The sequence below is a fragment of the Deltaproteobacteria bacterium genome (genome assembly GCA_016234845.1).
Taxonomy (GTDB): Bacteria; Desulfobacterota; Deferrimicrobia; order Deferrimicrobiales; family Deferrimicrobiaceae; genus JACRNP01.
In genome coordinates this window covers 1-46,282 of sequence record JACRNP010000077.1, presented here as the reverse complement: position 1 = coordinate 46,282, position 46,282 = coordinate 1, and the positions used below count along the sequence as shown (strand labels likewise).

The 46,282-nt window shown below is 68.1% G+C and carries 36 protein-coding genes; 5 read left to right on the top strand and 31 right to left on the bottom strand.

What is annotated here, in order from left to right; all coding sequences use genetic code 11:
* The 4 genes from HZB86_06050 to HZB86_06035 all read right to left on the bottom strand — a co-directional run.
* A partial coding sequence (locus HZB86_06050; GenBank protein ID MBI5905097.1) for a DMT family transporter occupies window positions 1-859 on the bottom strand: 859 nt, incomplete at its 3' end.
* Window positions 860-880: 21 nt separating this feature from the next.
* Entirely contained in the window at window positions 881-3,130 is a 2,250-nt protein-coding gene (locus HZB86_06045; protein ID MBI5905096.1) for a CxxxxCH/CxxCH domain-containing protein, read from the bottom strand.
* A 13-nt stretch (window positions 3,131-3,143) separates the two neighbouring features.
* Window positions 3,144-3,614, bottom strand: coding sequence for a cytochrome C (locus HZB86_06040; protein ID MBI5905095.1), 471 nt, complete (start codon window positions 3,612-3,614; stop codon window positions 3,144-3,146).
* Window positions 3,611-4,930 (bottom strand): hypothetical protein, encoded by a 1,320-nt coding sequence (locus tag HZB86_06035; protein ID MBI5905094.1) that lies wholly within the window; start codon window positions 4,928-4,930, stop codon window positions 3,611-3,613. The genes HZB86_06040 and HZB86_06035 overlap by 4 nt, the downstream gene beginning before the upstream one ends.
* 375 nt (window positions 4,931-5,305) lie before the next feature.
* On the opposite strand from HZB86_06035, the gene HZB86_06030 reads away from it, so the two are divergent.
* Window positions 5,306-6,187 carry a DsbC family protein gene (locus HZB86_06030; GenBank protein ID MBI5905093.1) on the top strand — a complete coding sequence of 294 codons (882 nt, stop codon included), beginning with the start codon at window positions 5,306-5,308 and terminating at the stop codon, window positions 6,185-6,187.
* Window positions 6,188-6,280: 93 nt separating this feature from the next.
* Here HZB86_06030 and HZB86_06025 read toward each other — a convergent pair whose 3' ends face one another.
* From HZB86_06025 to HZB86_05975, 11 genes are all read right to left on the bottom strand, one after another.
* Complete coding sequence (locus HZB86_06025; GenBank protein MBI5905092.1) at window positions 6,281-6,940, bottom strand: PEP-CTERM sorting domain-containing protein; 660 nt, start codon at window positions 6,938-6,940, stop codon at window positions 6,281-6,283.
* 259 nt (window positions 6,941-7,199) lie between these two features.
* A complete protein-coding gene (locus tag HZB86_06020) occupies window positions 7,200-7,895 on the bottom strand; it encodes an SCO family protein (protein MBI5905091.1) in 696 nt (231 codons plus the stop codon).
* A complete protein-coding gene (locus HZB86_06015; protein ID MBI5905090.1) occupies window positions 7,892-8,527 on the bottom strand; it encodes an SCO family protein in 636 nt (211 codons plus the stop codon). The genes HZB86_06020 and HZB86_06015 overlap by 4 nt, the downstream gene beginning before the upstream one ends.
* A gap of 56 nt (window positions 8,528-8,583) precedes the next feature.
* Complete coding sequence (locus tag HZB86_06010; GenBank protein MBI5905089.1) at window positions 8,584-10,158, bottom strand: ABC transporter substrate-binding protein; 1,575 nt, start codon at window positions 10,156-10,158, stop codon at window positions 8,584-8,586.
* Window positions 10,155-12,116 (bottom strand): cytochrome D1, encoded by a 1,962-nt coding sequence (locus tag HZB86_06005; GenBank protein ID MBI5905088.1) that lies wholly within the window; start codon window positions 12,114-12,116, stop codon window positions 10,155-10,157. Before HZB86_06005 ends, HZB86_06010 begins: the two co-directional genes overlap by 4 nt.
* A gap of 171 nt (window positions 12,117-12,287) precedes the next feature.
* Window positions 12,288-18,533, bottom strand: a complete 6,246-nt coding sequence (locus tag HZB86_06000) for a hypothetical protein (GenBank protein MBI5905087.1) — start codon at window positions 18,531-18,533, stop codon at window positions 12,288-12,290.
* Window positions 18,534-18,880: 347 nt separating this feature from the next.
* A complete protein-coding gene (locus HZB86_05995; GenBank protein MBI5905086.1) occupies window positions 18,881-19,282 on the bottom strand; it encodes a response regulator in 402 nt (133 codons plus the stop codon).
* A gap of 223 nt (window positions 19,283-19,505) precedes the next feature.
* Entirely contained in the window at window positions 19,506-19,898 is a 393-nt protein-coding gene (locus tag HZB86_05990; GenBank protein ID MBI5905085.1) for a response regulator, read from the bottom strand.
* Window positions 19,899-20,181: 283 nt separating this feature from the next.
* Window positions 20,182-20,574: a response regulator gene (locus tag HZB86_05985; GenBank protein ID MBI5905084.1), complete on the bottom strand. Its 393-nt coding sequence runs from the start codon at window positions 20,572-20,574 to the stop codon at window positions 20,182-20,184.
* Window positions 20,575-20,577: 3 nt separating this feature from the next.
* Entirely contained in the window at window positions 20,578-22,038 is a 1,461-nt protein-coding gene (locus HZB86_05980; protein MBI5905083.1) for a sigma-54-dependent Fis family transcriptional regulator, read from the bottom strand.
* Between the two features lie 3 nt (window positions 22,039-22,041).
* Window positions 22,042-24,279 carry a PAS domain S-box protein gene (locus HZB86_05975; GenBank protein ID MBI5905082.1) on the bottom strand — a complete coding sequence of 746 codons (2,238 nt, stop codon included), beginning with the start codon at window positions 24,277-24,279 and terminating at the stop codon, window positions 22,042-22,044.
* 117 nt (window positions 24,280-24,396) lie between these two features.
* On the opposite strand from HZB86_05975, the gene HZB86_05970 reads away from it, so the two are divergent.
* Both HZB86_05970 and HZB86_05965 read left to right on the top strand, forming a co-directional pair.
* The gene (locus HZB86_05970; protein MBI5905081.1) at window positions 24,397-25,107 is read left to right on the top strand and encodes a sulfite exporter TauE/SafE family protein; all 711 of its coding nucleotides are present in this window, start codon (window positions 24,397-24,399) and stop codon (window positions 25,105-25,107) included.
* Between the two features lie 66 nt (window positions 25,108-25,173).
* Entirely contained in the window at window positions 25,174-25,683 is a 510-nt protein-coding gene (locus HZB86_05965) for a TlpA family protein disulfide reductase (protein ID MBI5905080.1), read from the top strand.
* A 16-nt stretch (window positions 25,684-25,699) separates the two neighbouring features.
* On the opposite strand, the gene gspD is transcribed toward HZB86_05965, so the two are convergent.
* The 16 genes from gspD to HZB86_05885 all read right to left on the bottom strand — a co-directional run bounded on the left by gspD (window position 25,700) and on the right by HZB86_05885 (window position 44,719).
* Window positions 25,700-27,946 (bottom strand): type II secretion system secretin GspD, encoded by a 2,247-nt coding sequence (gene gspD / locus HZB86_05960; GenBank protein ID MBI5905079.1) that lies wholly within the window; start codon window positions 27,944-27,946, stop codon window positions 25,700-25,702.
* Between the two features lie 38 nt (window positions 27,947-27,984).
* Window positions 27,985-28,734 (bottom strand): hypothetical protein, encoded by a 750-nt coding sequence (locus HZB86_05955; GenBank protein MBI5905078.1) that lies wholly within the window; start codon window positions 28,732-28,734, stop codon window positions 27,985-27,987.
* Entirely contained in the window at window positions 28,731-29,363 is a 633-nt protein-coding gene (locus tag HZB86_05950; protein ID MBI5905077.1) for a hypothetical protein, read from the bottom strand. Before HZB86_05950 ends, HZB86_05955 begins: the two co-directional genes overlap by 4 nt.
* Window positions 29,360-30,820: a hypothetical protein gene (locus tag HZB86_05945; GenBank protein ID MBI5905076.1), complete on the bottom strand. Its 1,461-nt coding sequence runs from the start codon at window positions 30,818-30,820 to the stop codon at window positions 29,360-29,362. Before HZB86_05945 ends, HZB86_05950 begins: the two co-directional genes overlap by 4 nt.
* Window positions 30,817-31,713, bottom strand: a complete 897-nt coding sequence (locus tag HZB86_05940) for a general secretion pathway protein GspK (GenBank protein ID MBI5905075.1) — start codon at window positions 31,711-31,713, stop codon at window positions 30,817-30,819. Before HZB86_05940 ends, HZB86_05945 begins: the two co-directional genes overlap by 4 nt.
* Entirely contained in the window at window positions 31,710-32,360 is a 651-nt protein-coding gene (locus HZB86_05935; protein MBI5905074.1) for a prepilin-type N-terminal cleavage/methylation domain-containing protein, read from the bottom strand. The genes HZB86_05940 and HZB86_05935 overlap by 4 nt, the downstream gene beginning before the upstream one ends.
* A complete protein-coding gene (locus tag HZB86_05930; GenBank protein MBI5905073.1) occupies window positions 32,350-32,745 on the bottom strand; it encodes a prepilin-type N-terminal cleavage/methylation domain-containing protein in 396 nt (131 codons plus the stop codon). The genes HZB86_05935 and HZB86_05930 overlap by 11 nt, the downstream gene beginning before the upstream one ends.
* Window positions 32,742-33,182: a prepilin-type N-terminal cleavage/methylation domain-containing protein gene (locus tag HZB86_05925; GenBank protein ID MBI5905072.1), complete on the bottom strand. Its 441-nt coding sequence runs from the start codon at window positions 33,180-33,182 to the stop codon at window positions 32,742-32,744. Before HZB86_05925 ends, HZB86_05930 begins: the two co-directional genes overlap by 4 nt.
* Window positions 33,182-34,402 carry a type II secretion system F family protein gene (locus HZB86_05920; protein ID MBI5905071.1) on the bottom strand — a complete coding sequence of 407 codons (1,221 nt, stop codon included), beginning with the start codon at window positions 34,400-34,402 and terminating at the stop codon, window positions 33,182-33,184. Before HZB86_05920 ends, HZB86_05925 begins: the two co-directional genes overlap by 1 nt.
* A 33-nt stretch (window positions 34,403-34,435) precedes the next feature.
* Window positions 34,436-36,139: a type II secretion system ATPase GspE gene (gene gspE, locus HZB86_05915; GenBank protein ID MBI5905070.1), complete on the bottom strand. Its 1,704-nt coding sequence runs from the start codon at window positions 36,137-36,139 to the stop codon at window positions 34,436-34,438.
* Between the two features lie 34 nt (window positions 36,140-36,173).
* Window positions 36,174-36,587: a response regulator gene (locus HZB86_05910; GenBank protein ID MBI5905069.1), complete on the bottom strand. Its 414-nt coding sequence runs from the start codon at window positions 36,585-36,587 to the stop codon at window positions 36,174-36,176.
* 202 nt (window positions 36,588-36,789) lie between these two features.
* On the bottom strand, window positions 36,790-38,175 hold the full coding sequence (locus tag HZB86_05905; GenBank protein MBI5905068.1) for a sigma-54-dependent Fis family transcriptional regulator: 1,386 nt from the start codon (window positions 38,173-38,175) through the stop codon (window positions 36,790-36,792).
* Complete coding sequence (locus tag HZB86_05900; protein ID MBI5905067.1) at window positions 38,172-40,778, bottom strand: PAS domain S-box protein; 2,607 nt, start codon at window positions 40,776-40,778, stop codon at window positions 38,172-38,174. Before HZB86_05900 ends, HZB86_05905 begins: the two co-directional genes overlap by 4 nt.
* Window positions 40,775-41,614, bottom strand: a complete 840-nt coding sequence (locus HZB86_05895) for a hypothetical protein (GenBank protein MBI5905066.1) — start codon at window positions 41,612-41,614, stop codon at window positions 40,775-40,777. Before HZB86_05895 ends, HZB86_05900 begins: the two co-directional genes overlap by 4 nt.
* A 107-nt stretch (window positions 41,615-41,721) precedes the next feature.
* Window positions 41,722-42,915, bottom strand: a complete 1,194-nt coding sequence (locus HZB86_05890; GenBank protein ID MBI5905065.1) for an aldo/keto reductase — start codon at window positions 42,913-42,915, stop codon at window positions 41,722-41,724.
* Between the two features lie 88 nt (window positions 42,916-43,003).
* Window positions 43,004-44,719 carry an ammonia-forming cytochrome c nitrite reductase subunit c552 gene (locus tag HZB86_05885; protein MBI5905064.1) on the bottom strand — a complete coding sequence of 572 codons (1,716 nt, stop codon included), beginning with the start codon at window positions 44,717-44,719 and terminating at the stop codon, window positions 43,004-43,006.
* 404 nt (window positions 44,720-45,123) lie between these two features.
* On the opposite strand from HZB86_05885, the gene HZB86_05880 reads away from it, so the two are divergent.
* Window positions 45,124-45,567, top strand: coding sequence for a hypothetical protein (locus HZB86_05880; protein MBI5905063.1), 444 nt, complete (start codon window positions 45,124-45,126; stop codon window positions 45,565-45,567).
* A 21-nt stretch (window positions 45,568-45,588) separates the two neighbouring features.
* The coding region (locus HZB86_05875) for a hypothetical protein (GenBank protein MBI5905062.1) at window positions 45,589-46,282 on the top strand (694 nt) is incomplete at its 3' end.

Sequence of the window (46,282 nt, the reverse complement as noted above, 5' to 3'; positions counted from 1 at the left end):
GCCGCTCGCCCAGGAGCGCGGCGGCGATCAGCAGGGCGAACACCGGCGCCAGGAACATGAACGACGTCGTCGGTCCCGAGCCGATGACGCGGATCCCCTCCATCCAGAGGATGTACGCGATCACCGTGGGAAACACCGCGAAGTAGCCGAGCACGACCCAGAAGCGGCCCGACAGCCCCGCCCACGGCACCGAGGCGAGCTTCGGCGACGAGATGAGGAGCAGCACCACGCTTCCGCGGCAGCTCGTCCAGACGGCGGACGGCATCGCCCCGATCCGGACCGAGAGCGGCCGCGAGAGGATCGAGGCCGCCGCCCAGCACCCGGCGGCCCCCACCAGCGCGACGTCCCCCCACGCACGGGTGGAAGGCCCCCCGGAATGGGTGATGACCGTCCAGAAGAAGAGGACGGCCCCGAGGAGGGACAGGGCAAGCCCGGCGAACCGCGACAGGCGGACCGGCTCGCCCAGGAACAGCATCCCGGCCAGCGCGGTGAACACGGGGGACATGGTCGGGATGATCATGCCGGCGTCGGAGGCCGGCGCCATCGCCAGCCCGCGGAAGAAGAGGGTGTTGAACGCCGTGACGCCCACCAGGCCGACGAGGATCAGCCGGCCCCACGCGCCCCGTTCGGGAATCGGGTTCGCCGAACGGCGGAAGAGGACCGCGAGCAGCAGGAGGGAGCCGAGCCCGAACCGGAGGACCGCGCCGACCTCGGGTTCCACTTCGAGGACGAGCATCTTCGACGTGGCGAAGGCGCTCCCCCAGAACATCATCGTGAGCACGAGCCCCGCGTAGACCCGCCCGTGGGTTCGGGTTCCGCCTTCCCCGCTCTTTCCCGGCATCCCCGGACTATACACCATCCGGGGACGCCGGTTACCGCGTCACCAGTTTTCCGAGCCGTGGCACCCCGATAGGCCCCCCGCGCTCGGGTTGCACGACGTGCCGTTGAACTGAACGGCGGTGAGTACCGTGCTCCGGGCGGTCTGCTCGAACACCGTCGGGGTCGCGAGGTTCGTCAGGTGGCCGGTCACGTTCACCTTGGTCGCGTCGTGGCACCGCTTGCACGTCGTCGCGCTCGTTCCGAACCGGCTGAGGTGCAGCGAGTGCCGGCCGGAGAAATAGCTGTTGAACTGCGTCGTCCCCGAGATGTGGCAGCTGGTGCAGGCGTTGACGATATCGATCGTCCCCGTCCGCCAGTTCGGGGTGTTCTGCCCGCCGTGGCAGCTTATGTTTCCGCACCGCAGCAGGGAGGAGTTGTCGAACGCGGAGGCCCCGCTCTCCGCGTTGTACGTCGTGAGGAACGCGACGCTCGCCGGGGAGACCCGGGTCGGCCGCGTGCGGTTGTAGTGCGACAGGGTGCCGCTCCCCAGCCCGTTGTGGCAGGTGGCGCAGGTCACCGGAGTTCCCGCGCCGTTCAGGGCCAGGTGCGCGGCGTGCGCCCCCGCCACGTTCGGATACGCCGTCGCGGCGCCGTTCGGCGGGTTCGCGTGGCACGAGGCGCAGTTCGTCACGCTCCGCGGATCGGAGATGTGGCAGGAGACGCAGATCGGCGCGGCCGAGACCGGCGAAGTCCCGGTCACCGCATGGCAGGTCCCGCAATCCGCCGTGAAGGTGGCGGTGGTCGCCTGCGTGTGCGTCGTGTTGTCGTTGAACGGAACCGGGTGGCTCGCCGCTCCGGGGCCGCCCGCGTGGCACGCCCGGGCCTGCCCGATCCCGTTGGTGTGGTTCGCCGAGAAGCAGCTGGGGGCCGTCGGGTGCGGTCCCGCCCCGGCGGCCGTCACGTTGTGGCAGATGCCGCACGCCGCCGTCCGGTTCCCGGAGGTCCGGTGGGAGATCGACGCGGTGGAGATCGCGCGGATCCCCTGCCAGTCGGTGGGGTGCGCCTCCGCCGTCGTGTGGCAGGTCGTGCACGCGGTGGTCGCCGTGCCCCCGGCGAACGACCGCGGCGCCGTCCCGTGGCACGTCCGGCAGAAGAGCAGGTCCGCCTTCGCCGTCGTCCCGTGGAACGCCGAGCCGCCCGCGGCGGGATCGTTCCACGTGGCGCCCAGCGCGTGCGGCGCCGCCCCGGGGCCTCCGGAGTGGCACGCCCGCGCCTGACCCAACGCGTTGGTGAAGTTCGCGGAGAAGCAGCTCGGTGCGGACGGATCCGGCCCCGCCCCCGTGCCGGTCGTCCTGTGGCAGATCGCGCAGGCGACGTCCCGGTTTCCCGACGTCCGGTGGGAGACCGTCACCCCGTTGATCGTCCGCAATCCCTGCCAATCGGTCGGGTGCGCCTTGGCGGCCGGGTGGCAGGAGCCGGTGGAACAGGATGTCGGGGCGCTGCCTCCGTTGAAGTTGATCGTTCCCGGCGTTCCGTGGCACCCCTGGCAGAACGTCAGATCCGCCTTGGCGCCGGTGCCGTGGAAACCCGTTCCCGCCGCCAGCCACGCGGCGCCCGTGGCATGCGGCGCCGCCGCGGCGTTGTGGCACATCGTCCCGTTGAAGCAGCCCGGAGCGGTGCCGGACGCCGCGGGCGATGGCGGCCGGTGGGGGTTGTTCGGGTTCCCCGCGGCGGAGTCGGCGTGGCACCCGTAACAGATCGGGGCGTTCGCGGCGTTCACGTCGGTGTGCGTGTTGTCCGTGCCGGTGGTGCGCCACGGCCGGTTCGGGTGCGGCGCCAGCGTGTGGCACGTGAAGCAGGTCTGGCTTCCGCGGTCGGTCCGGAAGTCGTTTCCGTGGCAGATCCGGCAGGCGTGCATGCTGGAACTGCCGGGGCCCCGCTTCGCCGCGGCGCCGTGCTCCTGCGTCGCGGCCCCGGCGGCCACCCAGTTCGCGACCGTCCCATGGTGGCACGCGGCCGGGTTGTCCATGCACGATACGCGCGAGATCCCCCCGAGGAGGTCCGCCCCGTGGCACTCGGTGCACGCGCCCATGTTTCCCTGGCTCATGTAGGCGTCGGTGGACGTGCGGGAGTGAAGCGACGTTCCGGAGGCGGAGACCCAACCGGAGACGGAGACGCCGGAACCGGTGAGGTGGCTCACGGAAACGCTCCCGCCCGTGGAATTCGCGCTCGAGCATCCGGCCGCGAACGCGACCGCCGTAAGAAACAGCCATCCGGCGAACGGCCGGAGAGATCCCTTCCCTCGCATCATCTGTCCTCCCGTCCTACTTGTGGCACTGCCGGCACTTGATGTCGTTCCGGTTCCCGTGGCACCGGAAGCACGATCCCGGGTCGAGCCGGCCGTCGATCCGGTGGGTCACGAGGTAGTCCCCCCGGTGCGGCGCCATCCGGTCCGGACGGTCGCCCAGGAGCGTGTTCGGCTTCAGCTCCCCCTTGGCCGCGTGGCACGTCTGGCAGAACGCCGGCGCGTGGCAGGCGGAACAGAGGTTCTGCCCCTGGCGCGCGTACACGCCGTGCGAATCGACGAACACCCGGGAGTGCCGGAACGATGCGTACGGCTTCAGCGCGCCCGAAGACACATCCTTGTGGCATTCGAGGCAGTCCGCCCGCCCCGTGGGGAGCTCTTCCGGGTGCTTCGGCGGTACGGAAGGGGTCTTCGACACGGCGGAGCACCCGAACGAAAGGGCGAGGAGCACCGCCAGGATGACGTTCATCACGACCGCGCGCCGCGTCATTTCTTCTTTCCTCCCATGCCGGTGGCGAGGTCGAGGGTCGCCCGGACCAGCCCGGCGTAATCGCTGCTGAAAGTGGGGCTCTGCGTCCACTGGAAGTCGCCGGAGAGCAGGAACGACGGGAAGAACCGGTACCCGGCGGAGACGACGATCTGGGATGCGTTCTTCTTCCCGTTGATCGGCCTTTTGTATTGCTGGTTCAGAGCGTCGAGGGAGAGGCGGAACTTCCCCGGGGAATACGTGGCGAATCCGCGGATCTCGCTGTATTCGTTTTCCTCGCGGTCCGCCGTCACGACGGCCCCGGAAATTCCCGCAGCGTCCTTCTTCTCGTTGTACGCGTGGCGGACGCCGATCTCCCCGCGGTTGGCGTTCCCCGGGTTCGACTTGTCGTGCCGGATGTTCTTCCCCGCCACCTCGATCGTCCATCCCGGAACGATCTCCCAGTCCACGACGCCGAAGATCACCTGCACCTTGTCGTCGTTATCGATCGACGGGGGGAAGAACGCGGGATTCAGCGTGGTTTGGAAGAGGCTTTTGTAGGAGTACGACTCGTACCCGGCGGAGATGTCGACGCGGGCGCCGGGCAGGATGCGGGCCGCGTACCGTTGGGACGCCATCTCCCGGGTCGACCGGTTGTACGCCGCCTGCCCGGTCAGCTCCACCGGAGCGGCGACGCGCAGCCAGAGGTCGCCGCCGTACAGCTCCCGGTCCTTTCCCTGGAACGGCCCCGCCTCCTTCAGGTAGGACGCCCCGATCTCGACCCTTCCGGTCCGCGCGAAGAAGAGACGCCCGCCGTAGAGGGAATCGCCGCCCTTCGTGTTGTCCAGGATCGAATGCTCCACCGGCACGCCGCCGAACGCCGAGAATCCGATTCCCAACGGCGTGGTCATCTTGACGAAGCCGCCGTCGAGCGTTTCGACCGCCGCGCCCTCCGAGAAGAAGAACCGGCCGAGCTTCATCTGCGCGTTTCCCTGCGGGTGGAGATACTCGAGGTACGCGCTGCCCAGGTCGCCCGACTCCTTTCCCGAACCGCTCGCGTCGGAGAGGTCCACCCTCCCCCACCCGTAGAAATGGAAGGAGAAGGAGGTTCCCGCAAGGTTCGCCGCGTCCGCCGAAAGGTACTCGTACAGCGGTGCGAACTGCTCCTTGTTCCCCCCGGCGAGCTCTCTCTCGTAATACAGGAAGTAGCTCCTGGAGGAGAGGGAAAGATCGGCGGCGGGCGATGAGACCGCGAAAAGCGCGGGAAGCAGCAGCGAGGCGGCGACAAAGGTTACGGTCAGCCTCTTCCGGAGTGGCGCTCCGGCGGTGGTAGGTCCCATTCTTACCCCCGAGGTCGATTTTTGGGATGCCGGCATTATTTCAAAATGCCGCGTTAATGTCAATGAATCCTATTAATGGCCCGATCCTATCACTGCGAAAGGAGATAACCGTAATTCGATAATCATTCTTCGTGCCAAATAATGCTATTTGTACTATTTATCGATAAACCTCAGGTAATCAAACAGTTGCACGTATAAGAGAAAATAAATTGGGAAAGGGTTCGGGGATGTTTCTTACGATTATGAAATTTCCTTGGCACATCCGCGAAAAAACAAACGAAACCGTAATCCGGAAGCCGTAAAAAAAATCCGGGGGTTGGCGCCGGTTCCGGTGTAAGATTTTCAGGTGTCCGCAATAAAATCCCGGGGGACAAAATGAAGCGAGCGATCCTGGCGGCCCTGGTCCTCATAAGCATGTCGATCGTCATGAATCCGTCCGATTCCGCCGCCTTCACGGCGGGCGGGTGCGGGGAAGGAGCCTGCACGGATTGCCACAGCCTGAACTCCGAGGAAGCGGCCAAAATCCTCGGATTGCGGCAGGAGCAGATCCTCGGCGTCGAAATGAGTCCCGTGAAGGGGCTGTGGGAGGTCGACGTGGAGCGGGACGGCCAGAAGTGGCCCGTCTACATCGACTTCTCGAAGGATTACATCGTCTCGGGGCAGATTTTCCAGGTGAGTTCGAAGCTCAACCTGACCGGCAACCGGATGCTCTCCATGAACCGGGTCGACGTGGCGCAGATTCCACTCTCCGGGGCGATCGTCGTGGGGAAGAAGGACGCGAAGCGGCGGATCATCGTGTTCGACGATCCGAACTGCCCCCACTGCGCCAAGCTGCACCAGACGGCGAAGGAGATCGTCGCGAAGCACCCGGACATCGCCTTCTACGTGAAGCCGTTCCCCCGCAACGGCAACGATGCGCAGACCTACGAGAAGGCGTTGTCGATCGTCTGCGCCGGCACCGTACAGGCGCTGGAGGACGCCTTCGCGGGGAAGCCGCTCCCGAAGGGAGAGTGCGGGTCGAAGGCGGTGAAGGAGACGTCGCAGGTCGCGGACCGCCTGAAGATCCGGTCGACCCCGACGATGGTCTTCCCCGACGGCCGCGTGGTGCCGGGCGCGCTGGATGCGGATATGATCCTCACGCTGCTCGCCGACGACGGCGGCAGCGCGAAAGGGGCGGCCCCGGGGGGCGGAAAGGAGCAGGGGAAAAAGGCGGAGAAGGCGTCGGGGAAAGCGCCCGCGGAGGCGACGAAAAAGTAGACCGCGGAAATCGCGCCAATTCGAAGGGGCGGCCGGGGTGCACCGGTCGCCCCTTTTTTTATTCGTTCAATCGTTCGACGGACTCGACGATCGTTACCCGCGGATCCGCTTCCTCCCCCAGGCGACGAGGCCAACCAGCCCGGACCCGAGGAGCATCATCGTCCCCGGCTCGGGGACGGGGGAGGCGGTGAGAGTGAAAGACTCCATCGTGCCCAAGAATTCCTCCCCGCTATCAATAAAATTATCAAATTCCAACCCTTCAAAGGAAAAGTCAAACATGGCGGAGATAAAGAATGCTCCAGAGAAGTTTTGCGGTGGAACAAATGAAAGAGAATCAAGGAGGGAATCCGACAGGATCCCGATTCCTTTGTTGACCGCCAGCGTATGATATGTGAAGTCGAAACTGATGTTTCCACCAAAGGTATCATCGAAAGAGGAGGAAACCAGACCGCCCGATGAAGATGTCACCGAAAACAATCCAAAAAACGGAACATAGCTGAACCCTCCTCCACCGAACAAAATGGGATCATCGTCAGAATTCAGTTGGATGGAAGTCGCGCCGTGACTCGCGGTGATGGAAAACGAGGAGGCGAATGTGCTATCAAAATTCCACTGCAAACCTCCTCCCCCCAGATCGGTGATCAACGCCTCGAAGCCGAGGTTCGCTCCCGTAAATGTGACCGCCGACGCACCGGCAGCCACCGGCGCAAGGAATATCAACCCCGCCAGGAGAATCGTCACTATCCGCTTCACGCCGCACCTCCGTTTTCCGTCCGCGATACTGAATTGCCTGCACAGCTGCCGTTAAATTCTGCAATCCATGTTCCAATCCCACCCCATGGCGATATCACGTGGCTATCTGTTTTTAATGACATTTTCCATGGAACCCGGATTCATTCCGAAAAGAATGGAGCAATAAGAAGGAAAAGAGGGGAAAGTATTTCCTACTGGATCCCGCCCGTATGAAACCCCTGAGAAACCTTTCGCACCCCTTTCGAAAAAGGGAAGCGCCTCACTTCGGGGACAGCAGCAGGGAGCCCGGGCCGGAATCCCGGTATTGCAGGAACTCCCGGATCTTCGCGATCGCCACTCCGGGATCCGCGTCCCCTTTCAGCTTCGCCCAGCGCGCGTTCTTCACGTCCCCGAGCAGGAACAGCATCGAGTGGTCCTCGAAGTCCGGCGTGTACTGCCCGAGCTTGTAGACCACCCAGTCGATATTCTCCTTCTTCCCGGTTAGGAAGGTCCAGCCGGGCTTCGCCTCGTACCGCTCCGCGTACTTCTTCAGCTCCTCGGGGGTGTCGTCCTCCGGATCGACGCTGATCGACACGAAGAACACGTCCTTCCCGAACCGGTCCCCCAGGCTCTCCTGGACGTCGACCAGGTTGTGCATCAGGGTCGGGCAGATGTCCGTGCAGTTGGTGTAGATGAAGCTGATGAGGACCATCCGGCCCCTCAGCATGTCCGTGTAGAAACGAACCGCCCTGCCGTCCTGGTCCTGGAGCGGCAGGTCGGTGAAATATTTCCGCTGCTCGTTCTCGTCCAGCCGCTTCGGGACGGCGGGCCTGGGTACGTCCTGCGCCCCCGGCGGCGGAGTCGCCTTCGGGGAGTGGGCGTGTTCGTCGTGGGCGACCGCCGGGGGAACCGGGAGGGGGAACGCCAGGGCGGCCATCACGACGGCCGCGGCCGCCGCAACCGATATTCTCCTCATGACGCCTTCCCTCCCGCCTTCCGTTTTCCGGTCAGCTCCGTGACCTTTTCCATCAACTGCTCCGGGGTGGCGAAACCGTAGAAGCGGGTCCACTCGCCCGTTTTCCCGTCCCCCACGAGGAACGTCGAGGGGTGTTCCGCGAAATTCGCCGCGTAGAGCCCCAGCCCGGACAGCACCTGGTCCACGTCCGGCTTCCCCCCCGTAAGGAAGATCCACCCCGGGCGGGCTTCCCACTGTTCCGCGTACGCCTTCAGCCGGGGAGGGATGTCGGTCCCCGGGTCCACGGAGATCGAGACCAGCGCCACTTCTCCGCCGAGACGGTCGCCGACCTTCTCCTGCAGCTCCATCAGGATGGCGCCCAGGATGGGGCAGATGAGGCCGCAGGTGGTGAAGAAGGTGTCGATCACCACGATCCGGTCGCCGACCACGTCGGTCCGGAACCGCACCGGCTTCCCGTCCTGGGTAAGCAGCGTCCGGTCGACCAGCTTCACCTGCACGGGCCGCGATTCGACCTTCTCCTCCCCGCCCGCCTTCCCGCCGGCATCCGGAAACGCCGGCGGCGGCAGGCAGGCCACGAGGACCGATGCGGCACAGGCCAGCGCCGGTACCTTCCACGTCCGGGGCATCCCCATTCCGCCTCCTTCCCGCGATTCCGCGGAATCCCGCCGTCGATAGGATGCCGGACGGCCTACCTGGGCTCCCGCCACTTCGTCATGGGCACGAGCCGCCGGCTGCCGGGATCCACCTTCATGACGACGGCCCCGAGGGCGCCGACCCGCTGGTTCGCCGTGTACGTCAGCGGCGGCGTCACACCCGTCTCGAGCCTCCACACGTTCCCGATGCCCGCGACGAAACTCTCGCGGGTCACCCCTTTCCCCGCCCGCCGGAGCCCTTCCTCCAGCAGGAGCGACCCGGCGTAGGCGAGGAACTGGAACGTCCGGTGCCGTTCCCCCGAGCCGTACCGTTTTCCGATCCGAAGAAATTCCGCCATCCGCTCCGGCTCCGGGACGGTAAGCGGCGATGCGAGGTACACGGTATCGAGGAAGCGCGCGGGAGCCGACGACTGCAGGGCGCTCCCGATCATCGGCGCCGGCGCGAGGAACCACGGCTCCCATCCCAGCCGCGCCGACTCGGCGGCGAAGGAGAGCGCTTCCGAGGGGCCCCCGAAGTAGAAGACGGCGCCCGCCCCGGACTCCCGCAATCGCGCAACCGCTTCCGCCGCGTCCAGCTTCCCCGGCTCGAACGTCACTTCCGCGGACACGGCGAGGCCGTTCTTCTCCGCCTGCTCCCGGACCCCTTCGGCGCCCCCCTCCCCGGAACGGTCCCCGGAGCGGAGGATTCCCGCCTTCGCGACCGCCCCCTTCGAGCGCTCCGCGAGGAAATCGACCAGCACGCGCGCCTGCTCCCGGATGCCGGCGAACACGTGGAACGTGTACCGGTCCGCCCGGTAGCCGCCCTCGGACGGGGACAGGAGCGGCACGATCACGGGCACCCTCTCGTCCGCGAGGTACAGGGCGGCCGGGCTCCCCGGCGCGACGCCGACGTTGGCGAGGAAACAGAACACGGACTCCCCGCCGACCACCCGTTTCGCCGCGGCGAGGGCGGACCCTTCCGCGGCGGGGTCGTACGGCACGGGAACCAGCACGAGGGACCGCCCGAAGATCCCTCCGCGTCCGTTCACCTCCGCGAAGCAGCCGGCAAGGAGCGCGCGGACCTCGGTCCCCGCCTCCGCGACGGGCCCCCGCTCCGGAAGGAGCACCCCCACGCGGACCTCGTTGTCCGTCACGCCGGGAACCGGCTCCCGGTCCATCGCCCGGAGGTACGCCACGAGGTCTTCGAGGTCTTCCCGGGAGATCGTGTACCGCGGGTGGGCGGGATCCAGCGCGTTGCCGGCGGGATCGACCCCCTTGGTGATCGCCGCCCGGACCGTTTCCTCGGTGTACGCGGGGTGTGCCCTGCCCGTCGCGCGCCGGCCGGAATACTCCTTGGTGAGGTGGAACCACGTGATGTCGGCCGACCGGACGCCGCCCTCCCGCTGGCCCTCCCCGCCCGCGAGGTGGCAGTTGACGCACGGGAATCCCTTGCCGGGGGCGCTGATCCCCGCCCCGGCGAGGAAGGCGGCGATCCTCCCCCGGCCCTTCCCCTCCATGTAGATCCGCTTCCCCCTCCGCTGCGCCTCGGTCAGACCCTCCGCCGACGCCGCGACGGCGACGGAGAGAAGGCAGAGGGCCACGGCGGCGGAAAGGGGCCGGCGCACGGTCACTTCGATCTGTTCGACTTCACCAGCAGGGAGCGGTGGATGAAGGTCCGGTACCCGATGTTCCGCGACGGCACGCCGACGTGGACGTGGTACGCGCCGGGCTCCCGGAACCGGAGAGTGCCCTCGTAGACCCCCTCCTCCACCTCCGGGGCGGGAACCTCGGACCGGTATCTCCCCGGGGAGAGGTAGTACAGCAGCCGGGCGTCCGCAACCCCCTTCACCGGCCACCCGGTCAGGGAATCCTTCAGGCGGAACCGGAACCGGTACTCCTCTTCCAGGGCGGCGCCGCCGTCCTCCCGGAGGTATTCCACCTCGTACGCGGGACCCTTCCGGAGATCCGGGTTCAAACCCGCCGAAAGGGTGAAGCATTGCACGAACCTCGGGGAGTCCATGAACAGCGCCACGTCGTACTCTCCCGCCACGGGGACCCGGGCCCTCGCGGTGTAGACGCCGGGCTCCGTTTCCACCACGCTCCGGTTGATCGTTTCCACGCCGCGGGGATGCTGCCGGTACCCGGGGAAGCTCCCCGAGGTGAAATTCATCCCGTCCATGTAGAAGAAGATCGTGTTGCTCGCCGGGTTCACGATCAGGACCTCGGACTGGCCGGTCACGCCGACGATCCCGTTCGCGATCCCGAGCCCCGGCGCGTCCTTCGGCGCCTCCGATCCCGCTCCGTAGCTCTGAACCGGCGGCGGGGAGTCCTTCCCCAGCAGGTCCAGGTTGACCATGAAGACCCGCTCCGTGCCGAGGCAGCGCACGTGGGCGAAACCGCGGGTGAGCGCGATCTGGTACGGGGTCTCCCCCACGGCCACGGTGTGCGCCACCCGGTTGTTCGACGCGTCGACGATGTGGACGGCGTTCTCCCGCGAGTTCAGGATCAGCCCCCACCGGCCGTCCGGCGTGAACCGCATCGGCCCCAGCCCGGGCTTCGCCTGGATCCTGGCCGTCACCTCGTGGCTCTTCCCGTCCACGACGGAGACCGTCCCCTCCTGCCCGTCCGCCGCGTAGAGCGCACGGGCGGTGGAAGAGTACGAAAGCGAGATCGGCTGTGGGCCGACGGGCACGTCCCGGACCTTTTTCCGCTCCCGGACGTCGATCACCGACACCGTGCCGCTCCCCCGGTTCGATACGTAGGCGTAGCGGCTGTCGTCGGTGAAGGCGAGCTCGTGGTGCCCCTTTCCCGTCGGGATCTCCGCGACCTTCGAAAGGGACGCGGTGTCGATCAGCGTCACTCCGCCCTCCACCCCTTCCGGAGCGTCGTTGCCGACCCACAGGAGCTGGCCGTCGGGCTGGAGCGCGGGCCGCACAGGGCTCTTCCCGGCGTCGACCTCCGATACGATCTTGAACGCCTCGGCGTCGACGACGGCCACCTTGCCGGCGCGATTGAGGGTCACGTAGAGCCGCTTCTCGTCCGCGGATTTCACCCAATCCGTCCCGGGCTCCCGAAGGCGCACGGTGGTCAGCAGGTTCGTCTTCCCGGCCATGCCGACGAACGGGTCGATCACGTAGAGGTTCGGCTCCTGGTTCAGCACCACGATGTAGTAGCCGTTCAGGTCGACCATCGGCCGGATTCCGACGATCCCCTGCAGGTACAGGCCCACCTTTTTCCGGCAATCGGGACGGTCCTGCCCCGGCCTCGCGTCCATGGGGCGGCTGATATCCATCCATGCCCCGGGCCGCAGGGAGCGGACCGGTTTCCCCTTCGCCTCCTCGGTCACCCGGAACCGGAGTTCGGCGAACTCCCCCTCGATCACCCCGCCGTCGCGCTTCCCCGCGGGGGAGTAGGAGAACTCCACCCGGACCCCCTCCCGCGCGACGTTGTCGGTGCCGGGAATGGCCTGCGACGACGCCGGGGCGGCAGAATCGGCCGACCCGGCGGGAAACGGGGAGCACACGAACAGGAGCGGGATCGAAATCGCCAGTGCGAGGAGCATCCCGGTGCGGCGGTTATCCCGTTTCACGGTCCGGACCTCCCGGAAAATCGTTCCGGGCCGCGGCGGCGCGCGCCCAATGCGGTTGCGTTTCCCATTCTACTTCCACCGTCCGCCCCCGATGAGGCGAAAAAAACGGGTGCGGCCCTCAAGACCGCACCCGTTCGTCGGGAGGTTGATGGCGGCATCGTCCTTCCTACTTCACGGGTTCACCCGAAGGATGCCCCAGAGCCCGCTGGCGCTGCCGAAGGATGCCTGGTCCCGGAACAGGTAGTCGCCCGGCCGATCGTTCCCGCCGCCGGCGCTCGGCAGGACGATGTCGAAGTGGCTCATCGGCGTCCAGCTCTCCTGGCCGCCCTGGGCGAACCCCTGCGGGTTGTTGCCGATGGCCCGTGAACCGACCAGCGGCGCCCCCAGCCAGACGGAGGAGCCGGTCGGGGGGGTGATACACCTGCCGTCCAGGCCGTACTGGTCGTCGTCGCACACGTACGGATCGCGTTGCCAGACGTGCCCGTGAAGCGCGAAGGTGGATCCGCGGCTGGTCCCGAACGGATTGGTGATCCGGATCCGGGCCTGCTGTCCGGCCGTGGCCTGGAACACCGGCGTGACCGGGTCCTGGCCCGCCGTGAGGACGTTGCTGAACGCCTGGTGGGCGTTGGGGATCGACCCGTAGCTGGCGGGCGTCCCCGCTCCGCCGAACGGCGCCTGCGGAAGGATGCCGAACCGGAACCACATCGGCTCGATCCCGTAGTTGAGGGCCATGCCGCTCGCCTCCTGGCTGTCCTCCGGGATGCCATCCCCCTCGCCGTTCATGTGCTCGACGGGGGTGAGCCGCCCCGTCGCGTTGTCGGTGTAGTACTGCGTCAGCGCCTTCGTCAGGACCAGGGAGAAGTCGCGGAACGTCCCCCCGCTCCCGTCCGAGCCGGCCGGCGCCGTGATCGTGGCCTGCGTCCGGGTCAGGCGGGTGGGTCGCGGGGTTACGCCGGGGAAATCCCCCTGCCGGTTGGGCACCTGGGTGTTCTGGGTGATCGTGACGGTGTTCGAGGGCTCGACCACCATCGCGCCCACCAGCGACTTGGCGCCCTGCTTGATCTTGTCCGCCGGCGCAAGGCTGAACCCGCCGAACTCCACGGGCGTCGCCACGAGCTGGAGGTTGCTGCCGGCCGGCACCCCGGAGACGTCCCCCATGTACCAGCGGTACGACACCGGGAGACCCAGGGCCGACACCTGGGTCAAGGTCGGGTTCAGGCCGACGACCACCCCGTCGTCCCGCGTGACGTCGTGGGCCACCAGTTGCGGGTGCAGCCCTGCGAGCGACGAGGGCCGGATGAGGTTGGGCTGGAACGTGGTCGACCCTTCCGGATCGAACCGGTCGCGCTTCACCACCCCCATCATCGAGGAGTACGACGCGAGATCGGGGGCGACCGCTTCCAGCCGGCTTCGCAGCGTCACGTTGACGCACTCCCCCGCCTTCGCCCGCAGCACCAGCGGCTCCACGGGAGCGGTGGCCTTGAGCCGCACGGGGCAGAGCGGATTGTTGACGCCGCCTGCGGCGCACAAAAGCTTCTGCGCCGGAGAAAGCTCCGCCGCCGGCCTCACCTCGAGGTCGGACGTGAGGACGTACATCATCGCCGTCGGGTCGTGGATCGGTCCCCGGTTGGCCGGAAGGGTGATCTGGACGCTGGTTTCCGGATCGACGATGGTTTGTCCGCCGACCACGTCGGCCCGGGGGTTGTACACCAGCGTTCCTCCGAGGGGGTTCAGCCCCGCTCCGACCGAGTTGTCCGCGATCGGATCGCCCTGCCCCTTCGCCGGAATGGGAACCCCGAACGCGTTCGGGAGCACCCGGTTGGCCAGCACGGCCGTGACGTCGAATCTCCTCGTCGGAGCGCCAACGGGGCACGACCCGTTGAACTGCGACTGGTTGGAGAGCGTGAGAGGCCGGGTCGGCGTGACCAGGCTCCCCGGGAGGAGGCTCAGCGTGTTCTGGAAGTTGGAGTGGGAACGGATCACGCCCCACATCCCGCTCCAGAAGCCGTCGTTGGAGGCGTCCATGGTGTAGAGGTAGTCCGCCCGGTTCGAGCTCCGGATCAGGGGGGTGACCGGGGTGTTCAGCGTGAACTGCTCGGAAATCCCCGCCGCCTGGGAGTTGCGCCACCCGGAGTTCGGCGCCCGGCCGTGTCCGGAGCCCGCCTGCAGCCACTTCATGCCGTGGATCATGACGTTGTGCTCTTCCTCGTCCCCGCCGGCCTGCACCTTGACGCGGATCCGGTCGCCCATGTACGCCCGCGCCATCGGCGTGAACGGATCCCGGGCGGCGACCCCGCCCGAGTTGATGGGCGGCGGGAATTTCGTGCCGTTGATCACCGTCGCCGCCGTCGGCTGCACGTTCAGCTGCGGCATCCTGCGATTGACGTTCGACGACAGCGCCAGGGCGAGATCCCCGGCCGCGCCGTCCGCCTGCATCCCCGGCTTGCCGTCCGGGCCGATCTTGTTCGGGTCGAAGACGCGCAGCCCAACCGGCTCGTTCCGGTAGTTCACGACGAACAGGCCGGGGTCCTGCACGTCGATCGCCTGCGGGCAGGGGCGGGACAGCAGGACCAATGACGGATTCAGCGGATCCAGGACGCAATCGTTCGCCTCCACCACCAGATCGGGGAAGACCTGTGCGGCCTGGAACCGCGCCGGGGGATTGATGGCGAACCGGAAGAGGTCGGCCGCGGTACCGGCCGCCGGGAACGCCGGATTGCCCAGGTTGGCGAATTGAGCCGGGAGCCCGGGGCCCGTCCCGGGGAGCGCCAGCCCGTCCTGGTCGGCTCCCACGTAGATTCCGGCCTCGTAGGCGTGCTGGAAGTCGGTGTACTCGAAGTAGAATTCGCGGAACGGCTCGATCGTCTCCGCCAGGACGTTCACGCCCCCCAGGGGCGCCCGCGGAACGATCTGCGCCTGCCAGCTCGTGGGGCCGCCGTCCCAGCGGCACGGGATCTTGTTCTCCGCAAGAGACGGGCCCGGCAAGTTCGGGTTGACGGCGTCCGCGCACGCGAGCTGGACGCCGGTTTCGTTGTGCTTCCAGAGGGAATTCGCCGGCTCCGCCAGCACGGTCGCGTAGAGGCCGATCTGCTGGTGGGTGGACGGCCCGTAATGGTCGTGGGTGAAGATGATCCCGAGGCCCCGGTCCACTCCCTCCGCGTTCACCACCGGGTCGGCGAACCAGCGCTGGGTCGTCGTGCGGGCGCCCGCCCAACGCTCGGGGAACGCGCCGCCCAACGCGGCGGCCACCGGCCCGAAGTACGGATGGGCCTCCTCGTGCAGGATTCCGGTCGACGGGACGGTGTGCCCCGCGGAGGTGACCACGGGCCCGCCCCCCGCAAGCGCGGCGACCGGGGCGATCCCGGGAGTCGTGTTGTAGGCGTTGATCGCGTGGATCCGCTCCTGGACCGCGCCCGGCGAAAGCGTCCCGTCCTCGTAGTTCCACCCGTTCGCCGCGCCGTCCGTCGTGGTCAGGTCCCACTTCGGGAGGTGGATGTGCTGGCCGATGATGTCGGTCGGCGTCCGGACCTGGTAGTCGTCCATCTCGTACACTTCCGGAACGAGGTTGGAATGGTGGTAGATGCCGCAGTCGAAGGTGTTCAGCCGCATGACGAGCGGCTCCGGCGCCTTGTTCTTCCGGATGATCGGCGCCACGTCCTCCCACAGGGCCACGATCCGTTGCTGCGGGTAATGGTACCCCACCTTGTTCAGGACCACGTCGAACTGGAGGTTGGTCCCCTTGTAGATCCGGGGGGTGTCGGAGTTGAAGACGCTCCGGCCCCGGACGCTCATCGGGTTGCCGGCGGTCTCCCCGCTGAAGAACTTCCCGAGGACGCCCGCGCCCAGGACGGTCGCCTCGTCGTCGATGCACGGGTTGTGGTACGGCGCGCCCACCACGGGCCCGCCCCCGCCGTTGGTGCGGAATCCGTTGTCCACTCCGGAAAGCGGCGTTCCGTTCGGGAGGTACGTGGCGTGGAACTTCTTCGCGTGGAACGCCATGGCCGCCTGCTCGAGGTCGGTCCCCTCCTCGGGGAAGTAGACCGGCTTGGCCGCGTGGACGACCTTGCTGAAATCGGCCGCGAGGGTGACGGTCGTCGCCGCCCCGTTATCCGAGAATCCCTGCAGCGCGTGCCGCGGAAGCCCGCCGTCCCATCCGTCCGCCTGGGCGCTGTCGATATTCGCCCAGAGTCCGCCGGAGGCCTTGAGGGCCGTCGCCTTGGCAGGGGTCAGCATGTCGAGCGGGGGCGTCGGCGGACGCTGCCCCACGACGTCCTCGATCCCCGCGACCCAGAACGGGAAGCCGGGGTTGCTCGCCCGGTCGATCACCTTCGCGTTGGAGCCGACGACCGTCACGTTGTCGGCGGCGAGCTTCGGGACGACCAGCACGGTGGCCGCCGGGACGGGGCCCGGCATCACGGCCATCGGCTTCCCGGGAAGCGGAACCACCGCCGGGATGGCCGTCCCGGTCTCGATCTCCCCGTCCGGGTACGCGCGCGCGCGGCCGGTCACGGTGACTCCGCCGACCGTCAAGGTGACCGGAGCGGGGATAGTGACCTTCAGATCCCAGGGGACGAGGTGGTATCCGGTCGGGTTCCCCGCGCCGTCGTTCGGCGTGACGGCGAGAAGGGTCCCGGACTGGAACACGTCGTTGTGCCGCCAGTGGTACCACATCCCCTGCGCGAAGTGCGGGTAGAAGTGGCAATGGAAGATCGCGTCCCCGGCGCTCTTGTTCCTGTTGCCCGAGCCGCCGAAGTTGATCTCGTACGTGTACCCGACCCCCGGCCCGACCCCCTGGGCGTCGAGGTAGTTGCTGCCGTCGTCGTTGGGGTTGTACAGCCACTGGTGGTTGTGCAGGTGGAAGACGTGCTGCTCCTTCCCGATGTGGGTGTTGCGGAACTTGGCGAAGTCCCCCGTGTAGCTGTGGTGGATGTTCGCCGGGTCCTCCCCCCCGATGACGTAGTTCGCCTTCCGCTGGCCGGCGCCTGCGCAGTCGCCCTCCAGCGCGCCGGACACCGGGTTCACAACGCACGTCTCCAGCCCGACGTTCGCCGGGACGTCGACCGTGATCGCCGGATCCCCCACGGTGAAGGAGGTGAGGAAGAACTCCTCGTAGGCGCACGTGAGGCAGTCGTGCATCGGCCCGACGCCCAGGCGGTTCGCGATGATCTCCGACCCGATCCCGCCGGAGCCGTAGTTGATCATGAAGCCGTCCTTGACCCCCGCCAGCACGTATTTCCAGATGGGGTTCCCGACGTAGAACGCCGGGAACGCCTGCGCCGTGGCGGGCTCGTCGTGCCAGACCTGGGCGAACTCGCGGAACGGTTCCAGCCGGTTCGGAATCGACGGGTTCCGCTTGCCCACGCTCTCCAGCGGATAGGTGGAGGGCGGGAAGATCCCGTCCGCGGTCGTCGCCCCGTTCGGGCCGTACGCGACCACGGCGTTGATCTCGGAGTGGACGATCTCCACGTTCGGAACGGCGCCCGTGAACGTCCCGGTCGCCTTCATCATGTTCAGGACCGGGAGCCCGGCCTTCCCTTCGAGGGTCCACGGGGACGTCGCGGGATAGACCGCCTCGTAGTCGAGGACCGGGTGCCCCTGGGCGGTCTTCTCCGCGCCGGTGAGGACCCCGTCTCGGTTCGCGTCGGCCGAAAGCCGCATCTCCTCCTCGAAGACCTGTCCGCGGTACGCCGCCGAACCCCTGGGCCCCACGATGACCTGGCCGAAGAGGCCGGTGGAGGATTGCCCCTGGTTGGCGTCGGAGCCGAAGGTCGCGCCGTCGCTCTTCACCGGGAACGCCCCCTCCTTCTCCGCGTACAGCTTGTAGGAGCGGGTCTGGCCGATCCCCGCCATGCTTCCGTTGACCGCATCGGGCGTTCCCTGGCTGCCGGGCAGGCCCAGGTGGTTCCTCCCCACCATGCTGCTGTCGTCGTCGATGCCGTTCACCAGCTGCATCCCGGAGACGTGAAACCCGACCACCCGAGAGGCGACCTGCTCGTCGATGGAGGCGGGAAACACCTGACCGGCGACCGTGACGACATCCTCGAGAGCCGTGTTGAACTTGAACGGGTTCGCCGCCGGGGTCAGGAGGTTTGTCAGGTTGACCGTGAGGCAGTCGCCGACGCGGACCCGGAGGATCAGCGGCCGCTGCCGCTTGTCCGGGCGGAGGTCGACCTCCCCGGCAACGGCCCCTCCCGGCGCGACGGTGAGCGGGGCAAGGGTCCCCACGTTGACCACGTCCCGCGACAGGGCGTACATCATCCCGTTCACGTTGCCCGCGCCGAGCCGGTTGTACATGATCGGCTTGTCGAAGGCGACGACGTCCGCGGTCACCTCCCGCTCGCAGGTGATCGCCGCGGACGCACCGCCGACGGGGTACGCTCCGATTACGGTGGAGAGCATGAGGACCGCAACGAACATCCGGTTGGAGAGCCTCTGCTTTTTCATATCGCTTCTCCTTTCCTTGTCAACCGACTGTCCTGACCTATGGATGGATTCCCGCGCGCCTGAAACGAAACCTTTGACGGCAATCAATACAAGGTTTGTGCCGCGGAACCCGAAGGGGTATTTGGCTAGCGCAATCAGGTGGTTACTGGATTATCCCGTGACGCCATGGAGGGTGGGAGGGGTGCGACTTTTCTTGCGGATGGATTGGGCTACCACCAATTTTTCCTGATATTCCGAACGGTTAAAATGGACCTGCCGCCGAGGGGGGCAACTTCCGTCTCACCCCGGTGTTCCGCGGGGTTCCCGGAACTACGCCCGTTTCAGCACACCGGTTCCGAAGAGTCCTCCAAGGCACGGCGAACCCGGCGGACGAATTCCGCGGGGTCGAACGGCTTGGCGATCGCATCGCGGCACCCGCGCTTCCGGATCTCCTCCGAGACGCACGGCTCGTCGCAGCAGGTCATCACGGCGAAGGGAACGTCGTCGCCGAGCCGGCGGATCTCGTCTATGAGCTCCAGCGCCGACATCCCCGGCGTCCGGACATTCGCGAGGAGAAGGTCGACCGGGTTCCTCCCGAAACGGGCATCCCGAAAGCGGCGAAGCGCCTCCTCGCCGTCCCCGGCCTCGCTCACGCGGAGCCCGGCATTCCTCAGGACGATTCCGGCCGAGAACCGGAACGAAGGATCCTCGTCGACCAGGAGAATGTGCTTCCCGTGTTCCACGCCGCTCCCCCCTCCCCCGGAATCTTATCCCGCCGCCGCCCCCCGCACAATGCCGGGTCCGATATCACCCTTCGAACCGATCCATCGCCATGTCAAGCGCCGGCGAGTCCCCGCCGGAAAAGAAGGGGGCCGGCCCTCGGGGTCTTCTCCCGGGGACCGGCCCGTGGGGCGGGACGAGCGGGAGGCCGGACGATTCCGGCCTCCGGTAGCGGGGTTTTCCGGATCATGCCGCGTCCATCCCGAGGACGCGATCCACGCTGCGGACCAGTTCGTCCGGCGGGAACGGTTTTTCTATCAGCCCGACGCACTCCGCAACGGCGAGGTCGCCCAGGAGCGTGGCGTCCAGGTTTTCCGCGATCGCGAACACCGGGACCGAAACATCGAGCCGGCGAAGAGCAAGTACCAGATCCGCGCCGGACAGGTCCGGCATCCCGCAGTTTGTGATCAGCAGGTCCGGAGTCATATCATCCTCGTGCAGGCGGATGATCTGCGCGAGGGCGTCCAGGCCGCTCAACGCCTCCGAAATCCGGTACCCGGCCTTCCGAAGGGCGACCGTCGCGGAAAAGCGGAACCCCGCTTCCGGGTCCGCGATCAGGATGTGCTTGTCGTTGGTCACCCGCCCGCCCCCCCTGATCTCTTCGGATCCTGCCTTGGGCCCCTTGTACTTCAAGAGCGGTGCCAAACGGCCCGCCGGTATATTTACTTTATAAACCGATCACATATGTCGCCACTCCCCTCAGTCGGAGGCGAAGCGCCGGCTGCGCGTGAAACCCCAAGGGGAACGGATCGATCGGCGTATCTATTGAAAAAGTAACGGTTATGCGGGGATGCAACCGCAATGCGGCCTGCAACCTGCGTTGCACCCAAGTCGGCGGAGCACCGAAGGGAATCGCCGGGATTCAGCGAGGGCCGGAAGAGAGGACGCGGGTGATCCACGCTACGAGCTCTTCCGGCGAGAACGGCTTCTCCAGGTACTCCGTGCACCCCTTGGCGGCGAGATCCGTCACAAGGCCCCGGTCCCCGAAACAGGTGATCGCGCACACGGGAGTCCCGATCTCGCGGGCGGCGAGCGCGTCGATCAGCTCCGAGCCGGACATCGTGGGCATCCGGATGTCGGTCACGACGAGGCGGAACGGGTCGCCCGCGTCGCGGGCCTCGAGGATCTTCACGATCGCCTCCGCGCCGTCCCGCGCCTCCGCGACCCGGAAACCGGATTGCCGCAGCGCAACCGTCGCCGAGAACCGGAACGGCGCCTCGTCGTCCACGATCAGGATTCGCGGGGTGTCGCCCACCGGCTACTCTCCGGGGGCGTCTTCCGGCCGGGGGTGGTTCCTGGCTTCCCTCACCAGCCGCTTGTTGAGCGCCTGCCGGGTGATCCCGAGGAGGGACGCCGCGATCCCCTGGTTGTTCCGGGCGCGCCGGAGGGCTTCCGCCACGAGCTGCTCCTCGGCCTCCCGCAGGGTGGGAAGCCGGGACAGGGCGGGGAAGGTGCCGGACGCCCCCGGATCCGTCGAGGACGTTCCGGACGCGTCGGCCGTCGCCGGAACGCTCCTGGGTCCGATCGCGGATCGAAAGCTGTCGAGGGAGAGGACCCCCCCCCTGTGCCGGAGGACCGCGTCGAACACCAGCATCCGGAGCTCCCGGACGTTCCCGGGAAAATCGTAGGTGGACAGCAGCGTGTACAGCTCCGCGGGCGGGGTCGGCCGCTTCTTCCCCTCTTCCGACGCGGCTTCTTCCAGAAACACGTCCACCAGGAGCGGGATGTCCTCCTTGCGGTCGCGCAGCGGCGGCAGGTGAACGTGGTGCGCGGACAGGCGGTAGTAGAGGTCCCTCCGGAACCCCCCCTTCTTCAAGAGGGACTCGACCGGGCGGTGGGTGGCGCAGACGACGCGGGCGTCGCTCTCCTTCGGGACGTCCGAGCCGAGCGGGTAATATTTCCGCTCCTCGATCAGGCGGAGGAGCTTCACCTGGGACGCCTCGCCCAGATCGCCGATCTCGTCCAGGAACAGTGTCCCCCCGGCCGCCCGTGAAATCAGCCCCTCCCGGGGGTGGTCGGCGCCCGTGTACGCCCCCTTCCGGTGGCCGAAGAGGGTGTCGGAGAACATCGCGTCCTCCAGCCCCGCCACGTTCACCGGGACCATCTCCCCTCTCCGCCCGCTTACGGCATGGATCGCCCGGGCGAACAGCTCCTTCCCGGTCCCGGTCTCGCCCGTGAGCAGGACCGGGTGGCGCGACGCCGCGATCGCCTCGATGTACTGGAAGGCGGCGACCATCTTCCGGCTGCCGGTGACGATCTCCTCGAACGCGGCCTCGTTCCGGATCTTGCCGGAGAGGAAGTGGGCCTTCAGGGAATCGACCTCCTCCCGGAGGGACCTCACCTCGCGCGCCCGCCGGATGGAGGAGACGAAGCGCGAACGCTCGACCGGTTTCACCAGGTAGTCGAACGCGCCCGCCTTCATGCACTCCACCGCGACCTCGACCTCGTTGTGGCCGGTCATGACGATCACGGGAAGTTCCGGGTGGCGTTCCCGGAGCAGCGCGAGCAGCTCCCTTCCGGAGAGGTGGGGCATCGACAGGTCGATCACCACCGCGGCGGCCGGCCGCTCCTCGAGGAACGGGACCACCTGGCGGCTGTCTTCGATCGTGACGACGGGGGAGATGCCGGCGGAGCGGAGCGTGACGCCGGAGGAGACGAGAAAGTGCGGATCGTCGTCGACCAGGAGGATCGGGCTCCCGCCCTCGGAAATCCCGGGCATCGGTCACCCCTTCCGGGACGCCAGCGCGTCCCGCACCGCGCCCGCCCCTACGGCGGGAAGGCGGATGACCGCACGGGTCCCCGATCCCACCTCGGACTCGAAGGAGAGGGAGCCTTTGTGCTTGTCCACGATGGATCGGCAGATCGACAGCCCAAGCCCCAGCCCGCCGCTGTCCGTCCGCGTGGAGAAGAACGGCTCGGCCACCCGTGCCAGCACATCCGGCGGCATCCCGGCCCCCTCGTCCTCGACCGTCACCTCGATCTCTCCGGTGTCCGGAACGTTCCGCGTGGAGACCCGGAGGCCCCGGCGGTTCGACGGGAGCGCCTGCAGGGAGTTGTTCACCAGGTTGATGACGACCTGCTCCAGCTGCTGGGCGGAGCCGTTCACCGGCGGGAGCCCCTCCTCGAGGATCAGCTCGAACCGGTGGGTGGCCTTGATGATCTCGTGGTTGAGAATGGCGATGGCGGTCCGGACGACGTCGTTCACGTCGATCGCCGCGACCCTCCGGGGCCCTTCCTGGCGTGCGTAATCCTTGAGGTTGGCCACGATCGTCTTGATCCGGACCGAGGCGTCCGATATCCCCGCGGCGAGCCTGGGGACCACCGACCGCATCTCGGAGTACGGCAGCCCTCCCAGGTGGAAATCGCCGTTCTCCCGGTGGTACGCGTCCAGGATCGGCGCGGCGTCCTCCCAGGCGGCGAGGATCATCGGCGCGTTGAACATGATGAGGTTGTTCGGGTTGTTCACCTCGTGGGCGACCCCGGAGACGATCGTCCCCAGGGAGGTCATCCGGTTCGCGTGGATGAGCTGGGCCTGGTGGTGCTTCGCCTCGTCCTCCATCCGGATGCGGGCGGTGATGTCCCGGAAGGAGCCGTAGACCACCTCCTCGTCCCCGGTCCGGATCGAATTCGCCCGGATGGACACCACGATCCGCACCCCGTCCTTCCGGAGGTGGCGCGCGCAATCGATGGACAGCCCCGCCCCGGGGCGGACCGCCGCGATGGCCGACCGGAATTCGTGCAGGTCCGCCGGCGGGACGAAAAGGGATACGCCTTCCCTCCGAAGCTCCTCCCGGTCGCACCCGTACAGGAGCGCGGCCGCGGGATTCGCGTCCAGGATCTCGCCGGTCCCCTGCCGGAAGAGGAACAGCGGCTCCTCGTTCTGCTCGAAGATCTGGCGGAACTTCTCCTGGACCGTCCGGTAGTTCGCCTCGCTCCGGCGAAGCCCCTCCTCCACCAGCTTCCGGTCGGTGATGTCCTCCCGCACCCACAGGAGATTCGCGATCTCCCCCTCCGCGGTGCGAATCGGCGTCATCGTGGTCGATTCCCAGTACGCCTCGCCGCCGTTCCGGGTGCACTCGAACTCGCCGTGGCACGCCTTCCCCGACCGGATGGCCGACCACATCTCCTCCAGGCGGCGGCTGGAGGTCAGACACGGGTGGGGCATCTTCCCGCCGATGGCCTCCTTCACGGGGCACCCGGTCATCAGGGCGTACCGGTGGTTCGCGTACTCCACGTTCCCCTCGAGGTCGGTGATGACGATGGCGGATGGGCTCTGCTCCACGGCCAGGAGGAGCTTCCGGATCCGGAGGTCCTCCCCCTTCTTCCGCGCCGTGATGTCCGTGAAGGAGGCCACGGTTCCGACCATCTCGTTCGACGAGTCGAGGAGCGGGGCGGCGTTGACGGACAGGATGACGTTGGCCCCGGCCCGGTGCCGGACCCCGAACTGGATGTCGTACACCGGCATCCGGGTCGTCCGGACCTTCGCCACGGGGAGCTCCTCGTGCCCGATCGGCGCGCCGTCCGCGTCGGTCATGTCCCACGCCGGGTCGTCGTGCCGAAGGCCGATGAGGCGCGAACGCTCGACGGACAGGATCTTCTCCGCCGCGTGGTTGGCGAACGTGATGACCCCTTTCGCGTCGAAGACGACGATCCCTCCCGCGTTGGTCTCCAGGATCCGGGCCAGCCGGTCCTCGCTCTCCCGGAGGGCGGCCTCCTTCGCGCTCAAGGCGTTCACGCCGCTCCGGACGATCAGGAAGAGGATGACCGATGTGCAGGCGATGTAGATCGCGTCATCGACGTACCCCGGGAATACCGGATGGATGTACCGCTCCGTCAGGGCGAGGAGGAAGACGCCGCACAATATGTACGCCGCGGCGACCTTCTCGGGGAATCGATTCCCCCCCAGCCACCCGCTCCCGCGCTCAAGGAGAGGATATCGCCAACGTCCCGTGCGGGTCACCGGTCCCCCTCCCTCCTGTTCCCTTCTTTGATACGCGATTTGATTCGGCGGATTCCGGGAAGTACACTGGTTCCATCAACATCCGGTCCCCCACCCGGGACGGAAAGCGCACACCCGATGCATGCGTTCCTCACCTCGTTCCAAGCGTACCTGCAGGCGGGATCCCCGCTCGCGTACGTCGCGGCGTTCCTCGGGGGTATCCTCGTCAGCTTCACCCCGTGCACCTACCCGATCCTCCCGGTCACCGTCGGGTACCTCGGAAGTCGTGGCGGAGGGACGCGCCGCCGCACCATCCTCCTCTCGGGGGCGTACGCGGTCGGCATGGCCCTGACCTACGCCGCCCTCGGGATGGCCGCGGGGCTCACGGGGCAGGTCTTCGGGGAGGTCACCGCCCACCCCCTCTCCTACCTGGCGATGGCGAACGTCTGCCTCGTCCTGGCGCTCTCGATGTTCGATCTGGTCCGCCTGCCCCTCCCGGCGTTCCTCTCCCGGGCCGGATCCGCGGGAGGGGCCGGCGGCGGGACCGCAGGGGCGCTCCTGGTCGGGATCTGCTCCGGGGTGATCGTCGGGCCGTGCACCGCGCCCGTGCTGGGGGGGCTTCTCCTGTACGTCGGCGCGAGCGGAAACCCCCTGTTCGGGGCGTCGCTGTTTTTCACCTTCGCCCTGGGGATGGGCCTTCCGGTGGTCGCCCTCGGGGCGTCCGCCGGGCTCCTGGCGGCGCTGCCGAAATCGGGGGCGTGGATGACCCGGGTCCAACGGGCGTTCGGCGTCCTGCTGCTCCTCGCCGGAGAATACCTGCTGCTCGAGGCGGGCAGGCGGCTGGTCTGACCCGAAACGCCCCGCCCGGGGGGACCATCGAATAGTGCCGGGCGTATCCGCCCGACGGAGGAAGGGATGAACCGCCGGAACGCCATCGCCGCGCTGCTGTTCCTTTTGTGCGGAGCCGGGCTCGCGGGCCCCGACCGGCTGCCGGCCGGGAACGCGGTGTCCCGGGCGGAGGGCGCGGGGGAGGAGAGCCGCCCCGCGGATTTCGCCCTTCCGTCGCTCGACGGGGAACCGGTCTCGCTGAACCAGTTCCTCGGGAAGAAGCCGGTGCTGCTCGTGTTCTGGGCCACGTGGTGCCCGGAGTGCCGGGCGGCCATCCCGTCGATCAACGCCCTGCACGCCGGACCGGTGGGGAAGAAGGTGCAGATCCTGGGGCTCGACTTCCGCGAGTCCCGGGAGAAGGTGTCGGCCACCGTCAAGGCGCGCGACATCCGCTACCCCGTGCTCCTGGACGAGAAGGGGAAGGTGGCCCGGGCGTACGGCGTGGTCGGGATCCCCACCTTCGTGCTCATCGGACGGGACGGCGCCATCGCGTACCGGTCGCACGCGCTCCCCGGCGATTTCTCCCCCTGGATCTGACCCGGGCGGCCCATCGTCATCGAACCGGCGGGGTGCGCTCCGGCGGAGCCGGAGCCTGCGGGACCGGCTGGCCCCGCAGGCGGATCCCCTGCGCCTCGCTCATCCGGCCTTTCAGCTGCTGGACCCGCTCCTCGAAGTCCCTGCTGAGCAGGATCCCCTCCTCCACGCTCCGGACCACCCGCGGCGTGATGAAGATCAGCAGCTCGTTCCGGGTGATGCTGTCCGACCGGGAGCCGAAGATCCAGCCGAAGACGGGGATCTTGTAGAACCACGGCAGGCCGGCGCGGTCGAGCGACTTCCGCTCCTTCACGAGCCCCCCGAGGACGATGCTCTGGTCCTGCGCCGCCACCAGGTTCGTGGAGATGCTCCGCTTGAAGAAGGTCGGGTTGGTGCCGGAGGCGGTGGTGTTGACCTCGCTCACCTCCTGCTCGATCTCGAGCGTCACGAGCCCCGAGTCGTTGATGTACGGCGTGAACGAAAGGATCACCCCCACGTCCCGGTATTCGACCGTGGTGGTCGTCACCGGCGGGTTCGTGTTGCTTTGCAGCGTGGAAGTGACCACGGGCACCTGGTCGGCCACGTTGATCCGCGCCTTTTTCCCGTTCGTCGCGATGACGCTGGGGGAGGAGAGGACCGACGCCTTGCCGTCCTGCGCCAGCGACCGGAACGCCGCGGTGAGCTTGCCGGTCTTCTCGACGAGGTAGTCGAAGTTGTTCGACGCCACCCCGGACGCGAGCGTCGCGGTGCCCTTGTACGCGCCCCCGGGGCCGAACGCGTTGGTGAACGACCAGTCGATCCCCAGCTTCAGCTCGTCGGTCAACGTCACCTCCCCCACCAGCACCTCGAGCAGCACCTGCTGCGGGTACACGTCGACCGTCTTCAGGTTCTCGAGGATGTCCGCGTACTCCGACAGGCTGGCGCGGATGATCAACGAATTCGTCGGCTCGTCGGGGATAATGTCGAACCCCTCGCCTTCCTTGGCGTCCTTCGAGTCCTTCGCGGATTGCGTCTTCGCCGGAGCGGTCGTGGCGGCCGGCGCGGGTTGCGTCGTCGCGACGGTCGGGGAGGTCGAGGGGCCGGCCATGGAGGAGTGCCCCACCGCGGGCTTGAACTCGGTGGTCCGGTCCGGGAGCGAGGCGGTCCGCCTCGGGTACAGTTTCTCGAGGACCGCGACGATGTCCCTCACTTTCCCGTGCTTCACCCGGTACCGGTGGACGGTCCGGGATGCCCCGTACCCTTCACGGTCCAGTTCCCCGATCCACTTCTCGACGTCCTCCATCGTCTTCGGCGCCGCGCTCACGACCAGCAGGGAGTTGAGGCGGGGGATCGCCACGAAGTTGATGCCGGACGGCTTCGCCCCCCTGGCGGAGAAGTCGAGCGCCCCGTAGATGTTGTCGAGGTTCTTCGCCATCTCCTCGGGGTCCAGGTACTTGAGCCGGAACAGCTTCATCCCCGACGACCGGAACACCTCGGAGTCGAACAGCTCGACCAGCCGCGCGGTCTTCTCGATGTTCCCCTCCGTGTCGATCACGAGGAGGACGTTCGCCCGGAGGACCTCGGCCGCCTCGCCGCCCGGGGACAGGAACGGCTTGATCACCTTGGCCATCTCCCCTACCCCGATGTACTGCAGCGGGAACGCCCGCATGACGACCTGGTTGGCCGGTCCCTTCGACGCCCTGTCTCCCTGGAACGACGGGAGGAGCGGCTCCATCTTCGCCTCGGACATCGGGAGAATGTGGTACGTGTCCCCTTCCTTGACCGCAGTGGCGCCGTTCACCCGCAGGATGGCGAAGAGCAGGTCGAGCGCGGCGTCTTTCCGGAGCACCCCGTTCGTGTGGACGTTCACCACGCCGCGGACCCGCGGGTCGATCAGGTAGTTGATCCCGGCGGTCCGGCCCAGCGTGTGGATGACCTCGTAGATGTCCGCGTTGTTGAACTTGACGAAGAAGCCGGCGGAGGAAGGAGCCGGCGGCGCGGTCCGCTGTACGGGCGCGGCGGAGGGGGGCGCGGCCACCGGTACCGGCGGGGAGGGCGGGATCGCGACGGCGGGAGCCGGTGCGGGCGGTGCGGGCGGTGCGGGCGGCGCGGGCGGCGACGGTAGCGGGGGCGCCACGGGGGATGCCGCCTCCGGCGGCGCGGGAAGCCCGGCCGGTGCGGGGATCTCCGGCGCCGCCGGGGGATCGTGCGGCGGATCGTCCGCGGCGTGGCACGCGCTCCCGAACAGCAGCGTCACCGCCAGGAAAAGCCAGCAGAGGCGTCTCATCGGTTTTCTCTCCCGTCCATCGTTTTCGCGAGGCGGATTCATCGTCTTCCCGGGATGTATCTCGGCGCGACGGCCGGCGCCGGCCGGTTCACGGGGGCGGGGGTCGGGGCCGGGGCGTCCGCGGAAGATACCGGCGGAGGCCGGATCGCCCTTCTCGCCAACGGATTCGCCCGCGGGGGAGTCGCCGCCGGAGGCGGAGCCGGTGCCGTAGGCGCCGCGGAGACCGCGTCCGCCTTCGCCGGGGCGGATTCCCGCCGGGTGGACTCGGTGCGAAGCGAGGTGCCCGACGCCGCCGGCGGACCCGCGTACAGCGGCAACGTCAGATCCTGGCCGTCGGCGGAAAGGAGAAGGACATCCATCCGCACTTCCTTGACGGTAAATCCCGGGATCGTGTCGCCCGCCCGCAATTCCCACCGGTCGGTCCGCGTCCCTGCCTTGTTCACCACCACGCCCCGCAAACCGTCGCCGAAGTCGAGAACGCCCAGGAGCGAGAAACGGGAAAGCTCCGCATCGTAGTTGCGCGCAGGCGCCGCGGAAGCGGACTGCTCCCGGAACGGCTGGCGGTCCTGCCGGAACAACGGGCGCGCGGCCACGGCGGCCGCGACCGGCGACAGGTCGGGCGGGGACGCGGGATCCGGCGACGGGGCGCCCGGCTTCCAGGCGTCCTGCCGCGCTCCCCCCGCTTCCCCCTGCCCGCCGGCGCCGGATACGAGCGCCTTGCGGGTTTCCCATCCGAAGAAGGCCGCCAGGAGCAACAGGGCGAGAGTCAAGAGAGCCGGCCGTTTCACTCCTCGCCTCCCCCTTGCCCTTTTTCGTCCACCGCCGTCTGCGAGAGTCCCGCCACCACCATCGAAACGACGACCGCCTCCTTCCGCTGCGGCTGAGCGGCGTAGTACGATCCCGTCGACGCCGAGAGTTTCCGGACCCGGAGAATCTTCGGTTGCCGGGATATGTCCGAGAGCAGGAGGGCCAGCCCCTCGGTCGAAGCCTGTATCTCCATCTGGACGGCGATCTCCGCGTATGCCCCTTTCCGGACCGGCGGGAGCGAGCGGATCGACGTGACCCGGATCTCCGGCCGGTTGGTGAGCGGCTTCAGCACTCCCTGCAGGAAGACGCCGGCGGCGGAGGCGGTCTCTCCCGCGAGAAGCCCCTCTTCCCATTTCTCGAGCTGCTGCACCTGCAGGAACAGCTCCTCGTCCGCGCGCTCCTGTCCCTGGCGCATCGCATCGTACCGGGCGATTGTGGCCTGGCGATGGGGAATCGCGGCGCGATCCCTCACGTACCCCTCCCTCGCCGGCAGGACGACCCACTTCACGGCGACAAACGCCGCCACGCACAGCAGGCACGCCGACATCAGAGTCTTCTCCCTCGACGAAAGGGAGGCGAACCGGGCCGACAACGCGTTCATCGCGCTCACCGCTCCGCTCCCGCCGCCGTCGGCGTCCCGGCCGCGGGAACGTTCGGGACGTACTCCCCGCGGATCTTGAACCGCTCGATGTTGTCGGCCTGGCGCGTGATCGGGGCGGCGAACTCCACGGTCCGGAACCGGCCGTCGCGCGTGAGGGCGGGGAAGATCTCGCTCGCGGAGAGGGAGAGCCCCTCGATGTCCACTTTCCGCCCTTCCACCCGCAGCGAAAGGAGCCAGGTGCCGTTGGGCAGCCGATCCGTCAGCTCGCGCAGGACGATCAGCGTCTCGGGGGACGCGGACGCCTCCTCGCGCAGCGTGGTGATCTTCACCTGCGCCTCGTCGAGATCCGCCAGGCTCTCCTCGAACCGCTCCACGGAAGGGCGCAGTGCGGCGAGCTGCGCGTCGAGCCGCCGGACATCGTCCTTCGCCTTCCACGCCACGGCGGAAGGCCAGGCGAGCCCGAGCGCGAGCGCCGCCGCGGCCGCGGCACCGACGGCCGCGCGGGCGGCCCCCGACGGGGCGCCCTCCCGCTCCGGGGCGAACAGGTCCAGCCGCTCCCCTCCGACCGCCGCTCCGTGCGCGGCGACCAGGGCCATCGGATCGGCGATCGCGCCGCCCTCCCCCGCTCCCGCTCCGGACATCGCGGTCGCCGCCGCCGCCGCGAAACCTCCCTGGGGAGCCAGCGGGATCCCGCCGGCCTCGACGCCTCTCCCCCCTGCGCCGTACCATCCGTCCGGAGCGAACAGCCGGAGCGGCCCCTCCCCGAGCGACGCCGGCGGGTCCGAAAGGCCCGCGGCGGCGAGCGAGAGCCCCTCCGCGGCGGCGCCGCCCGCGGCGCACGGACGGGAGGCCGAGAAGAACGGCTCGCCGTGGGCGAAGAGCGTGCACTCCACCGCGGCGCCGGAACCGCGGATCACGGCGGCCGCGTTTCCCGCCCCGGCCTGCGCGCCGGAGATCCGCGCGACCGCGGCGCCGACCGCCCACGCGACGGGAACGGCGGCGGCAAGGGACAACCCCACGCGGGCGACGGTCTCCTCCCACCGGTCGATGTAGTCGGACCGCGCGGCGGCGACGACGAGCGGGACTTTTCCTCCGGAGGACGCGGGGAGACGACGGAAGGAGTAGCACAGCTCGGACGGGGGGACGGGGAACAGCCGCTCCAGCTCCATTCCGACGGCGTCCCGCAGATCCTTCCCCTTGAGCGGAGGGAAGGAGGCGCGCGCCAGGAAGACGCGGTCGGCGGGGAGGACGAGGACGGCCTCGCACCCGACCAGCCCGTTCCGCGCGACGAACTCCCCGAGGCCCCCCTCGGCCTCCTCGAGACGGAGCCCCTCCCTCTCCCCCTTCGACTCGTGAAAAAGAGGAGCGCAGGCAGGGGACACGCCTCCGACGCCGCGGCGCACCGCGACGATCGCCAGCCGCCCGCCCGACGGATCGATCCCGAGGACCGTCCGGAACAGCTTCACCCGTCCACCTCCAGCCACCCGAGTATCTTAACCTCTTTTTCCCCGCCGCCCCGGTATTCCGCAAGACACCGCACCACCCGCGTGACGCCATCGCCCGCCTTCCCGGTCGCCGTGACCGTCCAGACGTTCGATCCGTCTCCGCCGGACAGGAGCGCCAGCGACTGGGCGCCGATCTCCCCCGCTCCCGCCATCGCCGCGAGGTCGGCAGCCGATATCGGAGGATCCTGCGACCGACCGGCCAGGATGCTTTCGACCGCGCCCGGGGAGATGCCCGGCAGCGACCGGAGGACGATCTCCGGAGCGTGCCGGAAGCTCAGCTGGGGGGAGTTCCCGTGCACGGTGAACACCCGCGAGAGGAAGCGACGGTAGAATTCCGGAGTAACGCCCATCACGTACCGGAGCTCCTCGACGGACTGGAAGCGGCTGTTGCGGGGCATGACCGGCTCCGCGAGGTTCGCGTAGTCGCCCGCCTCGGCGCCTGCCGGCCGGGCGACGTCGTCCTCGTCCCTCCAGTCCAGGATCGCGTCCCGCAGCCGTTCCGCGTCGTCGTCCGGAAGCCCCCCTCCCGCAAGGACCCCCAGCAGCATCTCCTCCGGCACGAAGTTGATGTCGACCTTTCCGCTCTCCCGGTCCAACCGCACGACGTACGACGCGTCGTCGTCCTCCCCCGCGATCTCCATCCGCGCCAGGTTGTCCGCCGGCACGGTGGCGATGAGCATCAGCGCCCGGTCCACTCCGGTGCGCGCCTGGAAATAGGCGCGCGTCCCGTCGATGCCGTTCCGGGCGGCGAGCGCCTCCGTGCGCATGGTGAACGAGAACCCCAGCGCCAGCGTCCCCAGAAGGGCCAGGGCCCAAAGGACAAGAAGCTGCGCGAACCCCCGCCTCCCCCTCATCCCCCGCCCCCCCCCGCGACGGGAATCGGCACGACGAACGCGGTCTTTCGCGGCCCGGCCGCGGCGGGAACGGAGAACTCCACGCGCACGGCGGCGGGCAGTCTCCCCTCCTCCCTCGTGTCCCACGCGGGACGCCACTCCCATGCGCCATTTTCGTCCGGGCCGATCGAGTAGGCGAACGCGAGCTCCCCGGCTCCCGGCACCAGGAGGCGCGGGGAATCGTCGCCATCCCAGCCGCCCACCCCTTCCGGCCGGAACGGGGACGCCGTCGCGATCGCCAGCCCCGCCCCCGGGGCGTCGCGAAGCTCGAAGAACGACACCAGCCGCAACCCCCCCCCGCGGATCGTCTCGGGGACCGCCCCGGACAGGAACCGGAGCCGCTTCTCCTCGCCGACGAAGTAGAAGGTCGTGTTGTCCTCGACCGCGACGGGCAGCGGGTCGAGCGACCGGATCGCCCGCTCCACGATCCCTACCGCCGCGCGCAGCCGCGCGGATTCCCTCGCCACGGCTTCCCCCCGCTCGATCGATCCCGAGGCGAGCCGGATCCCCACCGCGACGCCGCCCGCGATCGCCGACAGGATCACGAGGGCGACCAGCAGCTCGAGGAGCGTGAATCCGCGGCGGCGCCGCCCCGGATCACCCGCCATCCGGCACCTTCCGTCGCCAGCGGGATGCCGCGAGGTCCATCGCGCGCTCCCTCCCGCCGTCGTCCCACGTAACCGTGACCCGGAACCGGACCTCGTCGTACGCCTCCTCCTCCCGCGGGACGAACACGGTCGTCAGCTTCCACCGGTACCCCTCGCCGAACGCCCCCTGCTCGGTCCCCTCGGCCGGACTGGGGGAAAGGAGCGCTTCCTCCATCCTCTGGCGCGCGTAGATCGACGCCGCGGAGGCGTCGCGGGATCCCGCGGACAGCCGCAGCGCCCCGGAGAAGAGGCGGGTCACCGCCACGATCCCGGCGGCGAAGATCGCCATCGCCACGACGACCTCCAGGAGCGTGAACCCCGCGGCGGAAACCTTCCTCGCGTTCACGATCCCGCCTCCGCGATCCCGGTCAGCGGTTCGACCGTGACCTTCAGGCCGCCGCCGTCTTCCGCCACCACCCGGATCTCCGCCTCCTCCGCGCTGCCGTCGGCGAAGAACCGCACCTTCACGGGCCCGCCGCCGTCCCCCTCCCCCGCGCCGTCTGGTTCCGCGAACCGGATCGTCTCCGGAAGACGGCGGACCGCGTCGTTGTCGATCCCGTACTCCCCGCTCTCGCGGTCGAACGTCACCGCCCGCTCCCGCGCCCCGGCGACCGCCATCGCGCGGGCCTTCGTGAAGGTCCCCCGCACGCCGGAGGCCGCGGAGCGCAGCCGGGAGGACGCGATCGTGCGGGAGAAGGAAGGGGCGACCAGCGCGGCCAGGATTCCGACCAGCGCAAGCACCACGACCATCTCGAGCAGCGTGAACGCCTTCCGCCACGGCATCAGAACGGCACCTCGTTCAGCCGGAAGATCGCCAGGAACATCGAGAAGACGATGAACCCGACGAGGAGCCCCATCGCCAGGATCACGGCCGGCTCGAGGATGGTGAGGAAGTTCTTCAGGCTCCGCCGGGCCTGGTCCTCGAAGGCGTCGGCGACCGACGCCAGCATCTCCTCGAGACGTCCCGTCTCCTCCCCCACGGCGATCATCTGGAGCGCCATCGGGGGGAAGGGGGTCGTCTCCTCGAGCGCCCGGGCCACCTTGGCGCCGCCCTGCACGCGCACCCTCGCCGCCTCCATCCCCTCCCGGATCGCCGCGTTTCCGCTGACTTCGCGCGCGATGACGAAGGCGGGAAGGATCGGGACCCCGCCCGACAGCAGCGACGACAGGGAGCGCATGACGCGGGAGGTTTCCAGCGCGGTGACGGTGGCGCCGACGAGCGGCCACTTCATCATCCCCCGGTCCCATTCCCTGCGCGATTCGGGGCGGGCGAGCCAGGAACGGAACAGCGCGACGAGGGCGGCCGACGCCGCGAGAAGGTAGAGGATGTTCCCGGAGAGGAACGAGCTGAACGCGAGGAGCGCCCGCGTCGGGAGCGGAAGGAGAACCCCCGAGGAGGCGAACACCCCGGCGAACCGGGGAACGACAAAGACGACCAGGAGGATCACCGAGACGACGGAAGCGGCCAGCAGGATCGCCGGATAGAGGAGCGACCCGAGCAGGTTGGATCGGAAATCCCGCGCCCGCTCCATGAACCGGTACGCCTGGTCGAGCGCCTCCTCGAGCCGGCCGGTCGACTGCCCCGCCTGGACCATCTGCACGAGGAAGCGGCTGAAGGGGGCGCCGGGGCTTTTCCGCATCGCGTCGGAGAGGGAGCTTCCGGAGCGGACCTCCCGGAGGAGGAAGACCGCCACCGCGCCCATCGGCCCGCCGCGGTACAGGTCGGCCATCATCTCGAGCGCGCGGTCGATCGGCACGCCGGCGACCAGCAGGGTCCGGAAACCGTGAAGGAACGGGAGAAGGTCCTTCCTCGGGCCGCGGATCCCGGCAGCGGGGGCGGAGCCGTCCCTCCGCTCCACGCCCGCCGATGCGGCCCAGACGCGGATCGGGACGAGGTTCATCTCCCGGAGGCGATCCCTGGCGGCGCGCTCCCCGGCCGCCTCGATCACCCCTTCCGTCACCTTCCCCACGACATCGGTGACCCTGTATCCGAAGACGGCCATCGCGTGGTCCTATCTACCCGGGAAACGGGCCGCCTAGCCCGCGCGGGTGACCCGGAGGACTTCCTCGATCGTGGTGATGCCGCGCTTCACCTTCTCCCAGCCGTCTTCCCGCAGCTGCCGCATCCCGGCGGCGACCGCCTTCGCGCGCAACGTTCCGGAGTCCGCCCGGGAGAGAATGAGGTCCCGGATCTCCCCGGTCACCGGGAGCAGCTCGAAGATCCCCGACCGGCCGCGGTAGCCGGTGCCGGCGCACGCCTCGCACCCTGCGCCTTGCCGCAGCTCCCCCTCCGGAACGAATCCGGCCTCCCGGAGCAGATCCTCCCGGAGCGCGGCCGAAACTTCCCGGGGGGCCGAGCAGCCGCCGCAGACCGTGCGTACGAGCCGCTGCGCGAGGACGCCGACCAGGCACGACGGCAGGAGGTACTCCTCGACCCCCATCTCGAGGAGCCGGGTAACCGCCCCGGGGGCGTCGTTGGTGTGCAATGTGGAAAGGACCATGTGACCCGTGAGGGCCGAGTGGATCGCGATTTCCGCGGTCTCGCGGTCGCGGATCTCTCCGACCAGTATGACGTCGGGGTCCTGCCGGACGATCGACCGGAGCCCCGATGCGAAGGTCAGCCCGATCTGCGGCTTCACCTGGATCTGGACCACCCCGGGAATCTGGTATTCGACCGGGTCCTCGATGGTGATGATCTTTCGCCCCGGAGACTTGATCTCCTGGAGGGCCGCGTAGAGGGTGGTCGTCTTCCCGCTGCCGGTGGGACCGGTGACCAGGATCATCCCGTACGGGGCCGACACCATCGGACGGAACGCCGAGAGCGTGTCGGGGAAGAAGCCGAGCGTCCCCATGTCGAGCGGCACGGAAGCCTGGTCGAGGATGCGGATGACCACGCTCTCCCCGTGGAGCGTGGGAATGGTCGAGACGCGGAAATCGATCTCCTTGCCCCCGATGCGCAGTTTCACGCGCCCGTCCTGCGGGAGCCGGCTCTCCGCGATGTTGAGCCGCGACATGATCTTCACGCGGGAGATGATGGCCGTCTGCAGGCGCCGCGGCGGGGACTCCACGTCCTCCAGGATCCCGTCGATGCGGTAGCGGACGCGGAGCACCTTCTCGTACGGCTCCAGGTGGATGTCGCTCGCGCCGCGCTCGATCGCCCGCGCCATGACGAAGTTCACCAGCCGGATGATGGGCGCCTCGGAGGCGACGCCGATCAGCTGCTCCACCCGTTCGTCGCCGGTCGTCCCGGGCGATTCGTCCCCGACCTGCTCGACCAGACTCCCCATCGAGGAGCCGGCCTCCCCGTACGCCTTCTCGATCGCCTCGCGGATCTCCTCCTCGGTCCCGGCCACGACCTCCACGCGCTTCCCCGTGGCCTTGGCCACGGCCTCCCTTGCGTCCGCGTCCAGCGGATCGGCCATTGCGACGGTGAGCGTGCCGTCGTCCAGCGACAGGGGAAAAAGCATCCTTGCGCGCAGGAAGGAAAGCGGGAGGGCGTCGCCCGTGGCGGGACGCTCCGCTTCGGGATCGTTCCGGAAGGCCGGGATGCCGCAAAGCTCCTGGTAGGCGCTGCGCAGTCGTTCGGGAGAGACGAGGCCGCGGGCCACGAGAAGGCGGGGAAACGCCGCCCCTTCCGTCCGCGCGAGCCCGGTCAGCTGCGGCTGCTCCGCCGAGGGGACGGAGAGCGAGGAGAGCAAACGTTCGTTGAAAACCTTTCTGCCGATCACGGGAGCTCCCATGACGCTATCCTACCTCAAGAACGCCATGCGATCCTCATGTCGCCTCAATGGCCCCATCCCGTCCCGCCCCCCTCCGTTCGAGGATCCGCTCCAGGGCCGCTTCGAGTTCCTTCGTGGAAAACGGCTTCGTGAGGAAGGTGTGGATCCCCGCGGCCAACGCCTCTTTCGACATGTCCTTCCCGGCGTGCGCGGTGATCAGGACGGTTCCCGCGCTTTCCGAAGACTTCAGGACCTTGCGGAGGAACGAGAGCCCGTTTTCCCCAGGGAGCAGGTAGTCGCTGATCACCGCGTCGAACCTGCCTTGCGTTACCGCCTCACCGGCTTCCTCGGCGCTGCCGTACGTCTCCACATGCCCACCCCTGACCCGCAGGAAGAGCGCCAGGGATTCCCGAAGCAGCGTGTCGTCCTCGATGATCGCTATCCTTGCCCCGGCCAATCGTCCCGGCATCCGCCATCCCTCCGTTCAAATTCCTCCAACGACAGATACGAGCATGGAACGTGCCGTAGGGTATCCCCGCCGAATGAAACGTTTTCCGTATATTTTACATGAAGATACGCTACCAATCGGGCGCCTCGGAAAAACAGGGGATGGAGGAACTCTAAGAAATCTCACTCGCAATTTCGAAGAATCGTCAATTCCCGGGGCAAGGTCAGAGGCCAAGCTTCCTCCTTCGGTAACGGAACGTGTGGTAGTTGATGGCCAGCAGCTGGGCCGCCCTGGTCTCGTTCCCCCCGGCGAGCCGAAGCGCATCGCCGATATATCGCTTTTCGATCGATTCGAGTATCGACGCAAGGTTCACCCCGGAGGACGAAAGGGGCGGCGCCGGGATCCCGTTTCCGGTTCCGGCGGGCCGCGCTCCAGCCCCTCCCGGACCGAGCCGAAGGTCCGCAGCCGACACTTGGGTTCCCTTCCCGGTCAGGACCGCCCGCTCCACTACGTTGCGGAGCTCCCGCACGTTCCCCTCCCACGCGTGGGACAGGAGCGACTCCTCGGCCTCGGGGGAGAAACCGGCGACGGCCCTCCCGAACTTCCCGGAGAACTCGACGAGGAAGTGGCGTGCGATCGGCAGGATGTCGTCCGGCCGTTGCGCAAGGGCGGGGACGGCGACCCGCACGACAGCGAGGCGGTAGTACAGATCCTCGCGGAAAGAACCCTTCTCCATCAGCTCCTCGATCGCCTTGTTCGTGGCCGAAACCACCCGGGCGGAGGCGCGGAAGCGGCGCGTCCCTCCGACGCGGTAGAACTCCCCGTCCTCCAGGAAGCGGAGCAGTTTCGACTGGGCCTCGGGGCTCAGGTCCCCGACCTCGTCGAGGAACAGCGTCCCGCCCGACGCCTCCTCCACCAGCCCCTTCTTCCCGGTGTGCGCGGCGCCGGTGAAAGCGCCCTTCTCGTACCCGAAGAGCTCGCTTTCCAGCAGCTCCCTCGGGATGGCCGCGCAGTTGACGCTCACCAGCGGTCCGCGGAAGTTCGGGCTCCGGTAATGGATGGCGGCCGCGACCAGCTCCTTCCCCGTTCCCGTGGGCCCGAGAATGAGGACCGGGGTGTCGGGGCTCTTCGCGACGGATTCGACGAACTCCATCACATCGCGGATCGCGTGGCTCTCCCCGATAAAGAGGGGGACGTTGTCCCGGAGGCACCGCTCCTGCAGCTCCCGCACCTCTTTCTGGAGGCGGACCGTCTCCAGCGCCTTTTCGACCGACGCCTCCACCGTTTCCGCGTGCAGCGGCTTCACGACGTAGTCGAACGCGCCACCCTTCATCGCCGCCACGACCGTCTGCACGTCCTCGTACGCGGTGATCACGATCACCAGGATCTCCGGGCGCAGGGACTTGACCGCGCGGAGCCCCTCGATCCCGCTCATGCCGGGCAGCCCGATGTCCATCAGGACCAGGTCGGGCGGATCCTCCTTCACGCCCTCCACGGCGGATTCCGCATCGCCGAACGCCCGCACGCGGTACCGCGGCTCCAGCGCGATCCGGATTCCCTCCCGCACGCTCTCCTCGTCGTCGACGACGAATACCTTCCAGGGTTCTATGTCGGGCTCCTTTCCTCTTTCAGCGGAAGTTCGATGCGGAACTCCGCGCCGCCCCCCTCCGCGGGACGCACCGACAGCCGGCCGCCGTGGTCGGAGACGATCCGGTTGCTGAAGGAGAGGCCGATCCCGTGCCCTTCCCTCCGGGTCGTGTAGAACGGCTCGAAGATCCTTTCCCGCAGATGTTCGGGAACGCCGGGCCCCGTATCGGCCACCCGGATGACCGCCTTGTCCCCCACCCGCTCCGCCCCGACGGTGATCGTCCCCTTTCCGTCCATTGACTCCATCGCCTGCATGGCGTTCGTGATCAGGTTCAGGACGACCTGCTCGAGGAGGGCGGGGTCCCCATGGCACGGAAGCGGCTCCGGGGACAGGGCCTCGCGGAACTCCACCTTCCCCTTGCGACGCGTCATTTCCGAGATGGAGAGCGCTTCCCGGACGACCCGGTTGATATCCACCCGGTCCATCCGCGGCGGCGCCGGCTTCGAGAACTCCATCACGCGCCGGATGACGGAGGAGATCTTCTCCGAAGCCGCCTTCGCCTGCGCGACGACCGTCTCGATCTTCTCCCGTTCATCCGGTTCCAGCCCTTCCGCCCTCCGGCAGAGCAGCTCGAGCGTTGAGATGTTGATGTTGATCCCGGAGAGGGGGTTTCGGATCTCGTGGGCGATCCCCGCCGCGAGCTGCCCGATCGAGGCGAGCTTCTCGCGCGCGGTCACGGCTTGCTCCAGCTCCTTCACCCGGGTGATGTCCACCGTGTCGACCAGGAGCGACGCGACCCCCCGGAAGACGACCGGGTTCGCCTGGCAATGGAGCCACCGGACCGACCCGCGCCCCCCGCCCCCTTCCGGGACGAGGAGGCGGACGTCCACCTCCAGCCGTTCCGGCCCGGGGTGCGCGGCGGCGGCGCAGAGCCGTTCGAACTCCCCGGCGTCGTCCGGGTGGACCTGCCCGAGCTCGCGGAAAGGGATCCCGTCGGGAATTTTCCCTGTAATCCTCTCCTGCCGCGGGTTGTGGAAGACGATCCGCCCGTCGGCGACGATCAGGATGCCGACCATGGAGTTCTCCACCAGGGAGCGGAAACGGTCCTCGCTTTCCTGGAGCGCCTCCAGGGCCAGCAGGCGGGACAGCGCGGCGCCGATGTTCTCGGCGACCCGCTCGAGCTGGGACAGCAGGTGCGGGTGGAACACCCCCTTCCGCCGGTCGTTGAACTGCAGCAGCCCGAAGGCGACGTCGCCCAGGCGCAAGGGGACCAGCGCGATCGACTCGTACCCTTGCCGGACGCACCGGCCGCGGGTGACGAGCGCTCTCGCCGCCTCGTTCCCGGCGACGAGGTCCGAGGCGCCGTTGGTCCAGAACGTCCCGTAAGGGGTGAAGAACGCACGGCACGGATCTCCCTTCCCGGCGATGACCGCCCCGCAGGCGCATTCGTACGGCGGATTCTCCCCGTTTCCCCCCCCGGATGCCGCGCCCCGGTCCCCGGCACAAAGGCTCATCTCGGCCTCGACGAATTCCTGCGGGAAGCCGCGCGCCTCGAAGTACGGGTAGTCGGCGCCCCGGCGGTACCGGATCCCGATCGCCTTGAACCCGAACCGCTCCTGGAGGAACACCGAGACGGACGAGAGGAAATCCCGGACCGACTCCTTGGAGTGGGTGAGGTGGTGGAGGTCCAGGATCAGCTCCCGCATCTCCACCGCCCGCTGCCGCTCGGCCAGCTCCTTCTCCAGCCGCTCGTTCACGGCGCGCAGCTCCGCCGTCCGCTCCGAGACCCTCGTCTCCAGACCGTCCCTCGCGGCGCGAAGCTCCTCCTCGCTCCTCTTCAAGTTCCGGAACAGCAGCCCGTAGGGACGGATGAGACCGGTGGTGACGACCGCGAGGTAGACCAGGTAGAAAGAGACCACCTTGAGATAGTGCCCGATCACGCTGTTGTAGATGTAGGCGTCGCGGTACAGGTCGGCCGACATCTCCGCGGCAATCGAGAAGAGTACGGAGAGGACAAGGAGGCGCAGCACCTTCCGGTCGAATTTTTCGCGCGCCAGCCAGAGGGTGCCGATCGAGAGCAGCTGGATGGCGGACACGATGTGGTCGCTCAGCGCCTTGGCGGACGTCAATCCCTTGTCGGGCACGTAGAAGTCCTGGAGAACCCCCTGATGCACCGCGGCGACCAGCAGGACGGCCGCCGTCGCGAAGCCGGCCAGGACGATCCCCGGGCGGGTCTTCCGGTACGCGAACACGGGAGCGGCGACGAGGGCGAAGCTCTGGAGGTATCGCGCGGCGAACCACAGCTCTATCGAGACGCCGTGGCTCTCCCGCGAGATGGTGCCGGCGAAGGAAAGGGTGTGCAGGTAGTCGATCGCCCCTACGAACAGGTAGGCGATCCCGAGGAAGACGAAGTAGTGGTTGTCGATCAATTCCCGGGCGTTCCACGTCAGCATGAAGATGCCGCACGCCACGATCACGCTGAACATCTCGGTGATGTCGTGGGAAAGGACCGGGTTGTTCCTGTACGCCGCGTAGAGGATCGCGGGGACCAGCAGCCCCACGACGCCAAACCGGATCCACTGTTCCCGCGGGAAGACGGTCCGTTCGACCGCGGATTCGTTCACCGGTTCCCGCCCTCCGGGTCGCAAAGCGCGATCGACGAGGCGGCGAGGGCCGCCAGCAGCGGATCCGCCGCCGACCGCGAGAGGTCCCCGGCGACCCCCACGACGCATCCGCCGGCCCGCGCCAGCCAAAGAATTCCGGACGGGAGCGACGCCCTGAAGAGGTTGGGGGCGGCCGCGGAGAAGCCGGGAAGCTCCTTCCCGATCCGCTCGAGACGGCGATCCCCCCCGGCCGGCCCGACCGGCGGCGGCAGCAGCGCGAGTCGTCCGGAGGACGACGGGCCGGCGAACTTCGCCTCGAAACCGGGAGCGAGGCACTCGTACCCCATCATGGCCTTCTTCTGGTAGAGGACGGTCCCGGGAATCCGGCCCGGGAACCGGTCGAGGATGCGGGCCTCCTCCGGCGGGGCGCCTTCTCCGTGGAGAGCATCGACGACCGCCTTCGCGAGATCCAGCACGAGGCGGCGGGAATCCTCGCCCGGCTTCGCCCGCAGCCGGACGAACGTGTCCCCCCGGTAGAAATCCGCCGACGTGTCGGAAACCACGACCTCGGAAGGAGGCACGGAGACGGCCTCCTGGTCCGGATACCGGTGCTGGGACCAGATCCCGAACGCGTCCCTCGCGGAGCCCATCCGGAACAGCTCCAGCCGGACTTCCGATCCGGGCAGCGACCGGTCGCCCACGACCGCCACCGTCAGCCGCCGCATCCCGTACGGGAGGAACAGCTCCGCCTCCCCGTCGATCTCCTCGTACAGCCGTTCCGGCCCGAACGTCCGCACCGACCCGATCCGCTCCCAGACGCCGGCGGCGCCGAGGACGGAAATCGCTGGGTGAGGCATGGCCTCCGCGCAATTCCCGGAGTCGGGCAACGGAACGAGGAGGGCGATACCGAACAGGAGAACGGGGAGTAGCGGGGGGCGGAGAGGGGGGGGAGGCAAGTCGTCCCTCACCCGGACAACGCGGTGTGGGCCCGGCGGGATAAGCGCGCCACCGGCAGGCGCAGCGGGCAGGAGACCGCGCACGACGAGCACTCCCCGCACGCCGCGGCGTTCCGGCCGGGGGGAAGAGCGGCGTACGAGGCGCGCGCGAACGCTTCCTGGCGGTATCCGTCGCGGTACGCGAGCGTCCGGAGGACCGACGGCACGTCGACGCCGTTGGGGCAGGCGCCGTCGCACGCGCCGCACAGGGAGCAGTGCCGGTCCCCGATCTCCATCGCGTAGCGGCGGAGGGCGACCCGGTCGGAAAACGTAAGCCGCCTCCCCCGCGCGCCGAGATTGTCGGTAAGCTGCGCGTACGTCGTCATGCTCGGGATCGTCGTGGCGACGCCGGGATTCGAAAGAACCCACGCCAGCGCGGCCTGGTGCGGGCTCGCCCCGCCGGGGGGCGACGGGTACCCCCCCGCCTGCGTCTTCATCGCGACGACCCCGACCCCCGACGCGCCGACCGACCGTATCGCGTTGGACAATCCTTCGCTCAACCCCAGCGCTCCCTTGACCGCGGCGGTCACACCGGAGTCGGAGCGGAAGTTGTACGCCACGAGGACCGTCTTGTAGAAGCCGTGCTTCCGGACGGCCCGGAGCACGGTCTCCTGTCCGGAGTGGGTCGTCACCCCGGCGACGCGGATCTTCCCTTGGTCGATGAGCATCCGGAGCGCTTCGCGGGCGCGGGGGTCGGTCACCTCCTCCTCGGTCGAAATCCCGTGGAGCTGCAGGACGTCGATGACGTCGACCTTGAGCGACCGGAGGCTGTTCTCCGCCGACCGGATCATCTCGGCCGGAGGGGCGATGTGGACCTTGGTCGCCAGCACCACCTTGTCGCGGACGCCCGCGATCGCGCGCCCGACGATCCGCTCGTTCTCTCCCCCCATGTAGCAGTCGGCCGTGTCGATGTAATCCACTCCGCGGTCGATGGCGGCGCGGATCACCTCCGGGTCGCGGGTGATCATCGCGCCGAACCCGACGGTCGACACGCGGAAGCCGGTCTTCCCGAGGGGCCGCTTCTCCTCCGTGGCGGGGGGAAGGGATTCCGCCGCGGACGGCAACGGAGGCGCGGCGGCGACCGCGCCCGCGGCGACGACCATTTTCAGGAAATCCCTTCGTGTGGCGCAGGGGGGAGGGGTTCGCGTCACGTACGCCTCCATGGCGATGTTCCCTTCACTATACCGGAAATGAAACCGGGGGCGCGGGCTTTGAAACCCGCACCCCCGGGAAGGAGCGAAGCCGCCGAGGCTACTTCGACGCCGTCTTCTTCTCCATCGCGTCGCTTACGACCTTGATCCCCCTCTTCGACTCCTCGACCGAACGGGTCAGCGACTCCCGCGCGAGCGACGGGTTGTGGAAGCCGTCGGAGTTCTCCGCCGTCCACCACTCCCACAGGATGTGCGCCTTCTGGTGCTGCTCCTGCGCCTCCCGGAGCGCCTCGGCCGGGATCCCCGCCTTCTTCCCCTCCACGATCTTGTCGATCAGCGCGGAGAGCCAGTACTCGGCCTTCCGCATCTTCCCCTTGGTGAAGTTGCGGATCGAATCGATCTCGTACGCCGCCTGCAGCTCCGTGAGCTTCGGGTGGCATTTCGAGGTCAGGCACGTCTGCTTCAGGTAGTTCCTCGGACTCGTCTGCCAGTGCGAGGTGTACACCTTCCCCGCGGCGTTGCGGACCTTCGGCATGTGGCAGCTGTCGCAGCTCGCCCCCGCCCTGTCGTGCGTCGACCCCCAGAACGTCTCCGCCTCCGGGTGCTGCGCCTTCCATAGCAGACCCCCCGTCAGCCCGTGCTTGAAATCCCGGAATCCCAGGTCGTTGTAATGGTCGTAGATCGAGAGGACGTTCTTGAACGGGAAGTGGTTCGTTCGCTGATCCGGGGCCTTGATGGAGTATTCGCCGGTCTTCGGGTCGAACCCCGGGTTGCAGTTGTATTCCACGTGGCACTGCCCGCACTGCAGCTTCGCGTCGTACTTCGAAAGCAGCGCGATCTTGCGGAAACCGCCGCGGAACTCCTTCACGTCGATCTTCGTGGCCTTGGGGTCCTTGTGCCAGAGCGTGTCCTTCTCCGGGCGGGTCAGCGCCTGGATCAGGCCGTCGCGCACGATCCGCGGCTTCGCCGCGTGCGGGTCGTGGCACATGAAGCAGTTGAGCGAATGGTTCAGGTCCTTTACGAACTCCACCACGTTGGACGAGCGGTCCCACTTCGCCTTCTCGTCCTTGTCCCCCATGTATTTCCACTTGAGGATCTGGTCCTGCGTCTTGCACTGCAGGCAGGTGGGGTTGGCGGCGGGGGCGCTCTCGGGAAGGAACGCCTTGTGCTCCTTGCTATCCGGGTATTTATCCACCAGGACGTCCCACGCCGCGACCGGCCCCGGCTGCGACACGTATCCCCAGCCGTCCTTCGCCTGGAACCTCCCGCCGTACGCCCGGTCGACGATCAGGTGGTCGACGAGCATGTAGGCGTGGCTGCGGGGGTTGGCGTGCTCCTTGGTGAAGCCGTGCCCCATCATCAGCTTGTCCCAGTACGGGTTCGGGGACCGCTCGGTGAGGAGCGACTTCTCGGTCCGGGCCGTCTTCTTCAGGTTCAAGGTGCCGAAGCTGGCGTACTGGTCCGGGTGGCAGCCGCCGCACGTCTCGAGATCCACGCGCGTGACCGGCCGCTTGTCGCTGTCCTTCAGGTGGTCGGCCGTCCCGTCGTGGCACCCGGCGCAGTTGACCTTCGCGTGCTTGCCGTCCTTCTTCAGCGCCTGGATCTCGTCGTGGCACTCGAAGCACTTCTCCTCCTTGACGGGAGGATCCGCCGGCTTCGCGGCCTTCGGGACCGCGCGGACCGTCATCGGCCCGTAGATCTCCGCCTCGCTGCCGACGTCGGAGCTCCCTTTCGGTTCCCCCATCGCGCTGCCGGACAACAGGTACGCAGACAGGGCGCCCACCAGGACGACCACGACCCATGCAGACCGCTTCATCCTTCCCCTCCTCCTCGGGGTTCTTCGCCCCCGGCGAACTGGATACAGTATACACTCGCGATTCTCCATGGGAACCACCGGGCCCGCCTTGATCCAGGTCAAAAACCGGCCCGAAAACGGCATTTCCTCCGCCCCGGCGCGGGTGGAATCCGAAATCGCCAAGCGGGCGGCAATCTCCCGGACCGAATCATTACGATATTGCAATCACCCTTTCGCCGATGAAAGATCCCGGCTGAATCCACGGGAAAAAGGCGACGGGAAAAACTCTTGATAGATACTTAACCAATTATATTTCAATCGGTTTTTCACACCCACCTCAACGCCTTCCTCCACGGCACGCAACTTGAGACATGCAAGGTTAACGGTCCAAAAAAAGGAACTCCACGGGACCGGGAGGGGCAGCCATGATACGGAAGATCCCAACGGGTTTCCTCCTGGCGATTTTCGGAGCAGTCCTTCTCTTCGGGTGCGGGGGCGGCGGCGGATCGTCCGAGAGCCCGTCCGTTCCTCCGGCCGGGCCCGTTTCCATGCTTTCCTGGGCTCCCCCGGCGACCTTCGCCGACAATGTCGCGATGGACCCCTACAGCGATCTTGAGTACTATGAGTTGTACGTGCGGACGGACACGAACTTCAGCGACAGCGACCTGCCGATCGCCGAGGTCGCGGCCGTCGCCGAGGTTCCTTCGCCGGACAGACTTTCGGTGGCAAAGGCGCTGGTCACGGAATTCGCGCTGGAGCTGATTCCGGGCGTGCCGGCCGGAAGCCGCGTCTACGTATCGATGAAAGCGGTCGGAATCGACCGGCAGAGATCCGCATTCATGGCCCCGGTCACCTGGGACCGGCTGTAGCATTTCGAGGGGGCGATGACCATGCGTAGATCCGGATGCTGCCTTCTGACGCTCGGGGTCCTGCTGCTCGCCATCGGTAGCGCGTCCGCGGAAATCCGGATCGTCTCGTGGGACCCGGTGCCCACCTATACCGACACCCCGGCGATCGAAGCCGGGAAAACCGTCACCTACACGATGTACTGGAGCACGGACCCGGCGCTTCCCGCGGCGTCCCTCCGCCAGATCGCATCCGGGCTCACGACGACCTCCACCACCTTCGATCCGGGGCTCCAGGGGATGACCCGGGGCGGCACCGTCTACTTCACCGGCAAAACCGTCCTCGGCACCGGCGAGGAGTCCGCGCTCTCGCCCGCGATTTCGTGGATCGTCCCGATCGTGACTGCGCCGACCCTCTCCTCGATCGCCGTCAGCGGGGCCGCTTCCGTCAACGAGGGAGCCACCGCCACCTACACCGCCACCGCCACCTGGAGCGACGGATCCACCTCCGCCGTAACGCCTACCTGGTCCGTCACCACCGCGTACGCCACCATCAGCAGTTCCGGACTCCTCACCGCGGCGACCGTCTCCGCCACCCAGACCGTCACGGTGTCCGCCTCCTACACCTCGGGGTCCGTCACCCGCACCGCCTCCCAGAGCGTCTCCATCGTCAACGTGCCGCCCACCCTCTCCTCGATCGCCGTCAGCGGAGCCGCTTCCGTCAACGAGGGGGCCACTG

Excerpts from the sequence above, each read along its gene's own strand:
- HZB86_06045 (MBI5905096.1), bottom strand. The coding sequence starts at position 3,130 with ATGATGCGAGGGAAGGGATCTCTCCGGCCGTTCGCCGGATGGCTGTTT.
- HZB86_06040 (MBI5905095.1), bottom strand. The coding sequence starts at position 3,614 with ATGACGCGGCGCGCGGTCGTGATGAACGTCATCCTGGCGGTGCTCCTC.
- HZB86_06035 (MBI5905094.1), bottom strand. The coding sequence starts at position 4,930 with ATGGGACCTACCACCGCCGGAGCGCCACTCCGGAAGAGGCTGACCGTA.
- HZB86_06030 (MBI5905093.1), top strand. The coding sequence starts at position 5,306 with ATGAAGCGAGCGATCCTGGCGGCCCTGGTCCTCATAAGCATGTCGATC.
- HZB86_06020 (MBI5905091.1), bottom strand. The coding sequence starts at position 7,895 with ATGAGGAGAATATCGGTTGCGGCGGCCGCGGCCGTCGTGATGGCCGCC.
- HZB86_06015 (MBI5905090.1), bottom strand. The coding sequence starts at position 8,527 with ATGGGGATGCCCCGGACGTGGAAGGTACCGGCGCTGGCCTGTGCCGCA.
- HZB86_06000 (MBI5905087.1), bottom strand. The coding sequence starts at position 18,533 with ATGTTCGTTGCGGTCCTCATGCTCTCCACCGTAATCGGAGCGTACCCC.
- HZB86_05980 (MBI5905083.1), bottom strand. The coding sequence starts at position 22,038 with ATGCCCGGGATTTCCGAGGGCGGGAGCCCGATCCTCCTGGTCGACGAC.
- HZB86_05970 (MBI5905081.1), top strand. The coding sequence starts at position 24,397 with ATGCATGCGTTCCTCACCTCGTTCCAAGCGTACCTGCAGGCGGGATCC.
- HZB86_05965 (MBI5905080.1), top strand. The coding sequence starts at position 25,174 with ATGAACCGCCGGAACGCCATCGCCGCGCTGCTGTTCCTTTTGTGCGGA.
- gspD (MBI5905079.1), bottom strand. The coding sequence starts at position 27,946 with ATGAGACGCCTCTGCTGGCTTTTCCTGGCGGTGACGCTGCTGTTCGGG.
- HZB86_05940 (MBI5905075.1), bottom strand. The coding sequence starts at position 31,713 with ATGAGGGGGAGGCGGGGGTTCGCGCAGCTTCTTGTCCTTTGGGCCCTG.
- HZB86_05935 (MBI5905074.1), bottom strand. The coding sequence starts at position 32,360 with ATGGCGGGTGATCCGGGGCGGCGCCGCCGCGGATTCACGCTCCTCGAG.
- HZB86_05925 (MBI5905072.1), bottom strand. The coding sequence starts at position 33,182 with ATGCCGTGGCGGAAGGCGTTCACGCTGCTCGAGATGGTCGTGGTGCTT.
- HZB86_05920 (MBI5905071.1), bottom strand. The coding sequence starts at position 34,402 with ATGGCCGTCTTCGGATACAGGGTCACCGATGTCGTGGGGAAGGTGACG.
- gspE (MBI5905070.1), bottom strand. The coding sequence starts at position 36,139 with ATGGGAGCTCCCGTGATCGGCAGAAAGGTTTTCAACGAACGTTTGCTC.
- HZB86_05910 (MBI5905069.1), bottom strand. The coding sequence starts at position 36,587 with ATGCCGGGACGATTGGCCGGGGCAAGGATAGCGATCATCGAGGACGAC.
- HZB86_05895 (MBI5905066.1), bottom strand. The coding sequence starts at position 41,614 with ATGCCTCACCCAGCGATTTCCGTCCTCGGCGCCGCCGGCGTCTGGGAG.
- HZB86_05890 (MBI5905065.1), bottom strand. The coding sequence starts at position 42,915 with ATGGAGGCGTACGTGACGCGAACCCCTCCCCCCTGCGCCACACGAAGG.
- HZB86_05885 (MBI5905064.1), bottom strand. The coding sequence starts at position 44,719 with ATGAAGCGGTCTGCATGGGTCGTGGTCGTCCTGGTGGGCGCCCTGTCT.
- HZB86_05880 (MBI5905063.1), top strand. The coding sequence starts at position 45,124 with ATGATACGGAAGATCCCAACGGGTTTCCTCCTGGCGATTTTCGGAGCA.